General features: G+C 72.7%; 50 protein-coding genes, 3 tRNA genes and 2 pseudogenes (1 of these 55 only partly in view). 33 read left to right on the top strand and 22 right to left on the bottom strand.

Annotated features, from left to right (window positions below; genetic code table 11):
- The 3 genes in view from ACFWU6_RS20770 to ACFWU6_RS20760 are tightly spaced (at most 13 nt apart) and all read left to right on the top strand, a layout consistent with a single transcriptional unit that may run on beyond the window.
- Positions 1-707 carry the 3' portion of an ABC transporter permease gene (locus tag ACFWU6_RS20770; protein WP_383798906.1) on the top strand. Its footprint begins 181 nt before the window's first position, so 707 of the gene's 888 nt are visible here — the last part of the coding sequence; the start codon falls outside the window, past its left edge; the stop codon is at positions 705-707.
- Positions 704-1,615: an ABC transporter ATP-binding protein gene (locus ACFWU6_RS20765; protein WP_383798909.1), complete on the top strand. Its 912-nt coding sequence runs from the start codon at positions 704-706 to the stop codon at positions 1,613-1,615. Before ACFWU6_RS20770 ends, ACFWU6_RS20765 begins: the two co-directional genes overlap by 4 nt.
- Before the next feature lie 13 nt (positions 1,616-1,628).
- A complete protein-coding gene (locus tag ACFWU6_RS20760; RefSeq protein ID WP_383798912.1) occupies positions 1,629-2,348 on the top strand; it encodes an ABC transporter permease subunit in 720 nt (239 codons plus the stop codon).
- Positions 2,349-2,649: 301 nt separating this feature from the next.
- Here the strand turns inward: ACFWU6_RS20760 and ACFWU6_RS20755 are convergent, their stop codons facing one another.
- From ACFWU6_RS20755 to ACFWU6_RS20715, 9 genes are all read right to left on the bottom strand, one after another.
- Complete coding sequence (locus tag ACFWU6_RS20755) at positions 2,650-3,462, bottom strand: HAD family hydrolase (RefSeq protein WP_383798915.1); 813 nt, start codon at positions 3,460-3,462, stop codon at positions 2,650-2,652.
- On the bottom strand, positions 3,459-4,736 hold the full coding sequence (gene serS / locus ACFWU6_RS20750) for a serine--tRNA ligase (RefSeq protein ID WP_383798918.1): 1,278 nt from the start codon (positions 4,734-4,736) through the stop codon (positions 3,459-3,461). The genes ACFWU6_RS20755 and serS overlap by 4 nt, the downstream gene beginning before the upstream one ends.
- 526 nt (positions 4,737-5,262) lie before the next feature.
- Entirely contained in the window at positions 5,263-6,198 is a 936-nt protein-coding gene (pheA, locus tag ACFWU6_RS20745) for a prephenate dehydratase (protein WP_383798920.1), read from the bottom strand.
- A gap of 43 nt (positions 6,199-6,241) precedes the next feature.
- The gene (gene efeB / locus ACFWU6_RS20740; RefSeq protein ID WP_383982364.1) at positions 6,242-7,519 is read right to left on the bottom strand and encodes an iron uptake transporter deferrochelatase/peroxidase subunit; all 1,278 of its coding nucleotides are present in this window, start codon (positions 7,517-7,519) and stop codon (positions 6,242-6,244) included.
- 5 nt (positions 7,520-7,524) lie between these two features.
- Entirely contained in the window at positions 7,525-9,570 is a 2,046-nt protein-coding gene (locus ACFWU6_RS20735) for a copper resistance protein CopC (RefSeq protein ID WP_383982362.1), read from the bottom strand.
- A gap of 22 nt (positions 9,571-9,592) precedes the next feature.
- Positions 9,593-10,060 (bottom strand): copper chaperone PCu(A)C, encoded by a 468-nt coding sequence (locus tag ACFWU6_RS20730; RefSeq protein WP_383982360.1) that lies wholly within the window; start codon positions 10,058-10,060, stop codon positions 9,593-9,595.
- Positions 10,057-10,710: an SCO family protein gene (locus tag ACFWU6_RS20725; RefSeq protein ID WP_383798932.1), complete on the bottom strand. Its 654-nt coding sequence runs from the start codon at positions 10,708-10,710 to the stop codon at positions 10,057-10,059. Before ACFWU6_RS20725 ends, ACFWU6_RS20730 begins: the two co-directional genes overlap by 4 nt.
- 67 nt (positions 10,711-10,777) lie before the next feature.
- On the bottom strand, positions 10,778-11,500 hold the full coding sequence (locus ACFWU6_RS20720; RefSeq protein WP_383982358.1) for a YcnI family protein: 723 nt from the start codon (positions 11,498-11,500) through the stop codon (positions 10,778-10,780).
- Between the two features lie 110 nt (positions 11,501-11,610).
- Positions 11,611-12,423, bottom strand: coding sequence for a hypothetical protein (locus ACFWU6_RS20715; protein WP_383798937.1), 813 nt, complete (start codon positions 12,421-12,423; stop codon positions 11,611-11,613).
- Between the two features lie 317 nt (positions 12,424-12,740).
- Between ACFWU6_RS20715 and ACFWU6_RS20710 the strand changes: the two genes are divergently transcribed.
- Positions 12,741-13,181 (top strand): ATP-binding protein, encoded by a 441-nt coding sequence (locus tag ACFWU6_RS20710; protein WP_383798940.1) that lies wholly within the window; start codon positions 12,741-12,743, stop codon positions 13,179-13,181.
- A 151-nt stretch (positions 13,182-13,332) separates the two neighbouring features.
- On the opposite strand, the gene ACFWU6_RS20705 is transcribed toward ACFWU6_RS20710, so the two are convergent.
- Together ACFWU6_RS20705 and ACFWU6_RS20700 are read right to left on the bottom strand one after the other, a co-directional pair.
- Positions 13,333-14,799 carry an aminopeptidase P family protein gene (locus tag ACFWU6_RS20705; RefSeq protein WP_383798943.1) on the bottom strand — a complete coding sequence of 489 codons (1,467 nt, stop codon included), beginning with the start codon at positions 14,797-14,799 and terminating at the stop codon, positions 13,333-13,335.
- A 93-nt stretch (positions 14,800-14,892) separates the two neighbouring features.
- The gene (locus ACFWU6_RS20700; protein ID WP_383798946.1) at positions 14,893-16,422 is read right to left on the bottom strand and encodes a PP2C family protein-serine/threonine phosphatase; all 1,530 of its coding nucleotides are present in this window, start codon (positions 16,420-16,422) and stop codon (positions 14,893-14,895) included.
- A gap of 529 nt (positions 16,423-16,951) precedes the next feature.
- On the opposite strand from ACFWU6_RS20700, the gene ACFWU6_RS20695 reads away from it, so the two are divergent.
- Both ACFWU6_RS20695 and ACFWU6_RS20690 read left to right on the top strand, forming a co-directional pair.
- Complete coding sequence (locus ACFWU6_RS20695) at positions 16,952-17,713, top strand: bifunctional DNA primase/polymerase (RefSeq protein WP_383982357.1); 762 nt, start codon at positions 16,952-16,954, stop codon at positions 17,711-17,713.
- Between the two features lie 109 nt (positions 17,714-17,822).
- Positions 17,823-18,395 (top strand): hypothetical protein, encoded by a 573-nt coding sequence (locus ACFWU6_RS20690; RefSeq protein WP_383798952.1) that lies wholly within the window; start codon positions 17,823-17,825, stop codon positions 18,393-18,395.
- 180 nt (positions 18,396-18,575) lie between these two features.
- Here ACFWU6_RS20690 and ACFWU6_RS20685 read toward each other — a convergent pair whose 3' ends face one another.
- The 3 genes and pseudogenes from ACFWU6_RS20685 to ACFWU6_RS20675 form a co-directional block, all read right to left on the bottom strand.
- Complete coding sequence (locus tag ACFWU6_RS20685) at positions 18,576-19,550, bottom strand: DUF5926 family protein (protein WP_383982355.1); 975 nt, start codon at positions 19,548-19,550, stop codon at positions 18,576-18,578.
- A gap of 190 nt (positions 19,551-19,740) precedes the next feature.
- Positions 19,741-20,342 (bottom strand): annotated as a pseudogene (locus ACFWU6_RS20680) (ATP-binding protein).
- Positions 20,343-20,426: 84 nt separating this feature from the next.
- Entirely contained in the window at positions 20,427-21,215 is a 789-nt protein-coding gene (locus ACFWU6_RS20675; protein WP_383982380.1) for a glycerophosphodiester phosphodiesterase, read from the bottom strand.
- A gap of 238 nt (positions 21,216-21,453) precedes the next feature.
- Between ACFWU6_RS20675 and ACFWU6_RS20670 the strand changes: the two genes are divergently transcribed.
- The 15 genes and pseudogenes from ACFWU6_RS20670 (at position 21,454) to ACFWU6_RS20600 (ending at position 36,375) form a co-directional block, all read left to right on the top strand.
- The gene (locus tag ACFWU6_RS20670; RefSeq protein WP_383982353.1) at positions 21,454-22,998 is read left to right on the top strand and encodes a S1C family serine protease; all 1,545 of its coding nucleotides are present in this window, start codon (positions 21,454-21,456) and stop codon (positions 22,996-22,998) included.
- A 224-nt stretch (positions 22,999-23,222) separates the two neighbouring features.
- Positions 23,223-24,128 carry a LysR family transcriptional regulator gene (locus ACFWU6_RS20665; RefSeq protein WP_383798961.1) on the top strand — a complete coding sequence of 302 codons (906 nt, stop codon included), beginning with the start codon at positions 23,223-23,225 and terminating at the stop codon, positions 24,126-24,128.
- 79 nt (positions 24,129-24,207) lie between these two features.
- Positions 24,208-24,756: a cysteine dioxygenase gene (locus tag ACFWU6_RS20660; protein WP_383798964.1), complete on the top strand. Its 549-nt coding sequence runs from the start codon at positions 24,208-24,210 to the stop codon at positions 24,754-24,756.
- Entirely contained in the window at positions 24,756-25,802 is a 1,047-nt protein-coding gene (locus tag ACFWU6_RS20655; protein ID WP_383798967.1) for a YeiH family protein, read from the top strand. Before ACFWU6_RS20660 ends, ACFWU6_RS20655 begins: the two co-directional genes overlap by 1 nt.
- A 185-nt stretch (positions 25,803-25,987) precedes the next feature.
- Entirely contained in the window at positions 25,988-26,953 is a 966-nt protein-coding gene (locus ACFWU6_RS20650) for a peptidase (protein WP_383798970.1), read from the top strand.
- A 51-nt stretch (positions 26,954-27,004) separates the two neighbouring features.
- A tRNA-Ser gene (locus ACFWU6_RS20645) sits at positions 27,005-27,094 on the top strand.
- Positions 27,095-27,503: 409 nt separating this feature from the next.
- Complete coding sequence (locus ACFWU6_RS20640) at positions 27,504-27,920, top strand: DUF6344 domain-containing protein (protein WP_383982351.1); 417 nt, start codon at positions 27,504-27,506, stop codon at positions 27,918-27,920.
- A 533-nt stretch (positions 27,921-28,453) separates the two neighbouring features.
- Positions 28,454-28,806: pseudogene (locus ACFWU6_RS20635) on the top strand (hypothetical protein).
- Positions 28,807-29,006: 200 nt separating this feature from the next.
- A complete protein-coding gene (locus tag ACFWU6_RS20630; protein WP_383982378.1) occupies positions 29,007-30,167 on the top strand; it encodes an acyl-CoA dehydrogenase family protein in 1,161 nt (386 codons plus the stop codon).
- Between the two features lie 173 nt (positions 30,168-30,340).
- Positions 30,341-31,216 (top strand): bifunctional MaoC family dehydratase N-terminal/OB-fold nucleic acid binding domain-containing protein, encoded by an 876-nt coding sequence (locus ACFWU6_RS20625; protein WP_383982349.1) that lies wholly within the window; start codon positions 30,341-30,343, stop codon positions 31,214-31,216.
- Positions 31,216-32,241, top strand: coding sequence for an acyl-CoA dehydrogenase family protein (locus ACFWU6_RS20620; protein ID WP_383798982.1), 1,026 nt, complete (start codon positions 31,216-31,218; stop codon positions 32,239-32,241). The genes ACFWU6_RS20625 and ACFWU6_RS20620 overlap by 1 nt, the downstream gene beginning before the upstream one ends.
- Positions 32,242-32,259: 18 nt before the next feature.
- On the top strand, positions 32,260-32,655 hold the full coding sequence (locus tag ACFWU6_RS20615; RefSeq protein WP_383799182.1) for a MaoC family dehydratase: 396 nt from the start codon (positions 32,260-32,262) through the stop codon (positions 32,653-32,655).
- Positions 32,652-33,818, top strand: a complete 1,167-nt coding sequence (locus tag ACFWU6_RS20610; protein ID WP_383798984.1) for a lipid-transfer protein — start codon at positions 32,652-32,654, stop codon at positions 33,816-33,818. The genes ACFWU6_RS20615 and ACFWU6_RS20610 overlap by 4 nt, the downstream gene beginning before the upstream one ends.
- A 134-nt stretch (positions 33,819-33,952) precedes the next feature.
- Positions 33,953-34,486, top strand: a complete 534-nt coding sequence (locus ACFWU6_RS20605; protein ID WP_383798987.1) for a SigE family RNA polymerase sigma factor — start codon at positions 33,953-33,955, stop codon at positions 34,484-34,486.
- Between the two features lie 239 nt (positions 34,487-34,725).
- On the top strand, positions 34,726-36,375 hold the full coding sequence (locus tag ACFWU6_RS20600; protein WP_383798990.1) for a long-chain fatty acid--CoA ligase: 1,650 nt from the start codon (positions 34,726-34,728) through the stop codon (positions 36,373-36,375).
- Positions 36,376-36,382: 7 nt separating this feature from the next.
- On the opposite strand, the gene ACFWU6_RS20595 is transcribed toward ACFWU6_RS20600, so the two are convergent.
- From ACFWU6_RS20595 to ACFWU6_RS20585, 3 genes are all read right to left on the bottom strand, one after another.
- Positions 36,383-36,958, bottom strand: a complete 576-nt coding sequence (locus tag ACFWU6_RS20595; RefSeq protein ID WP_383798993.1) for an antibiotic biosynthesis monooxygenase — start codon at positions 36,956-36,958, stop codon at positions 36,383-36,385.
- 13 nt (positions 36,959-36,971) lie between these two features.
- Positions 36,972-40,394 carry a PAS domain-containing protein gene (locus tag ACFWU6_RS20590; protein ID WP_383982347.1) on the bottom strand — a complete coding sequence of 1,141 codons (3,423 nt, stop codon included), beginning with the start codon at positions 40,392-40,394 and terminating at the stop codon, positions 36,972-36,974.
- Positions 40,395-40,513: 119 nt separating this feature from the next.
- Positions 40,514-40,960, bottom strand: a complete 447-nt coding sequence (locus tag ACFWU6_RS20585; protein WP_383798998.1) for an SSI family serine proteinase inhibitor — start codon at positions 40,958-40,960, stop codon at positions 40,514-40,516.
- Between the two features lie 185 nt (positions 40,961-41,145).
- Between ACFWU6_RS20585 and ACFWU6_RS20580 the strand changes: the two genes are divergently transcribed.
- The 11 genes from ACFWU6_RS20580 (at position 41,146) to ACFWU6_RS20530 (ending at position 50,962) form a co-directional block, all read left to right on the top strand.
- Positions 41,146-41,236, top strand: a tRNA-Ser gene (locus tag ACFWU6_RS20580).
- 226 nt (positions 41,237-41,462) lie between these two features.
- Positions 41,463-41,535: transfer RNA gene (locus ACFWU6_RS20575), tRNA-Arg, on the top strand.
- Between the two features lie 201 nt (positions 41,536-41,736).
- Positions 41,737-42,102, top strand: coding sequence for a PH domain-containing protein (locus tag ACFWU6_RS20570; protein WP_383799001.1), 366 nt, complete (start codon positions 41,737-41,739; stop codon positions 42,100-42,102).
- Between the two features lie 128 nt (positions 42,103-42,230).
- Positions 42,231-42,665 carry an Lrp/AsnC family transcriptional regulator gene (locus tag ACFWU6_RS20565; RefSeq protein WP_383982345.1) on the top strand — a complete coding sequence of 145 codons (435 nt, stop codon included), beginning with the start codon at positions 42,231-42,233 and terminating at the stop codon, positions 42,663-42,665.
- On the top strand, positions 42,662-43,543 hold the full coding sequence (locus ACFWU6_RS20560) for a DUF2797 domain-containing protein (protein WP_383982343.1): 882 nt from the start codon (positions 42,662-42,664) through the stop codon (positions 43,541-43,543). Before ACFWU6_RS20565 ends, ACFWU6_RS20560 begins: the two co-directional genes overlap by 4 nt.
- 138 nt (positions 43,544-43,681) lie before the next feature.
- Complete coding sequence (locus ACFWU6_RS20555) at positions 43,682-44,020, top strand: antibiotic biosynthesis monooxygenase family protein (protein ID WP_383982341.1); 339 nt, start codon at positions 43,682-43,684, stop codon at positions 44,018-44,020.
- Entirely contained in the window at positions 44,004-44,885 is an 882-nt protein-coding gene (locus tag ACFWU6_RS20550; protein ID WP_383799013.1) for an amidohydrolase family protein, read from the top strand. The genes ACFWU6_RS20555 and ACFWU6_RS20550 overlap by 17 nt, the downstream gene beginning before the upstream one ends.
- Before the next feature lie 72 nt (positions 44,886-44,957).
- The gene (locus ACFWU6_RS20545; RefSeq protein WP_383799015.1) at positions 44,958-45,725 is read left to right on the top strand and encodes a response regulator transcription factor; all 768 of its coding nucleotides are present in this window, start codon (positions 44,958-44,960) and stop codon (positions 45,723-45,725) included.
- 164 nt (positions 45,726-45,889) lie between these two features.
- Entirely contained in the window at positions 45,890-47,452 is a 1,563-nt protein-coding gene (locus ACFWU6_RS20540; protein ID WP_383982339.1) for a sensor histidine kinase, read from the top strand.
- Positions 47,453-47,477: 25 nt separating this feature from the next.
- Positions 47,478-48,752, top strand: a complete 1,275-nt coding sequence (locus tag ACFWU6_RS20535; RefSeq protein WP_383982337.1) for a glycosyltransferase — start codon at positions 47,478-47,480, stop codon at positions 48,750-48,752.
- Positions 48,749-50,962: an ArnT family glycosyltransferase gene (locus ACFWU6_RS20530; protein WP_383982335.1), complete on the top strand. Its 2,214-nt coding sequence runs from the start codon at positions 48,749-48,751 to the stop codon at positions 50,960-50,962. Before ACFWU6_RS20535 ends, ACFWU6_RS20530 begins: the two co-directional genes overlap by 4 nt.
- A gap of 134 nt (positions 50,963-51,096) precedes the next feature.
- Here ACFWU6_RS20530 and ACFWU6_RS20525 read toward each other — a convergent pair whose 3' ends face one another.
- On the bottom strand, positions 51,097-52,740 hold the full coding sequence (locus ACFWU6_RS20525; protein WP_383982333.1) for an MDR family MFS transporter: 1,644 nt from the start codon (positions 52,738-52,740) through the stop codon (positions 51,097-51,099).
- A 14-nt stretch (positions 52,741-52,754) separates the two neighbouring features.
- Positions 52,755-53,207 (bottom strand): MarR family winged helix-turn-helix transcriptional regulator, encoded by a 453-nt coding sequence (locus ACFWU6_RS20520; RefSeq protein ID WP_383799184.1) that lies wholly within the window; start codon positions 53,205-53,207, stop codon positions 52,755-52,757.
- A gap of 103 nt (positions 53,208-53,310) precedes the next feature.
- Between ACFWU6_RS20520 and ACFWU6_RS20515 the strand changes: the two genes are divergently transcribed.
- On the top strand, positions 53,311-53,547 hold the full coding sequence (locus ACFWU6_RS20515) for a hypothetical protein (RefSeq protein WP_383982331.1): 237 nt from the start codon (positions 53,311-53,313) through the stop codon (positions 53,545-53,547).
- Positions 53,548-53,635: 88 nt separating this feature from the next.
- Here ACFWU6_RS20515 and ACFWU6_RS20510 read toward each other — a convergent pair whose 3' ends face one another.
- The 3 genes from ACFWU6_RS20510 to ACFWU6_RS20500 all read right to left on the bottom strand — a co-directional run.
- Positions 53,636-54,469 (bottom strand): hypothetical protein, encoded by an 834-nt coding sequence (locus ACFWU6_RS20510; RefSeq protein ID WP_383982329.1) that lies wholly within the window; start codon positions 54,467-54,469, stop codon positions 53,636-53,638.
- Positions 54,470-54,527: 58 nt separating this feature from the next.
- Positions 54,528-55,367, bottom strand: a complete 840-nt coding sequence (locus ACFWU6_RS20505; protein WP_383799035.1) for an RNA polymerase sigma factor SigF — start codon at positions 55,365-55,367, stop codon at positions 54,528-54,530.
- 230 nt (positions 55,368-55,597) lie between these two features.
- A partial coding sequence (locus tag ACFWU6_RS20500; RefSeq protein WP_383982327.1) for an RNA polymerase sigma factor SigF occupies positions 55,598-56,238 on the bottom strand: 641 nt, incomplete at its 5' end.

The raw sequence follows: 56,238 nt of genomic DNA, 5'->3' as shown, positions 1-56,238 counted from the left end.
TTCCCGCGCTGATCATCGTCGCGGTGGCCATCGCCGTCCCCGGCACCACCGACCTTCCGATCAAGTACACGACGTACGCCCTGACCACCCAGGTGGTCATCGGCCTCTACCTCGCCTCCCAGGCACCCCAGTCGGTCTCCCGGGACCTGCGCTTCAAGACCGTGCCGCTCTACTTCTCCCGGCCCATCGAGCGGGTCGACTACGTCGTGGCCAAGTACGCCGCCATGGCCTCGGCCCTGTTCATCCTGACCGCCACACCGCTGCTGATCATGTGGATCGGCTCGCTGCTGGCGAAGTTCGACTTCGCCGACCAGACCAAGGGATTCGGACAGGGACTGGTGTCGGTACTCCTGCTGTCGCTGCTCTTCTCCGGCCTCGGCCTGGTCATGGCCGCGCTCACCCCGCGCCGCGGGTTCGGTGTCGCCGCCATCATCGCCGTGCTCCTGATCCCCTACGGCGCGGTGACCGCCGTCCAGGGCATCGCCTACAACACGGGCAACGCGGGGGCCATCGACTGGATGGGCCTGTTCTCCCCGATCACCCTGATCGACGGCGTCCAGACGGCGTTCCTCGGCGCGACCTCCGCCTTCCCCGGCGGCGAGGGCCCCGCGGCCGGCACCGGCTTCGTCTACCTGCTCGTCGCCCTCGGCCTCATCGCCGGCTCCTACGCCGCCCTGATGGCCCGCTACCGGAAGGCCGGGCTGTGACCATCATCGACATCGACCACACCTCCCGCTGGTTCGGGAACGTCGTCGCCGTCAACGACGTGACCATGCGCATCGGCCCCGGCGTCACCGGGCTGCTGGGCCCCAACGGCGCGGGCAAGTCCACGCTCATCAACATGATGGGCGGCTTCCTGGCCCCCTCCACCGGCACCGTGACCCTCGACGGCACGCCGATCTGGCGCAACGAGCAGGTCTACAAGCAGATCGGCGTCGTGCCCGAGCGCGAGGCCATGTACGACTTCCTCACCGGCCGCGAGTTCGTCGTCGCCAACGCGGAGCTGCACGGACTCGACGACGCGGCCGCCCAGCGGGCCCTGGCCACCGTCGAGATGGAGTACGCCCAGGACCGCAAGATCTCCACGTACTCCAAGGGCATGCGCCAGCGCGTGAAGATGGCCTCGGCCCTGGTCCACGACCCCTCCGTACTGCTCCTCGACGAGCCGTTCAACGGGATGGACCCCCGACAGCGCATGCAGCTCATGGAGCTGCTCCGGCGGATGGGCGACGCCGGCCGCACCGTGCTCTTCTCCTCCCACATCCTGGAGGAGGTCGAGCAGCTGGCCTCGCACATCGAGGTGGTCGTCGCCGGCCGGCACGCCGCCTCGGGGGACTTCCGCAAGATCCGCCGCCTCATGACGGACCGCCCCCACCGCTACCTCGTCCGCTCCTCCGACGACCGGGTCCTCGCCGCGGCCCTGATCGCCGACCCGTCGACGGCCGGCATCGAGGTCGACCTGAAGGAGGGCGCCCTGCGCATCCAGGCCGTCGACTTCGGGCGCTTCACCGAGCTGCTGCCGCGGGTCGCCCGCGCGCACGGCATCCGGCTCCTGACGGTCTCGCCCTCCGACGAGTCCCTCGAGTCGGTCTTCTCCTACCTCGTCGCGGCCTGAAGGAGCTGGCACCATGTACAACCCCACCGTTGCCCGGCTCACCTACCGGGCCCTGCTCGGCCGCCGCCGGGCGCTGATCCTCTTCCTGCTGCCGGCCCTGCTGATCCTCATCGCCGTCGCCGTCCGCATGCTCACCGGCGTGGACGACAAGGTCGCCGCGGACCTGCTCGGCGGCTTCGCCCTCGCGACGATGGTGCCGCTGATCGGCGTCATCGCCGGCACGGGTGCCATCGGCCCGGAGATCGACGACGGATCCATCGTCTACCTGCTCTCCAAGCCCGTGAAGCGCCCGACGATCATCATGACCAAGCTGATCGTCGCCATCGCCGTCACCATGGCCTTCTCCGCGATCCCCACCCTGATCGCCGGCTTCATCCTCAACGGCAACGGCCAGCAGATCGCCGTGGCCTACACGGTCGCCGCCCTGGTCGCCTCGATCGCCTACAGCGCGCTCTTCCTGCTGCTGGGCACCGTCAGCCGGCACGCGGTCGTCTTCGGCCTCGTCTACGCCCTGATCTGGGAGTCGCTCTTCGGCAGCCTGGTCTCCGGCGCCAAGACCCTCAGCGTCCAGCAGTGGGCCCTGTCCCTCGCCGAGCGGGTCGCCGGCGAGGGATACGTCGACGCGACCGTCGGACTGACCACGTCGGTCGTCCTGCTCGCCGCGGTCACCGTCGGCGCGACCGTCTACGCGGGCCAGAAGCTGCGCCGCCTCAGCCTGGCCGGGGAGGAGTAGGACCGGCCTCGCGGCACACCGCTCCACCCCGTGCCCCGGCCGGCCCACCGGCCGGGCGGGGCACGGGTGCGCGCGGCATCATCGGCGCATGACGGAGCTCGCCCGCCACGTTGTTTCACGTGAAACGACGCCCGTGTTTCACGTGAAACGCCGCTAGTCGGCCCATGCCGGAAAAATCGCTGGTACGGGGATGCGCTCGGGGGCAGAGTGAGTCGTGCGGGGAGCAACAAAAGGTCCGGGGCAGCCACTTCGAGCGCGCCTTCGGCGCGGGCTGCCCCGGACCTCTCGTACGCCGCGCGGCTCAGGCGGCGCCCAGCAGGCGCTCCAGCACCACGGCGATGCCGTCCTCCTCGTTGGAGGTCGTCACCTCGTCGGCCACCGTCTTGAGCTCCGCGTGGGCATTGGCCATGGCGACCCCGTGCGCGGCCCAGCCGAACATCGGGATGTCGTTGGGCATGTCGCCGAAGGCGATGGTCTCCGCCGCCTTCACGCCCAGCCGGCGCGCCGCCAGCGACAGGCCGGTGGCCTTGCTCAGCCCGAGCGGCAGGATCTCCACGACGCCCGGGCCCGCCATGACGATGTCGACCAGGCTGCCCACGATCTGGCGGGCCGCCTTGACCAGCGCGTCGTCGTCCAGCCCCGGGTGCTGGATGTAGAGCTTGTTCAGGGGCGCGGTCCAGACCTCGGTGGTGTCCTCCAGGTAGATGGCCGGAAGGCCTTCCTGCACCTGGTAGCCGGGACCGAACAGCACTTCGCCGTCCACTCCGTCCCGGCTGGCGGCCAGCGCGAGCGGACCGATCTCGGCCTCCATCTTCGACAGCGCGAGGCCGGCCAGCTGCCGGTCCAGCGTCACCGAGGTCAGCAGCCGGTGCGCACCCGCGTCGTAGACCTGGGCCCCCTGCCCGCACACGGCGATCCCCTGGTATCCGAGGTCGTCGAGTACGTGCCGGGTCCAGGGCACCGCCCGGCCGGTGACGATGATGTGCGCGGCGCCCGCCGCGGTGGCCGCGACGAGTGCCTCACGGGTGCGTTCCGAGACGGTGTCGTCGCCGCGCAGCAGCGTGCCGTCGAGGTCGGTCGCGACGAGCTTGTACGGGAACGGGGCCGGGCTCACTTGGTGATCGGCTCCAGGAATTCGCGGCCGCCGAGGTAGGGGCGGAGCACCTGGGGCACCCGGACCGAACCGTCGGCCTGCTGGTGGTTCTCCAGGATCGCCACGATGGTGCGCGGTACGGCGCACAGGGTGCCGTTCAGGGTCGACAGCGGCTGGGTCTTCTTGCCGTCGCGGTAGCGGATGGACAGGCGGCGGGCCTGGAATCCGTTGCAGTTCGAGGCAGAGGTCAGCTCGCGGTACTTGCCCTGGGTCGGGATCCACGCCTCGCAGTCGAACTTGCGCGAGGCGGAGGCACCCAGGTCACCGGTGGCGACGTCGATCACCTGGAAGGGCAGCTCCAGGCTGGTCAGCCACTGCTTCTCCCATTCCAGGAGCCGCTGGTGCTCGGCCTCGGCCTCCTCCGGCGCGACGTACGAGAACATCTCGACCTTGTCGAACTGGTGGACGCGGAAGATGCCGCGGGTGTCCTTGCCGTACGTTCCGGCCTCGCGGCGGAAGCACGGGGAGAAACCGGCGTACCGCAGCGGCAGCTTGTCCGCCTCGATGATCTCGTCCATGTGGTAGGCCGCGAGGGGGACCTCGGAGGTGCCGACCAGGTAGTAGTCGTCCTTCTCCAGGTGGTACACGTTCTCCGCGGCCTGGCCGAGGAAACCGGTGCCCTCCATGGCCCGAGGACGGACCAGGGCCGGGGTCAGCATGGGGATGAAGCCGGCCTCGGTGGCCTGAGCGATGGCGGCGTTGACCAGCGCCAGCTCCAGCAGGGCGCCCACACCGGTCAGGTAGTAGAAGCGGGACCCGGACACCTTGGCGCCGCGCTCGACGTCGATGGCGCCCAGCGACTCGCCGAGCTCCAGGTGGTCCTTGGCCTCGAAACCCTCGGCCGCGAAGTCGCGGATGGTCCCGTGGGTCTCGAGGACGGTGAAGTCCTCCTCGCCGCCGACCGGGACGTCCTCGTGGACGATGTTCCCGAGCTGGAGGAGGAGCTGTTTGGCAGCCTCGTCGGCCTCGTTCTGCTCGGCCTCGGCGGCCTTGACGTCCTGCTTGAGCTGTTCGGCCTTCTTCAGCAGCTCCGCCCGCTCCTCCGGGGAGGCCTTCGGGATCAGCTTGCCGAGCGACTTCTGCTCGTTGCGCAGTTCGTCGAAGCGCATGCCGGAGGACCTGCGGCGCTCATCGGCGGAGAGCAGTGCGTCGACGAGCCCGACGTCCTCTCCACGGGCGCGCTGCGAGGCGCGGACACGGTCAGGGTCTTCACGGAGCAGCCGGAGGTCAATCACCCCACCAGGCTACCGGGCTGGGCTTCCAGGGGTCACACCGATATCACGCTGCGTGTCGCTTTGCCCCAATTGCCGCTAATGGATAAGTCTGCCGACGCAGCCGGAAGGGGGTCTTCCGCAGGGTCGGTAAAAGCGGCCCCATTCCCCGAAATGGGGGACACCGTCAAGGGTGCGCCCGGCCCTGAACAGGCTCGGAGGCCCTTCCTTGTCCACAGGGATTGCCGCTGGCGCCAGTTTATCCACAGGCTGTGTGCCACATCTGTGGACACAGGAATGAATCACCCGCGATCGGCGCCCCCCGGAGGTGAATCAGGGTTCAAACCACCCTCACACACTCATTCGGGTGGGAATGACTCGTCCCAAAGAGTTGATCCGTGATATCGGGGTGACGCCGTTCACCTTCCGCTCCCCAGCGTGAAACCTGAGCCGCCCGACCGATTTGTCGACCTTGTCGTGCCGTTCTGTCGACTTGTCCCCAGGTCCCCATCCCGCCCTGTGGATAACTCTGTGGACAGTGGACGACGCCCTACGCGCGCCCGTCCAGGCAGCGCGCCAGCCAGTCGGACGCGGCGGTGAAGTCACTCTCGGAGGTTCCCGGCCGCGGAGCACGCACATCACCCACAGCGACGCCCGCCCTCGGGTAGGAGCCGAGGAAGCGCACCTGCGGGCAGGTGCGCTTGAGGCCCATGAGCGCCTCGCTGACCCGACGGTCGGAAATGTGCCCCTCCGCGTCGACGGCGAAGCAGTAGTTGCCGATGCCCTGGCCGGTCGGCCGGGACTGGATCAGCATCAGGTTCACCCCGCGCACGGCGAACTCCTGGAGGAGTTCGAGCAGGGCGCCGGGGTGGTCGTCGCCGAGCCACAGCACGACGGAGGTCTTGTCGGCGCCGGTCGGGGCGGAGGGCCGGGCGGGGCGCCCCACGAGCACGAAGCGGGTCTCGGCGTTCTCCGCGTCGTGGATCTCGGTGACCAGAGGCACGAGCCCGTAGGTGCCGGCGGCGAACTCGCCCGCGAAGGCGGCGTCGAAGCGGCCCTCCTGGACGAGCCGGGCACCGTCGGCGTTGGAGGCGGCCGACTCCCAGACGGCGTCGGGAAGGTTCGCCCGCAGCCAGTTGCGCACCTGGGGCTGGGCCACGGGGTGCCCGGTGACGGTCTTGACGTCCGACAGCTTGGTCCCCGGCCGCACGAGCAGCGCGAAGGCGATGGGAAGGAGCACCTCGCGGTAGATCATCAGCGGGTCGCCCGAGGCGAGCTCGTCCAGCGTGGCGGTGACCCCGCCCTCCACCGAGTTCTCGATCGGGACGAGCGCAGCCGCGGCCTCGCCGTTGCGCACCGCGTCCAGAGCGGCCGGCACCGACACCATCGGGACCAGCTCTCTGGTCGCGGCTTCCGGCAACGTGCGGAGGGCGGCTTCGGTGAAGGTGCCCTCGGGACCGAGGTAGGTGAAGCGGGTGGCCGTCATGTGATCAGCGTAATGCCGGGGCGCTGTCCTCCGGGGCGGTTGTTCACCCTTCGAGCAGCGGCTGTCCCACGTACTCCCCGGTGCGCGGAGCGGGCGGGACGGCGTACAGGCCGCTGGACTCGTGCCGGATGAACTCCGACAGTGCGTCACCCCGGTCGAGCTTGCGCTGGACGGGGACGAACCCGCGCAGCGGATCGGCCTGCCAGCAGATGAAGAGCAGGCCGGCGTCCGGGGCTCCGTCAGTGCCGATGCCGTCGTGGAAGGAGAAGGGGCGCCGCAGCATGGCGGCTCCGCCGTTCTGTTCCGGGGCCGAGATCCGTGCGTGGGCGTTGGCCGCGATGACGGGCCTGCCGTCGGCCCCGATCTTGTCGAGCGCCATCTCGGTGGTCTCACCGCCGCCGGTCAGCGGGGCGCCCGTGGCCTTGGTCCGGCCGATCACCTGCTCCTGCTGGGCTGGTGACTGCTTGTCCCAGTCGTCGAGGAGCATGCGGATGCGCCGGACGACGGCGTACGAGCCCCCGGCCATCCAGGAGTGCTCGGCCGGGCCGGGGCCTCCCGGGGCGACGAAGATCCGCTTGTCGAAGTCGGGCTCGGTCGGCTTGGGGTTGCCCGTCCCGTCGATCTGGCCCATGAGGTTGCGGGCGGTCATCGGGGTGCCGGTGGCGCCCGGGGAACGGTTGAAGCCGTTCATCTGCCAGCGGACGCGCGCCGCCTGGCCGGCGTCCTTCTGGAGGGCGCGCAAGGCGTGGAAGGCGACGAGGCCGTCGTTCGCACCGATCTGGATCCACAGGTCGCCGTTGCTGCGCCGCTCGTCGAGCCGGTCGGAGGAGAAGTCCGGCAGTGGGTCGAGGGAGGCGGGGCGGCGGACGGTGAGGCCGGTGCGCTCGAAGAAGGAGTGGCCGAAGCCGATGGTGACGGTCAGCGAGGACGGGCCGGCGTCAAGGGCGATGCCGGTGTCGGAAGCGGCCGAGGGTTCCCCGGCCATGAGCCGTCGGGCGGTGTCGGACCAGCGGCGCAGCAGCGCCGCGGCCTCCGTGCGGCCCGCGCCGGCGGCGAGGTCGAAGGCGACGAGGTGGCCCTTGGCCTGGAGCGGCGTGGTGATTCCGGCCTGGTGGTCGCCGTGGAAGGCGATCTGCGTGGAACCGAGGGAGGACAGGCTTCCGGAGGCGCCCGCCGGGGCCTGGGCCCCGGAGTCGGCCAGTGCCGCGTGCGTGAGGGCGCCGCCTGCGGCGCCGAGCGCCAGCCCCGCGGCGCCTGCGGCGCCGACGGTGCCCAGCAGGCGGCGCCGGGAGATCTCGATGTCGGGGTGGGTCTCGGTCACGAGGGTCAGCCGATCTTCACGGTCTTCTGGACGGTCGTCTGGTCGATGTCGGAGGTGCGGACGGTCACGTCGATCCGCCAATCGCCGGCCAGCGGCAGCTGCACTCCGGACGCCGTCCAGTGTCCGGGGGCGGCGCGGTCGGGGAGGAGCGGCAGCGGGCCGACGTCCTTGGCCGGGAGGGTGAAGGCGACCTTGACCTCCGGAAGGTCGAGCGGCTTGCCGTCGGCGGAGTCGGCCCAGAGGTGGAGGGTGTTCGCACCCACCCGGCCCGGGTCGAGTTCGAGGCGGACGCTCCCCTTGCCGCCCTGGCCGCCGGTGTCGAAGGGCAGAGTGATCTTGACGGCGCGGTCGGGTACGGCGGTCGCGGTGGAGCCGCCGCCGGTCCCGCGTTCCACGGCGCGGCCCGGCTCGGTGCTGGTGAGCACCGTGGTGACGGCGAGCAGGACCACCGCGACCCCCGCCTCGGCGAGTACGGAGCGGCGTAGGCCGGCGCGGTCCGGGTCGGCGTCACGCGCCTGCTTCTCGCGCGCGTTCGCACGGGCGGCTTCCTGCCGGGCCAGCTGGGCGGCCCGCTTGGGATCGGTGACGGCCGCGCCGCCCGGGGCGGAGGCGGAGAGGGCTGCGGCAGAGGGGGCGGAGCGAGTGGCGGCGGTCGTTGTTTCACGTGAAACACCGCCTGTTGTTTCACGTGAAACACCACCCGCTGTTTCACGTGAAACAACAGGAGCCGCGCCGGCCTTAGCCGTCTGCCGCTCCGAGCCGGCGGGCGCCTCGGCGAGTCGAGCCGTCCACTTGCGGGACAGGTAGGCGATGCCGACGAGCACGGCCACCAGGCCGACCTTGAGCATCAGCAGCCGCCCGTAGTCGGTACCGGTGAGGGCCGACCAGCTGCCGAGCTGGCGCCAGGACTGGTAGGCGCCGGTGACGGCGAGTACCACCACGCTGGTGAAGGCCACCTTGGAGAAGCGCCGTACCGCTCGGCTCTCGATCCCGGGGGCCGTGTGGAGGGCGACGAGCAGGGCGGTGAGGCCGCCGAGCCAGGTGGCCACGGCGAGCAGGTGGAGGATGTCGGCGGGCATGGCGATACCGGGCTGGATACCGGTCGAGGCGTGTTCGGACAGCGCCCAGGTCGCAGCGATGCCGCCGGAGACCACGGCGCCGCCCATGGCCAGGCCGAAGGTGAGGTCGCTGTCGTCCTCGGGCTCCGGGCTGGCTTCGGAGCCCTGTCGGCGGCGGGCGTAGACGCCGAAGAGGACCGCGACGAACAGGGCCGCGGCGCCCAGCAGCAGCAGCCGGGAAAGGAGCGAGGCGCCGGTCTTGGTCTCCAGGACCGACCTGAGCGCGGTGAGGTCGAACGCTTCGGCGAACCGCCCGGACCCGGTGTAGGGCGCACGGAGCACCAGCATGACCAGGGTGGCCGCGGTGAGGGTGACCCAGGCCCCCACGACGAGCCTCTGGAGCGGTCGCTCGGCTGCGCCCCGGCGCCAGCAGAGCAGGATGAAGGCGGCGCCGCCGACGAGGACCGTGAAGCCGGCGTACGCGGCGTACCGGGCGATCCCGTACGCGATGCCGACGGGGCCGCCGCCCGCGGCCCGGGTGGGCAGGGCGACGCTGGTGGCAGAGGGGGCGCCGATGGAGAAGGTGAAGGCGCCGGCGATCGGGTGGCTGTCGGCGGAGACGGCCTGCCAGGCGACGGTGTAGGTGCCGTCCGGCAGGCCGACCTTCAGGACGGTGCCGTACCGGATGGTGTTGCCGCTGCACATGTCGCGCAGTTCACCGTTGTCCACCCGCTTGCCCTGCGGGTCCAGGACGCGGATGGAGTCGTCGCCCATGGCGACCTGCTCCGAGAAGGAGAGGGTGACCTGGGCGGGTGCCGTGGCGACCACCGCCCCGTCCTTGGGGTCGCTCGCGGTGAGTGCGGCGTGCGCCGCGGCCGGGGAGGCCGCGGTGAACAGGGTTGCCAGCAGGGCTGCGAGGACCAGCGCGAACCGCGGCAGCAGTGCCGTGGTGAAGACGCGGGCCGCGGAAGGGGCGGGGGCGGTGGCCGTCATGGCGTGTCGGTTCCTCGGTCCGTCAGTGGGCGTTGGAGTTCTGCGCGGTGTACGTCCGTTCCTTCACGTCGAGCTCGACCTTCACCGGGCCGGCCTTCTCGAAGCGCAGCTCTACGCTGACCTTCCCGCCGACCTTCGGGGTGCTCTTCAGGCCCATGAACATGATGTGGTTGCCGCCGCGCTCCAGGCGGAGCTCGCCGTTGGCGGGTACGTCCAGTGAGGGGACCTGCTGCATCTTCTGGTCCTTGGTCTCGTGGATCTGGAGATCGTCGGAGAGCGGGGACGTGACACCGGTGAGCTTGTCGGCGGTCTTGGAGTCGTTCTTGATGACCATGAACGCGCCGGCCATCTCGTCGTTCACGGGTTCCGGAATGAACCCGCCGCTGACCTCCATGGCGGGCTTGTCCGCGTCGGAGGAGCAGCCGGATATGGCGAGGGCGGCCGTCAGGGAGAGGGCGGCGGCGAGGGTGCGGGTGGTGCGGGTGTTCACGGGTTCTCTCCCTTGGCGATCTTCGGCAGGTCCTTGGCGTAGTCATCGACGGTGGTGCCCTCGCCGTAGAGGACGTAGCCCTCGTCGGTCTTGGGCGAGAACGCGATGACCTGGGCCCCGTGCATGGAGACGACGGTGCCGTCGGCCCCCTTGGTGGGGGCCTCGATGCCGATGCCGAGCGAGCGGGCCGCGGCCTGGATGGTGGCGAAGTCCCCGGTCAGTCCGGTGAAGGCCGGGTCCTGGGCGCGCAGCCACGAGCCGAGGGACTCGGGAGTGTCCCTCTCGGGGTCGGTGGTGACGAAGACGACCTGGAGGTTGTCCTGGTCGGCTTTGGGGAGCGCCTTCTTGGCGACGGCGATGTTGCTCATCGTCAGCGGGCACACGTCCGGGCACTTGGTGTAGCCGAAGTAGATGAGCGTCGGCTTGCCCTTGGTCTGCTCGCGCAGGTTCCACGGCTTGCCGGTGGTGTCCGTGAGGACGAGCTCCGGCTTGTTGAAGGGGCGGTCCAGGACCGTCGCGGCTTTGGTCTTGTCCTGGCCGCCGGCGATCTGGGTGACCGAACCGGCCTTGGCGGATTCACCGCCGCAGGCGGTGAGGGTGAGTGCGGCCGCCGCTGCGAGAGCGGCGATCGTCACACGTGCGGTGCGCATGAGGTGATGTCCCTGGGATCGGGGAGGGTGCGGATGTAGGGAACGGCGGGCCTGCGTGTGCGGCGGGTCAGGAGGAGCGGCGGCGCGAGGCGACGCCGAAGGCGACGCCACCGAGTCCGACGACGATGCCGGCGATGCCGAGGGCCCGCGCGGTGGTGTCGGAGCTGTGCGAGGCCGCGGCCTCGTCGTGGCCGTCCTTCGCGTCCTTGTCACCGTTCTTGGCCTCGTCGGCCTTCGCGGCCCCGTCGTGGTGGCCGTCGGCCTCGGCGGCGGTCAGCTTCAGCACGGGAGCCGGGTTCTGGGGCTCCGCGGCGCCTTCCTTGGGCTCCTCGATCCACCGGACGACCTCGCCGTTGTCGTAGGTCTGGATGGCCTTGATGACCATCTGGTCCGCGTTCTCGGGCAGCTTGCCCACGGAGAGGGGGAACTGCTGGAACTTGCCGGATTCGATCTTGCCGCCGGACCAGGTGACCTTGGTGACGGCCTTGGTGATCTGCTTGCCGTGCACGGTCAACGGCTGGGCGAGGTCGCTCGTCTCGACCTTCACGGTCCAGCCGGGGATGTCCTGCGGCATGACGGACGTGAGCGGCTGGTCGATCGGGAAGTTGACCTCCAGCTGCGTGGTCGACGCGTTGTCGCGTTCGTTCGGGACCTTGAAGTTGATCGTCGCGTACCCGCCCTTGGCGGCCTCGCCGGGCTGGACGCTGACGTGGGCGAAGGCGGGGCCGGACAGGACGAGGACGCTGCCGGCGGCGAGGGCGGCGGCGAGGGGGATGCGAGAGGTCTTCACGGCAGGAACACTCCGGGGAAGCAGGGGTGACGGCGGCTCCGTGCACGGACGCGCACGGAGTTCGCGGCACCGGTGCTCCCACCGGGTGTCCCGGGGAGGAAGGTGCCGCGTCAGGCTGCGAGGACGAGGGCCCCGGGAGGGCCTCGCCTGATCACCGTGTGCTGGAGCGCCTCGCGGCCCGTGGCCGCGATGGGCGCCGAACCGGTCCGCGGGGCCCGCCGGTTGCGGCCGGGCGTGCCCGCGCGTCCGGCGCCGAGCGCCCGTACCAGGGCCAGCGCGGTGCGCAGCGGCCGTACCGGGGCGTCGGCGGAGAGCCGGGACAGTTCGACGAGCCGGAACAGGGCGGCGTCGCCGCGGCCGAGCAGCCAGCCGGCGCCGAGCGCGGCCAGCAGGTGGCCGGTCAGCATGGCCGGGCTGAAGAGGCCGGTGTCGGGCGCCGCACCGGCCGCCTGAGCCACGTGGGCGTGCGCGTCGTGCCCGTGCGCGGCGGCCTGACCGGCCAAGGCGGCCGGGTCGAGACCCGCGGTTTCCAGGATCTGCCGGGCGTCGGCCGGGCTGAGCGGTACGGAATTGCCCCCGCACACCAGCCGGGCCGCCAGCGCGGCGAGGGAGGTGTCCGCGGCGCCCGCCGGAGCCTGATCGGCCGCGGCGCCGTGCTGGCCGAGGCCGAACACCGCGTGCAGGGCGAGCTGCCCGGTCGTGAGCCCGGCGGCCAGGACGGGCAGCGTGCGGCGGCGCCCCGCGAGCGGGGCCGCGACCGAGAAGACCGCGAGGAAGCCGATGCAGAGCGACCACCAGGGCACGGTCGCGCAGGAGGCCAGGGCGTGCCCGGTCGCGGACAGCACGACACAGACCGCGGTGAACACCGCGGCCCGGATCAGCCGGAGGCCTGGTCCGGCGTGCGTCGCGTGGGGGGCAGTCATGGCCGGGTCATCATCGCACTGCGCTCGGCTCCGCCATACGGCAGGTCCGGAAGGTCCCTTGAGTCCCGCTGGACGAACGCCGCACGGCGGCGCGTCGCGGGCACGCACACGCCGCGGGCCGCAGCACGCGCGGGCGACCGGCGCTGCCCCACGGCCCGCTCCCGCCCTGCCGGCCCCGGAGGCACTGTCTCCTCCCCGCCCCGCCGGCGCCGGGTACACCGTGGCCCCGGACCGCCGCATCGGCTGAACGAGGTCATTGCGCGCTCTGACGGCCGCAGGGCGCTTACCGCCCCGCGCGGGCGGCAATAGGTAACCGCATGAGCATCTGGTGGTCTCTCCACTTGAGGCGCGAAGCCGCGAGCGTGCCGCTCGCCCGGCGACTGCTGCTGGGGACGATGGAGACCGCGGGGGTGGACCCTGACATCTCCTTCGATCTCTCGGTGGCGCTCACCGAGGCCTGTGCGAACGCGGTCGAGCACGGCGGAGGCGGCGTCACCGGGGAGGCCGGGGCGTACGACGTCACGGCCTACCTCGACGGGGACCGCTGCCGCATCGAGGTGACCGATTCGGGGCCGGGCTTCCCCGCCGCGACGGTGGCCCGCCGCAGACCCTCCCTGGCCGAGCACGGCCGGGGCCTCCACCTGATCGCGGAACTCGCCGACCACGTCCGCTTCCGCAACCGCCCGGGCCGGGGCGCGGTGGTGAGCTTCGACAAGATGCTGAAGTGGCGCGACGGCGCCCTGCTGAACGTCTCGTAGCCGCCGGGGGCCCCCGGCCGGGACGGGCGGGCCCGGCAAGGGCGGACACCCCGGTGGCCGGGACCCTGACCGGGTCCCGGCCACCGGGACTTCACCGCCGGGCCGCCGCCACCGCGCGGAACACGGCTGCCCGCGGCCCTTCCACGGCTCTTCAGCCCTTGAGGCGGGCCATCCACGCCTCGACCTCGACCGAGGTGCGGGGCAGCCCGGCCGACAGGTTCCGGTTGCCGTCCTCGGTGACGAGGATGTCGTCCTCGATCCGGACGCCGATCCCGCGGTACTCCTCGGGCACGCTCAGGTCGTCGGCCTGGAAGTACAGACCGGGCTCGACGGTCAGGCAGACACCCGGCTCCAGCGTCCCGTCGACGTACGCCTCGGTGCGCGCGGCGGCGCAGTCGTGGACGTCCATGCCGAGCATGTGGCCGGTGCCGTGCAGGGTCCAGCGGCGCTGCAGGCCCAGCTCCAGTACGCGCTCGACCGGGCCCTCCAGGAGCCCCCACTCGACGAGCTTCTCGGCCAGCACGTGCTGGGAGGCGTCGTGGAAGTCGCGGAACTTCGCGCCCGGCTTGACGGCGGCGATGCCGGCTTCCTGCGACTCGTAGACCGCGTCGTAGATCTTGCGCTGGATGTCGGTGTACGTGCCGCTGATCGGCAGCGTGCGGGTGACGTCGGCGGTGTAGAGGGAGTGCGTCTCCACACCGGCGTCGAGCAGCAGGAGGTCTCCGGAGCGGACGTCGCCGTCGTTGCGGACCCAGTGCAGGGTGCAGGCGTGCGGCCCGGCGGCGCAGATCGAGCCGTAGCCGACGTCGTTGCCCTCGACGCGGGCGCGCAGGAAGAAGGTGCCCTCGATGTAGCGCTCGGAGGTGGCCTCGGCCTTGTCGAGGACCTTCACGACGTCCTCGAAGCCGCGCACGGTGGAGTCGACGGCCTTCTGCAGCTCGCCGATCTCGAAGTCGTCCTTCACGGCGCGGGCCTCGGAGAGGTAGACGCGCAGCTCCTCGTCGCGCTCCTTGGTCACCTTGTCGGTGAGGGCGGACTCGATCACGCTGTCGTGGCCGCGGACCTGGCGGACCGGGCCCTCGGCCCCGGTGAGGGCCTCCGCCAGCTCGCGGACGTCCTTGGCGGGAATCCCCAGCAGCTGCTCGGCCTCGGCGAGGGAGTGGCGGCGGCCGACCCACAGCTCGCCCTGACCGGACAGCCAGAACTCGCCGTTCTCCCGGTTGGAGCGGGGCAGCAGGTAGACGGTGGCGGTGTGGCCGGTGTCCCCGGTGGGCTCCAGCACCAGGACGCCGTTCTCGGTCTGGTCGCCGGTGAGGTAGGCGTACTCGGTCGAGGCCCGGAAGGGGTACTCGGTGTCGTTCGAGCGGGTCTTCAGCCGGCCCGCGGGGACGACGAGGCGCTCGCCGGGGAAGCGCGCGGACAGCGCGGCGCGTCGGGCGGCCGTGTGCGGGGCCTGGGGGATCGGCTCCAGGCCGCGCAGCTCGGTGTCGGCCCAGCCGGTGCGCATGCTCTCGGCCAGTTCGTCGCTGACGCCCGGGTACAGACCGTTCTTGCGCTGCTTGTGCGTCTTCTTGGGCTGCTCTTCTTCCGGGGTCTCCGGGGTGAGCTCGTCAGCCACGTCTTCTCCTCAGCTACGACAGGCAGGGACCTGGGTGTGGACCCCGTCCATCGTATGTGTGAGCGGAAGGTACCCGGAGGGTGATGTGCAATATCACTCAAATCGGGCGGCGAGCAGCACGATGTCCTCGGGGGCGTCAGCCGGATCCCCCTCGGGCAGCACGGTCCGCAGGATGTGGTCGCAGAGGGCCGCGGGATCGTCCCGGAGGGCGCGGGGCACGGCCGCGGCCGCCGAGTGGAGCCGGGCGTAGGCCCGGTCCATCGAGTCGCCGGTGCGGCGCAGCAGGCCGTCGGTGTAGAGCAGCACCGTTTCTCCGGGCGCGGGCTCGATCTCCACGCTCGGCGCCTCCCAGCACGACAGCATGCCGAGCGGCGCGGAGAGCGAGGTCTCCACGTACTCGGTGCGGCGCTCGCCGATGAGCAGGGGCGGGGCGTGCCCGGCCCCCGCCAAGATGATCTTGCGCTGGGCGGGTTCGCAGTACGCGAAGAGCGCGGTGGCCGAGCGGGCGGGCTCGGTGAGGCGCAGCAGCAGCTCCAGGTCGGACAGGACCGCGACGGGGTCCTCGCCCTCCATGACGGCGTACGCGCGCAGGGAGGCGCGCAGCCGTCCCATCGCGGCGACGGCGCTCGGACCGGATCCGGTGACGGAGCCCACCGCCAGTCCCAGGGCGCCCTCGGGCAGCGGGAGGGCGTCGTACCAGTCGCCGCCGCCGCGCGGCCCGGTGTGGTGGCGGGCGGCGAGCTGGACCCCGGGGATGCGCGGAAGCCGGCTGGGCAGCAACTCCTCGGCGACGGTGGCCAGGTACGCGCGCGAGCGCTCCACCTCCAGCATCCGTGCCAGGTGCTCGGCCGCGTGCCGTACGTAGAGGCCGGCGAGGTCGCGCTGGCGGTCGCTCGGCTCGGCCTGCTCGTCGTAGAGCCAGACGGCCGCGCCGAGCCGACCGGTCGCCTCGGCGGCCAGCGGCAGGGCGTAGCTGGCGGCGTACCCCAGGCGGGCGGCGACCTCCCGGTGGCGGGGGTCGACGGGGGCGGCGAAACCGCCCGTGCCGGCGGGAGCGTCCGGTTCGGGGAGCACCTCGGAGCCGCCCTCGGCGTCGGGGAGCCCGTCGAGGATGCGGCCGTACGAGGTCGCGCTGCGCGGCACGGTCTCGATGTGGCCGAGGTCGGCGTGGCCGAGGCCGAGGCCGATCGTGGAGGTCGGGCCGAGTCCGTCGGAGGGCTCCAGCACGATCAGGCCGCGGCGGGCGCCGACCAGCACGGCTCCCGCGCGCAGGAATTCGCGCAGGGAGGATTCGAGGTCATCGGCGCGGGCCAGGCGCTCGGTGAGCTCGTGGAGGGTGGTGAGGTCCGAGACCATGCCCGCGAGGCGGTCCTGGATCAGGCTGCCCGGGGCGGGCGGAGGCACCGCGGCGGGTGCGCTCCGTACGGGTGCGGGCGCCGCAGTGTCCGGTGACGCGGTATCTGCTGGATCGATTCCAGCCACTTTCGGCAGATGCGGGGCGCTCATGGCGTCCGCCTTTCCACCTGGTGCGATTCGCCATATAGCATCGCAAACCCCCAGATCGTGCTGCGCCGCCATCAATGAATCCACATCTACACGCACACGTGGATGCATGTCCAGCATTGCCCAGCTGGGAATTCTGGTGTTCGTGGGACGGCAACTCACGGTCGAGCCAAGGCTAGAACTTGGCCGGAAAAAGCTGGAACCCGGCAGTTTTTGCGATCGACTGGGCGGGCTCCACCAGGGGCCCGGGTACGTAATCGCCAGCGCCCGGGGCCAGTTGACACTGCACGGCAGGCATTCCGCGGTCCCCCGGCGGCGCCACGACACCTCCGCGGTACGGCCGGACGGCGCCCCGGCAGGCGCCGGGAACCGTTCGGCGCGGGTCGCCGTCCTTAGCGGCGGCAGCCGGTCCCCGTGGGGCCCGGTGCGGGTGCCGGCGCGGATCGCGTTCCGCCCCGCCGGACGTTCGACCGACCGACGGCTCGACGGCTCGACGGCTCCACGGCTCGACGGGCCCGCGAGAAAACGCACGGACCCGGGTGAACCTGCTTCTGGCGGACGAGAACGCGAAACGTGTACGTGTGGTGAGACACCGGTTACATGGTGTGATGTGGCCCCTTCGGCGTTCAACGGAAAGGAACGAGCGCTCATGCGCGAGATCCTCGGAAGGCGTCTCCAGCGGCTCCGCGATCGGTTTCCATCCCTGCGCCCCGCCCCGCGGGCGGGCCGCTCGCCGGCCCTCCTCGACGCGGCGCTGACCTGTGCCGCGACGTGGCAGTGGCCCGTACTGCCCGGCGTCGGCCGGTCGGGTACGGACGGCGCGCGGTGCGCCTGCCCCGACCCCGACTGCGTCGTCCCCGGCGCGCACCCCTTCGACCCGGGGCTGCTCGCGGCCACCACCGACCCCCGGATGGTGACCTGGTGGTGGACCAACCGGCCCGCCGCACCCGTCCTGATGGCCACGGGCGGCGCCGCCCCGTGTGCCGTGAGCCTGCCGGCGGCCGCCGCCGCGCAGGCCCTCGTACGGCTGGACGCGCAGGACCTGCGGCTCGGGCCGATCGTGGCCACGCCCACCCGCTGGTCCCTGCTGGTCGCGCCGTACTCCCTGGAGCGGCTCGGCGAACTGCTCTACGCCAAGGACCACGTGCCCTCCTCGCTGCGCTTCCACGGCGAGGGCGGCTACCTGCTCCTGCCGCCGTCCGCCGCCTCCAGCGGCGGACAGGTGCGCTGGGAGCGCGAGCCGCGGCCGCAGCCGTCCCGGCGGCCGCGCCACCGGCTCCGGTCGGCGGGCGGCGCCGATCCGTCGGACGCCGCGGGCGCCCCCTGGCTGCCCGACGTCGAAGCGGTCGTGGACGCGCTCGTGGAGGCGTCCACCGGCGCCGCGGGTGGCGGCAGCCGGCTCGCCTACTGACCTTGCGGGCATCGGCGGATCACTCGTACGGGTGCCGGCGGGACCGGTTTACAAGGGAATTGGGCGCGGGGATCTCCGCGCCCCATTCCCGGATCGCTATGTTCGGCGAATGAATCTCCGCCTGATCGGTATCGGCGCCGGTGTGCTGATCATCCTGTCGCTCCCGCTCGCCGGCGCGATCGCCGGGCCGGATTTCGCCGGTCGGGATGAGGGGAAAGGCGGCGGCCTGTTCTCCACGCTCGGGCTTTCGGACGCTCCGCGAACCGCTCCCGCGCCATCGGCCGCCCCGGGGGCCGCGGCCGGCCGCGAGCGCCCCGGGCCGGTCGAGCAGCCCCGCGCGGACGCGCGCTGCGGACCCGAGGTGTCCTCGCCGCAGGGCGTGGAGGCGCAGACCTGCGTCCTGGTCGGCGAGGGCCTTGCGTGGGGCCGCAGTTACTACCGCAACACCAGCGGTCGCGCGTTGGACGCGGTGCTGACCGTGATGGGACCGGCGGGGCGCACGGTGCAGATCCGGTGCGCGGTGGCGGCGGGCGACGAGCCGGGGCTGTGCGAGACGCCGCGGGAGCCCTCCGCCGGTGCGGCGGACAGTTACTCGGCCGTAGCGGAGTTTGCAATTCCGGATGATGAAGGGAAGCTGCTGTTGCGGTCCGGGAGCAACTCACCGGCACCGTCCGACGGTTGACCACCGCGGAAAACCAAGCGCCCGGTCGCTGGCGACGGGGGATGCACCAGCGACCGGGCTACAAGGACGGTAACAAGAGATCGCCTGTTCGCAAATTCGATCTCTGATATTCGGACACCGATTTGCAGACGATTAGCGGGAGTTGTGACTCCGGTCACGGCTCCCGGACGGGCCCGCAGGTCAGCTGAGGGTCACCTGGCGGTTGGTGAGCCCGCCGCGCGCCCGGCGCTCCTCCGTGGTCAGCGGTGCGTCGGTGGCCAGAGCCGTCGCGAGCCGCTCCGCGAGCTCGGCCGCGGGCTTCTCGACGTCGTCCGCCGTGACGCCGGTCGGCAGGTCCCAGACCGGGACCATCAGCCCGTGCGCCCGGAAGGAACCGACCAGTCGGGTGCCCTCTCCGAGCGAGGAGGTGCCGGCCGCGTGCAGCCGGGCGAGTGCGTCGAGCAGCTTCTCCTCGGCGTGCGGCATGACCCAGCGCAGGTGGTTCTTGTCCGGGGTCTCGCACCAGTAGGCCGCGTCCACACCGGCCAGCTTGACGGTGGGAATGGCCGCCGCGTTGGCGCGTTCGAGGGAGGCGGCGATCTCCGGGGAGGCGTTCTGGGCGCTCTCGGATTCCGGAATCCAGAATTCGAATCCGGAGTGAACAACCGGCTCGAAACCGCCGTCGGAGTCCAGGAGATCCTGAAGTCGCGGACCCTCGGCCGGAACTCGGCGGGCCGGAACAGGGGTGCCCGGCTCAGCGGCGAGCGCACGCTCCAGCGTGTCCGCCATGTCGCGGGCGAGGTCCCCGGAGGAGGACTCGTTCTGCAGGCCGAGCAGGACGGAGCCGTCCTCGCGGCGCAGCGCCGGCCAGGCCATGGGCAGTACGGTCACCAGCGTGACGGAGGGGACGCCCTCGGGCAGGCCGCCCTTGAGGGACAGCGGCACGGTGGCCGCGGGGACGAGCTCACGCAGTGCGACCCAGTCGCACTCGCCGCGCAGGCCCTCGAAGGGGCGCTGGACGTGCTCGGTGACGGCGTGCGCGGCGGCCGCGCCGTGACACGCCTTGTAACGGCGCCCGGAGCCGCAGGGGCAGGGCTCGCGAGCGCCCACCACCGGGATCTCACCGTTGTTGAGCTGCGGCTTTGCAGTCTTGGCTGCGGGGCGCTTCTTGGCCATCGTGGGTGTCTCCCGGTTGCGGCGGTACGGCGTCGTCTCTGGGCGCGAGCCTAGCCGTTCGTACCGCCGGAACCGGTGGGGTGCGGCCGGGCGCACGGTCGGCGCGCGCCCGCGGACGCTCGCGCCCGCCGCTGTCCGGTGCCGTCCCTCCCCCGGGGCCGGTCGCCCGGGCCGCGGGGAACGCGGGTGGTCAGGGCTCCATGTCGTCGAAGGCCGTCGCGAAGTCGATCGCCGGGGGCGCAACGCGCGTAGCGAAATCCTCATGCCGGGGCCCGCAGGCAACGGTCACCCAGACGGTGACCTCACCGGCCGCTCCGTCCCGCACACCCCAGTCCTGGCCCAGGGCGCTGATGATGTTCAGCCCCCGGCCGCCGCGCGCGGTGACCGAGGGGGTGGCCGGGACCGGGCGCGTGGGCCCGCCGCCGTCCGTGACCTCGACCGTCAGCCGTCCCGTGGTGTCGATGCGCCATGCGGCGCGTATCTGCCCGTCCCCGTCCTCCGGCGCTCCCAGCGGCCTGCCGTGCCGGCAGGCGTTGCTGAGCAGTTCGGAAAGGATCAGAACGGCATCGTCCACGACCGATTCGGCCACGCCGCCCATGCGCAGTTGCTCACGCATGCGGTGCCTCGCCGCGCCCACGCCCGCAGGACCATGGCGTACGTCCATGCACGACGACGTGGGCACTTCCTGTGCCACCACCAACGCCACCCCCGGAACCTCCTTAGCCCCACGCATGGTCTGAATGCCCCATTGGCCTGGACCGGAAACCGCCGTGGCGGAGGCCTCTGACGCATTCATGACGACACATGCGGAGCGAATGCGCCGGGGCACACCCTGTAACGGCGGGGGTGGAGGAGGCGGGTGCGTAAAACGGGACGTCAGCGGCCCAATTGTGACAGAACCTGGCGCGGCCTGTTCGTGATGATCGCTTCCACGCCCAGATCAGCGCAGAGCTGAACGTCTTCCGGATCGTTGACGGTCCATACGTGGACGGAGTGTCCCGCGGCCTGAAGTCTGCGGACGTAGCCAGGGTGGGCGCGGACGATCCGCATGCCGGGTCCGGCGATCCGCACCCCGGCCGGCAGCCGGCCGTCCCGCATGCGGGGCGAGATGAACTGCATCAGGTACACGGTCGGGATGGTGGGGGCGCCCGCCCGCACCCGGTGGAGGGAGCGGGCGGAGAAGCTCATGACCCGGACCGGGTGCGGCCCCTCGGCGGGCGGGGCGTCCAGGCCGAAGCGCTTGAGGAGGAAGAGCAGACGCTCCTCCACCTGTCCGGCCCAGCGGGTCGGGTGCTTCGTCTCGATCGCCAGCTGTACCGGCCGTCCGGCGTCGGAGACCAGCGCCAGCAGGCGCTCCAGGGTGAGGACGGAGGTCCGCTCCGGGTCGGAGTCCCAGTCCGGGGACTCCTCGCGGTCCTTCCAGGAGCCGAAGTCGAGGGCGGCGAGATCGGCCAGCTCCAGGGCGGAGACGGCGCCGCGACCGTTCGAGGTGCGGTTCACCCGGCGGTCGTGGACCAGGACCAGGTGGCCGTCGGCCGTGAGCCGTACGTCGCATTCGAGGGCGTCGGCGCCGTCCTCGATGGCCTTGCGGTAGGCGGCCAGGGTGTGCTCGGGGGCATCCTCCGAGGCGCCGCGGTGGGCGACGACCTGGATGGTGCGCGGCATTGCGTGGGTCACCGGGTCATGGTGCCACCGTGTGGGCTCCGAACGGCGGGGCAGGCTCCTGCAGTGAGCCCGAAATGCCGGACATAAAGAATGAGGGGAGACTCACAGGTCCGGCTTACAGTGCTCTGACGGGTCATGGGAAAGGCTTTGCCCAGGAACTTGTACGGCACGTCGAACGTTCAGCCGGACCGATGACGCCAGAGATTGCCGAAGCCGTGTGTGACGAGGAGAGAGCGCTGTGAGCACCGAGAACGAGGGCACCGCGGCCCCCACGCCCCCCGCGGCCCCGTCCGCACCACCTGCTCCGGCCTCCGAGACGCAGGCGGCGGCCCACGCGGCGCAGCCGGCCCACGCGCCGCAGCCGACCCACGCGCCGGCTCCGCCCGCCGCCGACCCGGTGACCCAGCAGCTTCCGCCGACACCGCCCCCGCATCCGCAGGCCCCGGCTCAGGGCTGGGCCCAGCCTCCGGGCTACCCGCAGGCCCCGGCCGCGGGTTACGCCCAGGCCCCGGCGGACGGCACCGCGCCGGCCGCGCACGCGGCGGAGGGCTGGCCGCCTCCGCCGCCCACGGTTCCGGCGTACGGCGTGGCCGGCGGCCACGGGGGTCACGGCGGCGGCGCCTGGGGCGTCCCGCCGACCGGCGACGGCACCCCGCCGTCCAAGCCGAAGGGCCGGGGCGGTCTCGTCGCAGGCGTCCTCGTCGCGGCGCTCCTCGCCGGCGGCATCGGCGGCGGCGTCGGCTACTGGGCGGCCGAGCGCAGCGACAACGGCAGCGGCTCGACCACGATCAGCGCGGGCAACACCCCCAGGGACCTCAAGCGCGACGCGGGCTCCATCGCCGGGCTGGCCTCCGGCGCGCTGCCCAGCGTGGTCACCATCGAGGCCTCGACCGGCGACGGCGAGGGCGGTACCGGCACCGGCTTCGTCTACGACCAGCAGGGCCACATCCTCACCAACAACCACGTCGTGGCCTCCGCCGCGAACGGCGGCAAGCTCTCCGCGACCTTCTCCGACGGCAAGAAGTACGAAGCCGAGGTAGTGGGCCGGGCCCAGGGCTACGACGTCGCCGTGCTCAAGCTGAAGAACCCGCCCCCCGGCCTCAAGCCGCTTCCGCTCGGCGATTCCGAGAAGGTCGCGGTCGGCGATGCGACCATCGCGATCGGCGCCCCCTTCGGCCTGTCCAACACGGTCACCACGGGCATCGTCAGCGCCAAGAACCGCCCGGTCGCCTCCGGCGACGGTTCCGGTGGCAAGAACTCGTACATGAGCGCCCTCCAGACGGACGCCTCGATCAACCCGGGCAACTCGGGCGGCCCGCTGCTCGACGGCCGCGGAGCGGTCATCGGCATCAACTCCGCGATCCAGTCCGCCGGGAACGGCGGGTTCGGCGGCGGTCAGGCCGGTTCGATCGGCCTCGGCTTCGCCATCCCGATCAACCAGGCGAAGAACGTCGCCCAGTCGCTGATCAAGACGGGCAAGCCGGTCTACCCCGTCATCTCGGTCTCTGTGGACCTCCAGGCCAAGGCCGCCGGAGCCAAGATCTCCGAGCAGGGTGCGGCCGCCGACGAGCTGGTCGACCCGAACGGACCGGCCGGCAAGGCCGGCCTCAAGCCGGGCGACCTCATCACCGAGTTCGGCGGCAAGCCGGTCGACAGCGGTCCGACCCTGATCAGCATGATCTGGACGTACCAGCCCGGTGACACGGTGAAGCTGACCTACCTGCGCGGCGGCAAGCCGAACACGGTCGACATCACCCTCGGCTCCCGGGTCGGCGACAAGTAGCCGAATTCAGGCAACGGGCAACAGCAGGCAGCGGACAGCAGCGCGGGCAGCAGCAGGCAGCGCCCAGCAGGCTCGCGGGCCGCGGCCGGCGCGCAACGGGCGCCGAACGGCACCGGCTCCGCCGCGGGAAGCGGCAGACGGCCGCTGGAGGGTGGCTCGATGAGGAGGGGCCGCAGGCGGGATTCCGCCTGCGGCCCCTCCCAACGTCCGCTTATGCTTCGCTCGTGTTCGATTCCCGGCACATCCGCACGTTCCACGCGGTCGTCACCTCCGGGTCCTATTCGGCGGCGGCCCGCGTCCTCGGGTACACGCAGCCCGCCATCACCCAGCAGATGAAGGCGCTCGAACGCGCCGTCGGCACCCCCCTGTTCACCCGGGTCGGCCGCCGCATGCAGCTCACCGAGGCCGGGGAGTCGATGTCCCGGCACGCCGAGACCATCCTCGGCAGCCTCTCCGCCGCCGAGGCCCAGCTGAGGGCTTACGCCCGCCTGCGCACCGGGCGGGTCCGGCTCTGCGGGTTCCCCAGTGCCAACGTCACGCTCGTCCCCGAGGCCCTGAGCGACTTGGCCAAGGACCATCCCGGCATCCAGGTGGAGCTCCTTGAGGGTGAGCCCCCGGAGTCCCTGCGCAGACTGGAGCGCGGGGAGTGCGACATCACCCTGGCCTTCACCTATCCGGGACTGCACGAGGAGATCCCGGACGAGGTCGCCGAGGTCCGCCTGCTGGAGGACCAGCTGACGGTGCTGCTGCCGACCGGGCACCCGCTGGCCCGGCGGCGCGCGGTCCAGCTGGCCGACCTCGCCGAGGAGCGGTGGATCGCCGGCTGTCCGCGCTGCCGGGCCAACCTGCTGCACGAGTGCGCGGAGCTCGGCTTCGTGCCCGACATCCGCTTCGCCACCGACGACAACCTGGTGGTGCAGAGCCTGGTCGCGCAGGGGCTGGGCGTGGCGATGACGCCCGCGCTGGTGTTGCCCTCCCTCTCGCTGAGCCGGGTCTGCGGACGGGCGCTGCAGCCCGCCGCGCGCCGCCACATCGCCGCCTACGTGTACCGGGACCACCTGCGCGTCCCGGCCACGGCGGTGGTGCTCGACGCGTTGAAGAGGGTGGCCGCGAACCGGGTCGGCTGCTGAGCGATCCATAAGCGGCGCCTGGGATTTCGGGTCACAACTGTCGTTGGACGTGATGGAACGTCCGCAGGACGCTGCGGACATGACCACCACCACGCCGGCCCGTACCACCACGAGGATGGCCGCCCTCGTACGTGAGATCCGTACGGTCGTGGACCGGGGCCTCGCTCCCGACCTGACCGCGTACCTGGTCGGCGAACGGCTTGCGCCGCACCTGGGGGCCTGCGACCTCCTGACCCCGGCGCAGTGCGAGGGCGATCCCGACCGGTACCGGCAGCACGTGCTGCACGCCGAGTCCGACGGCAGCTTCTCGGTGGTGGCCCTGGTGTGGCTGCCGGGCCAGGAGACCTGCATCCACGACCACGTGTCGTGGTGCGTGGCGGGCGTGCACCTGGGCGAGGAGAGCGAGCGGCGCTACCGGTTGGCACCCGGCGCCGGCACCGCACGGCTGGTCGCCACGGAGGACGTGGTCAACGGGCAGGGCGAGGTCTGCGGATTCGCACCCCCCGGAGACATCCACAAGGTGCGCAACTCCTGTGGCAGCACGGCGATATCCCTCCACGTGTACGGCGCCGACATATCCCGGCTGGGCACCAGCATCCGCCGCGTCTACTCCCTCCCCGTCGACTGATGGCCCTCCTCAGCCGGCACCAGAGCGTGCCGGCCCACCGTGTTTCACGTGAAACATCCGCGCCCTGGCCCGGGTTGGCCGCGGCCGTCGGCGGAGCGCTGGCGGCCTGGCTCATCCACCGGGCGGTCCCCGCGGTGCCGATGCTGACCGCCTCGGTGGTCCTGGGCATCGCCGCCGCGCACCTGCCCGGCGTACGGGTCTTCGTACGGGGGACCGCGCGCCCGGGGCTCTCCCTGGCCGGACGGCGGCTGATGCGGATCGGCATCGTCCTGCTCGGCCTCGGTCTGGGGCTGGACCAGGTGCTCCGGCTGGGCTGGGCGACGGTGGCCATGGTCGCCGGGGTGGTCGCGGCCACCTTCTTCGGCACGCTCTGGCTGGGTCGAAGGCTCGGACTCCCCGGGGATCAGCCGCTGTTGATTGCCACCGGGTACTCGATCTGCGGGGCGTCGGCGATCGGCGCGGTGAGCGAGGTCTCGGGCAGCGACGAGGAGGACGTGGCCGCGTCCGTGGCCCTGGTGACCCTGTGCGGGACGCTGGCCATCGCAGTCCTGCCGCTCCTGCAGGCCCCCCTGGGCCTGTCCGACGCGGCCTTCGGGAGCTGGGTCGGGGCGAGTGTCCACGACGTCGGCCAGGTGGTGGCGACCGCCCAGACCGCCGGCCCGGGGGCTCTGGGCGAGGCCGTACTGGTGAAGCTCATGCGCGTGGCCCTGCTGGCCCCGCTGGTGGCGGCCGTGGCCTTCTCGGTACGGGCCCGGCGGCGCGGGGTCCGTACGGCCTCGGGGCGCCGGCCGGCCCCGGTGCCGCTGTTCGTGGCCGGGTTCCTGGCGGCGGCGGCACTGCGTGCCCTCGGGGTACTGCCCGACGCGGCCCTGGGCTGGGCGCACACCGTCCAGGAGGCGTTGCTGGCCGCCGCACTGTTCGGCCTGGGGAGCGCGGTGCACCTGCCGACGCTGGCCCGCACCGGTGGGCGGGCCGCGGCGCTGGGTCTCGCGGCCTGGGCCGTGGTGGCCGGGGTCGCGTACGCCGGTGTCCTGCTCACCCACTGACGCCTCGACGGAAGGGAGTTGGCCAATTCCTGGCCGGAACCGACCGAACGTTCCGACCGCCTCCTGACATCCGTGCGTCGCCGTGCCACTCTGCCCCGGCACGCCGCACCGCGCAGCGCCGATCCGCACCGACCGTTCTTCACCCCCACCTTGCCCCGGTTCGGGCACGGCAGAAGGAGTCATGCGTGAATCGTCATCGCACCGCCCTCTCCGTCCTCTTGTCGGCAGGCGCCCTGCTCGCGGGCGCACTGACGGCCGCGGCCCCGGTGGCCGCCGCAGACACCCCCGCGTCCTTCCGGCAGCAGCACACCCAGGGCTTCTGGACCGCGGACCGGATGCGGGCGGCCACCCCGCTCGACCTCACGGCGGCCCCCGGTCCGGGCCGTGTCTCGGCCCGTACCCCGGTCTCCGCCGAGGGCCGTCCCACCTCCATCGCGCCGACCGCCCCGTCGCCCGTATCACCCACGGCCTTCCCGCAGCCGGGCGGCGCCTGGACCGGCGGTGGGGCGGTGGTCAAGACCTCGGGCCGGGTCTTCTTCAGCATGGGGGGCCGGACGGCGTCCTGCTCCGGCGACTCGATCACCAGTGCCAACGGCAGCACGGTCATCACGGCCGGCCACTGCGTGAAGTACCAGGGCGCCTGGCACACGAACTGGGTCTTCGTCCCCGCCTACGACAACGGCAACGCGCCCTACGGCCAGTGGTCGGCCACCAAGACCTTCGCCACCGACCAGTGGGCGGCGAGCGAGGACATGAACATGGACGTCGGCCTGGCGGTCGTCGCACCGCTGAACGGCCGGACGCTCAGCCAGGCCGTGGGGGCCCAGGGAATCCTCTTCAACGGCGGCTACAACAAGAGGATGTACTCCTTCGGCTTCCCCGCCGCCGCCCCGTACGACGGCTCGAAGCTCGTCTACTGCAGCGGCAACAGCAGCAAGGACTTCCTGCTGACCAGGGACCACGGCCTGTCCTGCAACATGACCGGCGGTTCCAGCGGCGGCCCCTGGTTCCAGGACTTCAACGAGGCCACGGGCCTGGGCACCCAGGTCTCGGTGAACAGCTTCGGCTACACCTTCCTGCCGAACCGCATGTTCGGCCCGTACTTCGGCAACGAGGCCAAGGCGGCCTACGACAAGGCCCAGAGCGCCTGACCCAGGAGCCCGCCCCCGAGCCCGCCGCAGCCCGGTACTCTGTACCGGCCAGGTGGGTTGCCCGAGCGGCCTAAGGGAACGGTCTTGAAAACCGTCGTGGCAGCGATGTCACCGTGGGTTCAAATCCCACACCCACCGCCACAGGCCGGCGCCGGCGTCGGCCGCAAGGGGTGTCTCTCACCGAGAGGCGCCCCTTCGCCGTTTCCCGGCCGGCGGTCGCGGGGGAACCCGCCGATCCGGCCGTGGGCGTACCGTCCCTGTGCCCGGGAGGGAGGTGTGCTCGTGCGGGTCAAGGTTCGGGGAGCGTTTTCCCGGTTGCCGTCCGGCTTTGAGTCTGCGGGGTCGGCGACCCGCCGGAAGCGCCGCGTGTCGGGGGCGCGAAGGACCCTGATTCCCCGTGGTTGCTTGCTCCCGGGAGAGCGTTTTGGGCCTTTTGAGTGGTGTTTGTCGGAAGATCGGCGCGCGGGGTGGGGGTCGTGCGGTTGCAGCCACATCATGACGAATGTATTCAGATCCGCCCGTCCGAACATCGCGAAATGAGGCACCCGTCATGGCTCACCGCACCAGCGTCACCTCGATCTGGACTGCCGTCCTGACCGCCCTTGTGGCTCTCCTCGCCTCCCTCGGCTTCGGTGGGAAGGCCGCCCCGGCTGCTGCCGGGATCTCCGCCCCCGCCGTTCCGGCACCCGCGGCCGTCACCGCACGCCGGAAGGCCGTCACGGCCCGACGGACCTGGCGGGCGATGATGCGGGACGGTTCGCTCCCGCCCACCATCAAGCAGCGGATCCGCGCCGAGGCGCACGGCAAGACCCCGTCCGTCCGACGCTCGACCACCGCGGCGGCCATGGGCGCCGGGTCCGGTTCGTCCGCCGGAGCCCTGAGCGTGCCGGGACCCCGCGCCGGAGCCCCCGCCGCTAGCGCCGCCACTGCCGCCACCGCCCGGGAAGCGCTCGCGCTCGCCGCGTAGTTCCCCCCAGCGGCTCGCTCTAGCCGCGGAGTCCGGTGCCGCAGGCGCACGCGCCGCCGCCGCCGAACGGGAGCGAAGGCAGGAACACCACACCCCGTACGAGCACCACCGCGAGTGCGGTGCACGGCGACACGCGCGAGCGTGAATGCGGCGAGCAGGTACAGGTACAGGTGTAGATACAGGTACGGATGTGCGCGTAGACGCAGATGCGACGACCATGATGCGCGGGCCGGAGCGGCATGCGGCGAGGACGTACGCGAGCAGGAACAGCAGCAGGCGCTGGAGCCCGGCCCTCCGTGGTCGCGGATCGCGCCGAGCGGTGCCCCGGAGCGGGGCACGGATGGAACGCCCCGGCGGACGCCCGGGGCGTGCAGGGGGCACGAAGCTTGGGATCGCAGGGCCGCAGACCGGAAGTCGACGGGGCTTCCGGACGGTGCGGCCCCTTTCGGCATGCCCGGGACACGGTGATCTGAAGGAACGCTCCATCCCTTGTGGGGCAAGGGTTTCACCGGGCGTCGAGACGCTGACCTGGGGTGTCCGGGCGGGCAGGGGAGCGTCCCACACGGAACGGCCGGGGCGGCAGGCCAACTGCCGCCCGCGCCATCGCCGCTGCCGTCGCTCTCCCGCTCGCCGTCGCCCTCTTCGGCGGCGTGGCCACGGCCGACAGCGGCGCCCTCGGGAACGACGGATCGAATGCGAGCGGCGCCGACGTCATCGGCAGCGGCGTGGGCGGCGACAACCACGGCAACTCCTCCACCTCGCAGCAGGTGCCACCGGTGCCGGCGCCTCCAATCAGAACAGCACCGCGCAGGTCAACGGCTCGGCCTTCACCGCGATCCAGCAGTCCAACTCGAACGTCGCGGTCGACTTCCACCCCTGGTGGTGAGCTCGGCCTGAGCCGCTCCCACTCCTGAGGGCGCCTGTGCGACCGGACCGGCCGGGGTCCGGTAGCGCAGGCGCCCTCGCGCGTGACCCTGCCGAGCCGGCCCCGCCCGTGCGCCGCCGGCCCCCTCCCGACCTTGACACCGGAGGGCAATCTGACGGACAGTCAGATTCTTGCCGATGTCATGCCGGGAGGCCAGCGCCGTGCACCTCGCCCCGACCGAAGGACAGTTGCGGCTGCGCGCCGAACTGCGGGAGTACTTCAGGGAGCTGCTGCCGGACGGGGTGCCCGAAAACCCTTCCCTCCAGCGCGCGTTGCTGCGCCGCATCGGCGCCGACGGACTGCTCGGACTGGGTTGGCCCGTCGAGTACGGGGGCCAAGGCCGGGGTGCTGACGAGCAGTTCGTCTTCTTCGACGAGGCCTACCGGGCCGGCGCCCCCGTCTCCATGGTCACGCTCAACACCGTCGGCCCGACGCTGATGAAGTACGGGACCCGGGAGCAGAAGGAGTACTTCCTCCCCCGCATCCTCGCCGGGGAGCTCGTCTTCGCCATCGGCTACTCGGAGCCCGAGGCCGGCACCGACCTCGCGTCCCTCCGCACCCGCGCGGTCCGCGACGGCGGGCCCGACGGTGACTGGGTGATCGACGGGCAGAAGATCTTCACCTCCAACGCCCAGAACGCGGACTGGATCTGGCTCGCCTGCCGCACCGACCCGCAGGCGCCCAAGCACAAGGGCATCTCGATCGTCCTGGTGCCCACGGCGGCGCCCGGCTTCTCCTGGACCCCCATCCAGACGGTGGGCGGTCTGACCACCACCGCCACGTACTACGACTCCATCCGCGTGCCGGCCGGCAACCTGGTCGGTCCCGAGCACGGCGGCTGGGGCCTGATCACCAACCAGCTGAACCACGAACGCGTCGCCCTCGCGGCCATCGGCATGCAGGCCGAGGACTTCTACGCGGCGACCCTCACCCATGCCCGCACCGCCGACCCGGTCACCGGGGAGCGTCCGGCCGACCTCCCGTGGGTGCGGTCCCGGCTCGCCGAGGCACACGCGCGGCTGGCAGCCGTACGCCTCCTCAACTGGCGCCTCGTCCAGGACGTCGGCGGCGGCAGCCTCGCCCCGGGGGACGCCAGCGGCGTGAAGTTCCTCGGGACCGAGTCCACCGTCGAGGTGTACCGGATGTGCCAGGAAGTGGTGGGCGAGGAGGCCTTCGTACGGGGGCCCGAGGCCTTCGCGGGCGGCGGGCTGGAACGGATGAACCGGGCCGCGCAGATCAACACCTTCGGCGGCGGGGTGAGCGAGGTCCAGCGGGAGATCGTCGCCATGATGCGGCTCGGCATGAAGGGCAGGAAGCGATGACGGCTGGGACGGCTGGGACGGCTGGTGCGCCCGGTGCGGCAGCATCGACGGGTACGGCAGGAGCCGCCGCTGCCACGGTTGCGGCGGATGCTGCGACCGGGACCGGGACCGGGACCGGGACCGGGACCGAGGCCGAGGCCGAGGCCGAGGCCGCAGCCCGGTTTCACGCGCGGTTGGCGGGCTTCGAAGGCCGGCCCGCCGCCACCGCGGGCCGCGGCAAGGATCCCGTCAACGAACCGATGATCCGGCACTGGTGCGAGGCGATGGGCGACGCGAACCCGGCCTACGCGGGACCGGACGCCATCGCCCCGCCCACCATGCTCCAGGCCTGGACGATGGGCGGGCTCTCCGGCCACGGCGACAGGTCCTCCGCCTACGACGAGCTCTTCTCGCTCCTGGACGGAGCCGGTTTCACCTCCGTGGTGGCCACCGACTGCGAGCAGGAGTACCTCCGCCCGCTCCGGCCGGGAGACACCGTCGCCTTCGACGCCGTGATCGAGTCCGTATCGGCCCGCAAGACGACCAGGCTGGGCACCGGCCACTTCGTCACCACCCGCATGGACGTCCGCGCGAACGGCGAGCCCGCCGGCACGCACCGCTTCCGCATCCTGAAGTACGCACCCGCCGCGAAGAAGCCCGCCGGGCCCCCGGCACGCCGACCCCGTCCCGTGGTCAACCGCGACAACCAGGGCTTCTGGGACGGGGTCCGGGACCACCGGCTCCTGATCCAGCGCTGCACCGCCTGCGCGGCCCTCCGGTTCCCCTGGCTCCCCGGCTGCAACGCCTGCGCCTCGCCCGACTGGGACACGGTGGAAGCCTCCGGCGCCGGCACCGTCTTCAGCTACGTCGTCATGCACCACCCGCCCTTCCCGGCCTTCGACCCGCCCTACGCGGTCGCCCTCGTCGAGCTGGCCGAAGGCGTCCGCATGGTCAGCAACATCACCGGCGTCCCGTACGACGAGGTCCGCATCGGCCTGCCGGTCCGGCTGGAGTTCCTGCGCGTCGACGACGACCTGGAACTCCCCGTCTTCCGCGGGGGCGAGGGCTGATGGACTTCCGCCCCAGCGATGAGCAGGCCGCCGCCGTCGGCCTCGCCGCCCGGATCTTCGGCGACCTCGCCACCCACGAACGGCTCGCCGCCGCCGGCAGCGGCAGCGACGACGAGCTGTGGAAGGCGCTCACCGCGGCCGGGCTGACGGCCGCCGTCGAGGACATCGGCCTCCTCGGGCTGGTCCTGCTGCTGGAGGAGCAGGGCCGCACCACCGCCCAGGTCCCCTTCGCCGCCACCTGCGCGTACGGGGTGCTCCCCGTCGCCGCGCACGGCAGCGCCGAGCAGCGCGCCCGGCTGCTGCCCGCCCTGGGCACGGGCGAGGCGGTCGCCACCGGGGCCTTCCCGGCCCGCGGCCGGATCACCGCCGAGGGCGGCCGGCTCACCGGGACCGCCCCGGTCGTGCCCTGGCTGCGCGGGGCCACACACGTACTGGTCCCGGACGCCGCGCGGGCCCTGTGGCTCGTACGGACCGACGCGCCGGGGGTTGCGGCCTCCCCGGTGGAGACCACGGCTCCCTGGGCCGCCGGCCGACTGGAGCTGTCCGGGGCGCAGGCCGAGGCCCTCGGTTCGGCCGGCGCCCACGACAGCGTGCTCGCGGCCGCCCGCACGGCCTTCGCCGGGCTCCAGGCGGGCGTCTGCGCGGGCTCGCTGGCGCGGGCGGTCGAGTACACCGGCACGCGCGAGCAGTTCGGCCGCCCGCTCTCCACCAACCAGGGGGTCATGCTGCGCGCGGCCGACGCCCACATGGACACCGAGGCGATCAGGGTCACCGCCTACGAGGCGGCCTGGCGCATCGACCAGGGCCTCCCGGCGCGCGAGCACGCACTGACGGCCGCCTGGTGGGCCTCGGAGGCGGGCAAGCGGGTGGTGCACGCGGGGCAGCACCTGCACGGCGGCGCGGGCGCCGATGTGGAGCACCCCGTCCACCGGCACTTCCTGTGGGGGCGCCAGCTGGACGCGTACCTGGGCAGCGGCGCCGAGTTGCTGTCCGAACTGGGCGCCGTACTGGCGCAGGAGGGCTGAGACATGGGACACGGCGCGATACGGGTCGGTACGGAGCTTCCGCCGCTGGAGATCCCGGTCACCCGGACCCTGATCGTCGCGGGCGCGATCGCCTCCCGCGACTACCAGGACGTGCACCACGACGCGGAGCTCGCCCGCGAGAAGGGCTCCCCGGACATCTTCATGAACATCCTGACGACGAACGGCCTGGTCGGCCGCTACATCACCGACCACCTGGGCCCGCGGGCCGTGCTGCGCAAGGTGGCCATCCGCCTCGGCGCCCCCAACCACCCGGGCGACACGATGATCCTGACCGGCACCGTCACCGCCCTCGACGGGGACACCGCCGAGATCCGGGTCCTCGGCGCCAACGGCCTCGGCCACCACGTCACCGGAACCGTCACGGTCATGCTGGCGCAGGGGGGAGCGGCATGAGCGTCCGCGCCCGCGACGCGCTCGGCGGCCGCGCCGCCATCGTCGGCATCGGCGCGACCGAGTTCTCCAAGGACTCCGGCCGCAGCGAACTCACCCTCGCCGTCGAGGCGGTGCGGGCGGCCCTCGCCGACGCCGGTCTGACCCCCGGCGACGTCGACGGCATGGTGACCTTCACGATGGACACCAGCCCCGAGATCACCGTCGCCCAGGCGGCCGGCATCGGCGACCTCTCCTTCTTCTCCCGCATCCACTACGGCGGCGGCGCGGCCTGCGCCACCGTCCAGCAGGCAGCCCTCGCCGTCGCCACCGGCGTCGCGGAGGTCGTGGTCTGCTACCGCGCCTTCAACGAGCGCTCCGGGCGCCGCTTCGGCTCCGGCGTACAGCAGCGGGAACCGTCGGCCGAGGGTGCGGCGCTCGGCTGGTCCCTGCCCTGGGGACTCCTCACCCCCGCCTCCTGGGTGGCCATGACCGCCCGGCGCTACCTGCACACCCACCACCTCACCCCGGAGGCCTTCGGGCACGTCGCGGTCACCGGCCGGCGGTACGCGGCGAACAATCCGGCCGCGTACTTCCACGGCAGGCCCCTCACCCTCGCCGACCACGCCGCCTCGCGCTGGATCGTGGAGCCGCTGCGGCTGCTGGACTGCTGCCAGGAGACCGACGGGGGCCAGGCCCTCGTCGTCACCACCGCCGAGCGGGCCCGCGACCTGCGGCAGAAACCCGCCGTGATCACCGCCGCCGCGCAGGGTGCGGGCCGCCGCCAGGAGGCCATGACGTCCTTCTACCGCGACGACCTCACCGGCCTCCCGGAGATGGACGTGGTCGCGCGCCAGCTGTGGCGCACCAGCGGCCTGCGACCCGGCGACATCGACGTCGCCATCCTCTACGACCACTTCACCCCCTTCGTGCTGATGCAGCTGGAGGAGTTCGGCTTCTGCAAGCCGGGTGAGGCCGCCGATTTCGTCGCTGCGGACGCGCTGCCGATCAACACCCACGGCGGCCAGCTGGGTGAGGCGTACCTGCACGGCATGAACGGCATCGCCGAGGGCGTCCGCCAGCTGCGGGGAACCTCCGTCAACCAGGCCACCGGGGCGGAACACGTCCTGGTCACGGCCGGTACCGGGGTGCCGACCTCCGGACTGGTCCTCGGCACCGACGGCTGAGCACCGGGGAGCCGGGGCCCCTCCTCCTCCACCTACAGGAGGTGGGGGGCACGCCGGTCCTACAACCTGAGGGGGATTCCCCTTAGGCACCTGCGGCCGATTCCGGGACGCGCCCGCGCTCCTAGCGTGGACACATGACCACGCCAGTGTGCACGCTCGCCTCGAACCCGACGCCGTATCCGTCGTTCTCGGCGTACGTCCGTACCCGCGGCACGGTCCTGATGCGCACCGCCCGCTCCCTCACCGCCAACCCGTGCGACGCCGAGGACCTGCTCCAGACCGCCCTCGCGAAGACGTACGTGGCCTGGGACCGGATCGAGGACCACCGCGCGCTGGACGGCTACGTCCGGCGGGCCCTGGTGAACACCCGCACCTCCCAGTGGCGCAAGCGCAAGGTCGACGAGTTCGCCTGCGACGAGCTCCCCGAGACCGAGGAGGCGCCGGCCGCCGACCCCGCGGAGGCGCAGGCGCTGCGCGACGCGATGTGGCGCGCGGTGACCCGGCTGCCGGAACGGCAGCGGGCCATGGTCGTCCTGCGCTACTACGAGGACCTCAGCGAGGTGCAGACCGCCGAGCTGCTCGGTGTCTCGGTCGGCACCGTCAAGAGCGCCGTCTCGCGCGCGCTGGCCAAGCTCCGTGACGACCCGGAGCTCACCCTGGTGCGCTGACACCGGGGCCCGGGCGGACGCGTCCCGCCGGCCGGTGTTTCACGTGAAACACCAGCCCCGCCGGCCCGCCCCACGTTTCACGTGAAACAGCGCGGGCTGCCCCGTGGGCGCGTCCGCTGTTTCACGTGAAACATCAGGGGGGTTTCTACTCTCGGGTAGTGACAGACCGACCGGTACGTGCGCAGAATCGGCAGCATCCGTAGCCGCCGCAGCGCCGCAGCGCTCACTGGGAGGACGCTTTGCTGAGCACCATGCAGGACGTACCGCTCCTCGTCACCCGCATACTCCAGCACGGGATGACGATCCACGGGAAGTCCCAGGTCACGACCTGGACCGGAGAGGCGGAGCCGCACCGCCGCAGCTTCGCCGAGATCGGTACGCGCGCCACCCGCCTCGCCAATGCCCTGCGCGACGAGCTCGGAGTCCGCCAGGACGACCGCGTCGCCACCCTCATGTGGAACAACTCCGAGCACGTCGAGGCGTACTTCGCGATCCCGTCCATGGGCGCGGTCCTGCACACGCTGAACCTGCGGCTCCCTCCCGAGCAGCTCGTCTTCATCGTCAACCACGCCGCCGACCGGGTGGTTCTGGTCAACGGCACGCTGCTGCCCCTGCTGGCGCCGCTGCTGCCGCACCTGCCCACCGTCGAGCACGTCGTGGTCGCCGGCGTCGGCGACCGCTCCGCGCTGGAAGGCCTGGGCGTGCGCGTCCACGAGTACGAGGACCTCCTCGCGGGCCGACCCGACACCTACGACTGGCCCGAGCTGGACGAGCGCCAGGCGGCCGCCATGTGCTACACCTCCGGCACCACCGGGGACCCCAAGGGCGTCATCTACTCGCACCGCTCGATCTACCTGCACTCCATGCAGGTCAACATGGCCGAGTCGATGGGTCTGAACGACAAGGACACCACCCTCGTCGTCGTCCCGCAGTTCCACGTGAACGCCTGGGGGCTGCCGCACGCCACCTTCATGACCGGCATCAACATGCTGATGCCGGACCGCTTCCTGCAGCCCGCCCCGCTCGCCGAGATGATCGAGCGGGAGAAGCCCACGCACGCCGCCGCCGTCCCGACCATCTGGCAGGGGCTGCTGGCCGAGGTCACCGCCAACCCGCGGGACCTGACCTCCATGAAGCAGGTCACCATCGGCGGTGCGGCCTGTCCGCCCTCCCTGATGGAGGCCTACGACAAGCTCGGCGTCCGCCTCTGCCACGCCTGGGGCATGACGGAGACCTCCCCGCTGGGCACGATGGCGCACCCGCCCGCGGGCCTGAGCGCCGAGGAGGAGTGGCCCTACCGGATCACCCAGGGCCGCTTCCCGGCGGGAGTCGAGGCCCGGCTGGTCGGCCCCGGCGGCGACCGCCTGCCCTGGGACGGCGAGTCGGCCGGCGAGCTGGAGGTCCGCGGCGCCTGGATCGCGGGTGCCTACTACGGGGGCGCCTCCGGGGAACCTGTCCGTCCCGAGGACAAGTTCAGCGCCGACGGCTGGCTCAAGACCGGCGACGTCGGCGTGATCAGCCCGGACGGCTACCTCACCCTCACCGACCGGGCCAAGGACGTCATCAAGTCGGGCGGCGAGTGGATCTCCAGCGTGGAGCTGGAGAACGCGCTGATGGCGCACCCCGAGGTCGCCGAGGCGGCCGTCGTGGCCGTCCCGGACGACAAGTGGGGCGAGCGTCCGCTCGCCACCGTCGTCCTCAAGGAGGGCGCGACCGTGGACTACGCGGGCCTGCGCGCGTTCCTCGGCCAGTCGATCGCCAAGTGGCAGCTCCCGGAGCGCTGGACGATCGTCGAGGCCGTGCCGAAGACCAGTGTCGGCAAGTTCGACAAGAAAGTGATCCGCAAGCAGTACGCCGAGGGCGCACTGGAGGTCACGAAACTGGACTGAGCGGTCCTCAGCCCCTGGTGAGCCACGGCCGCAGCAGCCTGCTGACGGCGGGCATGGCCACGTAGGTCATCAGGGTGCTGAAGACGACGGCGAAGGCGGCCGTTCGCAGCACGAAGTGCAGATCCACCAGGTACGGCCCGAGCGCCGCGTTGCCCGCCAGCGAGATCGGGAAGATCGCGAGTCCCGAACTGATCGCCATCTTCCACCGCGGCGGCGCGGGCCGGGCCGTACCCGGCTTGGCGAACCACGTCTCCATGCCGTGCAGTTCCCGCCGGGCTATCTCCGTGTGGTGGTGGCCCAGGCAGTTCGAGAACCACTCCGCCCGCTCGGCGGAGTCCTGCCAGCGCCGGAACGCCTCCTGATTGCGGAAGCGGTGGACCAGGAACCACGGCCCGCCCTCCGCGGCCGGGCGGAAGAGCCCGTAGCCCAGGTGGTCGGGGAAGCGGGCGGCCGTTTCCAGGATGCCGTGCGCCCACGCCTCGAAGGTCTCCTCGTGGCCCGGATCCACCTGCCGCGCGATCAGAAGGTTCACCTCCCCGCTGTCGGCCGGGACGCTCTGCTCGCTCGTGTTCGTGATGGCCATCCGGCCAGGATGGCTAGTTGGTGCCGATCTTGGCCAGCAGGTCCACGATGCGGCCCTGCACATCGGCGGTCGTGGCCCGCTCCGCCAGGAAGAGCACGCTCTCCCCCGAGGCCAGCCGCGGCAGTTCGGCCGCTTCGATGCCAGCCGTCGTGTAGACGACCAGCGGGGTGCGGTTCAGCTGGCCGTTCGCCCGCAGCCAGTCCACGATCCCGGCCCGTCGGCGGCGCACCTGCATCAGGTCCATCACCACCAGGTTGGGCCGCATCCGGGTCGCCAGCTCCACGGCGTCGGTGTCGGCGCCCGCACGGGCGACCTGCAGACCGCGCCGCTCCAGGGCGGCCGTCAGCGCCGTCGCGATCTCGTCGTGCTCCTCGATGAGCAGCACCCGCGAGGGGTGCTGCTCGCTGTCGCGCGGCGCGAGTGCCTTCAGCAGCACCGCCGGGTCCGCGCCGTAGGCCGCCTCGCGCGTGGCGTGCCCGAGCCCGGCCGTGACCAGGACGGGGACCTCGGCGGCCACAGCGGCCTGACGCAGCGACTGCAGGGCGGTCCGGGTGATCGGCCCGGTCAGCGGGTCCACGAACAGCGCGGCGGGGAACGCGGCGATCTGCGCGTCCACCTCCTCGCGGGAGTGCACGATCACCGGCCGGTAGCCGCGGTCGCTGAGGGCCTGCTGCGTCTGCACGTCGGGCGCCGGCCACACCAGGAGACGGCGCGGATTGTCGAGGGGCTCCGGCGGAAGCTCGTCGTCCACGGGGCGCGGTACGGGCCGGTTGACCACCTCGACGGCGCCGCCCGGCCCGTCCAGCGGCTCGGGGCCCTCGTCGGAGCCGGCTTCGGGAGCCCCTATGGCGTACGCGCGGCCCTGGGGCGCCGGCTCGGCGAGGCGCCGCCGGCGGCCCGAACCCGTACCCGTGGCGTCCACGGAGATGCCCTGGCCCAGGGTGCCGAGGGCGCGCACGCTGATCGGCTGGGCGGCCAAGCCCTCGGCCGGGGTGTCCTGCGACTGCCGGGCCCCGGGGACCGCGGCCGGTCCGGAGACCCCGTCGTCCTCGGGAGCCGTCCGGGCGGCCGGAACGGGCCAGGCCGGCGCGGCCGGCAGCCCCCTCCGTCGTCCGGTCGGCTGTACGGCTTCCTCCGCGCCCCCGGCGGGCAGCGCGTCGGCGGCCTCGGGCTCGGCGGCGGGAGCGCCCAGCACCCGGCGGCCGCGCCGCCCGGCGGGACCGTCGGCGTCGGCCTCGGCGGGAGCGGCGGCCGGACCGGCCATGGCGGGGCTCTGCGGTACGGAGGGGGCCGGGGTGGGCCCGGCGGGCAGGGCGAACCCTCCCTCGGGGGCGATGGGCCGGGGGGCGGGAGCCTGCCCGGGAGCGGCCGCCGGCCCGAGGCCGGTCGCCGGCACGGGGCCACCCGGCCGGGCCGGGCCCGGCGCGCCCAGCGTGCGGCGGCGTCCCGCGGGGTGCTCGGTCACCGGGACGGGCGGTACCGGAGGCACGGGCGGTACCGGAGGCATGGGCCCTGCCGGAGGCACGGGCGGCACCACGGGCCCGGTCGGCATCACGGGCCCGGTCGGCATCACGGGCACGGGCGGCAGCGCGGGCATCGCGGTGCCCTCCGGACGCACGGGCAGTCCGGAGCCGGCCTGACCGCCCTCGCCGCTGCCGCCGCTGCCGTCGCCGTCGCGGCCGCGGCGGCGCCCGGTACCGAGTCCCGCCGGGTTCACCGGCGACTGCGCCAGCTCCGGGCCGCCGCCGGCCCCGCCGTCGGTCTCGCCCCGGCGGCGGCCGGAGGACAGCGCCAGCGCGCCGCCGCCCTCCGCCCTGGGGGCGCCAGAGCCGTCGGGGGCTCCGGCCGGCTCGTCGAGGAAGGCGTCCACTCCGCGCCGGGCCCGCCGTCCGCCGGGTCCGGCCGCTCCGGGGGCCGCGACGGGCCCCTTCGGCGCGGGCTCGTCGGCCGCGGGCTCCGCAGGCTCGGGCAGGGTCACCGTCCCGGCTCCCGCGCCCAGCGGAAGCTCCAGCACGTAGGCCCCGCCGGGTGCGCCCGGCACCTCCACCGTCTGGAGCACACCGCCGTGCGCGGCCACGATGCCCCGCACGATCGGCTCGTGCACCGGGCTGCCGCCCTCGTACGGCCCGCGCACCTCGATCCGTACGACGTCGCCGCGCTGCGCGGCGGCCACCACGATCGTCGAGTCGCCGTACCCGCTGCCCTGGGCGGTCTTGCCGGTGGCGTCCACCCCGGCCACGTCCGCGACCAGATGGGCGAGGGCGGTCGCGATGCGGTCCGCGTCCACCTCGGCTTCGATGGTCGGCGCGTGGACGGCGAACTGCGCGCGCCCCGGTCCGATCAACTCGACCGCGCCGTCGACGCCGGCCGCGACGATGTCGTTGATCAGCACCTTCTTCTTCCCGAGCCGGTCGCTTCCGGAGTCCAGGCGCTGGAAGCCGAGCACGTTGTCCACGAGGGTGGTCATCCGGGAGTACCCGGCCGCCAGGTGGTGCAGCAGCTGGTTGGCCTCCGGCCACAGCTGTCCCGCGTCGTCGGCGGCCAGCGTCGCCAGCTCCCCGCGGAGCTCGTCCAGCGGTCCGCGCAGGGACTCCCCGAGGACGGCCAGCAGCTGGGCGTGACGGGCCGCGAGGGCGTCGTAGGGGCGGCGGTCGGTGAAGGTCATCACGGCGCCGACGAGCTGCTCCCCGTCCCGTACGGGCGACGTGGTGAGGTCGACGGCGACCGGCTGCCCGGCCTTGTTCCACAGCACCTGCCCGCGGACGCGGTGCTTGCGCCCGCTGCGCAGGGTGTCGGCGAGGGGGGACTCCTCGAAGGGGAAGGGCGAGCCGTCGGCGCGCGAGTGCTGGACCAGGCCGTGCAGTTCGCGGTTGCCGAGGTCGGTGGCGCGGTAGCCGAGGATCTGCGCGGCGGCCGGATTGACCAGCACCACGCGGCCGTCGGTGTCCGTGCCGACGACGCCCTCGGCGGCGGCCCGCAGGATCATCTCGGTCTGCCGCTGGGAGCGGGCCAGCTCGGCCTCGGTGTCCACGGTCTGGGAGAGGTCGCGTACGACCAGCATCAGGAGCTCGTCGCCGGTGTAGGCGGGTTGCGGCTCGCGGTAGGCGTCGCGGCCGTCGAGATGGGCGCTGGTGACCTCGACGGGGAACTCGCTGCCGTCGGTGCGGCGCGCGGTCATCCGCGTGGGCTTGGTCCGCCCGCCGTCCTCCTCGCCGGGCCGGCGCATGGAGCCGGGGATCAGCTTGGAGTCGAACTCGGGCAGGAGGTCGAGCAGGCCGCGGCCGACGAGCCCGGTCCCCGGGCTCTCCATGACCTCGAGCGCGATCGAATTGGCGTTGACGACCGTGCCGTTGGCGTTGACGAGCAACAGCGCGTCCGGAAGAGCGTCGAGTATTGCTGCGAGGCGAGCAGCGCCTCGGGATGGCCTGCTGCTCACGACGAGCTTCCTCCCTGACCACAACTACCGGCAAGTCACGGGAGGAGTCTAAGGGCACCGCCCCGCGGCGGGGTGGCCGATGTGCGGTGGATACCGCACATTCCGCGCATCCTCCCAGGTCAGGAACGCCCACTCGGAAGCAGAGGTTCCAACTCGTCCCAGCGGTTGATTTCGCATCCGTTGGTCCGCCGGAAGGTCGCGTCCACCGTGCGGCCCTCCCAGGTGCCGGTGATCCGGGCGGTGGCCGGGCCGCCGTACTGGAGGGAGCAGACCTGCCGGTCGGACACGGGGGCGAAGGGGTCCCTCCGTTCCGCGGCGAGCCGGTCCAGCCGGGCGCAGGCCTGCTCGGCCTGGGGGTGGTCGCCTCCGGCGGGGTCGCATTCGAGCCGGTACTCGCGGTCCAACTGCCGGTTGCCGGTGTCGGCCATGGCGATGGTGAGGCGGTCGGGGGCCGGGGCCGGTGCCGTCAGCAGCCGCCCCAGGGGGAGCGGGGGCAGCGGGGGCAGCGGCCCGGCCGCCGCGGCGGCCAGGGCGGAGGTGACGGCGAAGGCGGCGAGACGCAGCATGGGGCACTCCAGGTCGTCCGTACGACGTACGGATGACCAACGACGGAGACGCTCCGACGTTGCGTGTCGCCGGGTACTAAGCCTTTGCCCTCCGGGTGCGCGCCCTTGTACCGTGGGAGCGGATTGGTGAGTGGCCCGTCGGCTGTGTCATCATCTGCACGCACCTTCGTACGCGGGGGTGTGCTGGAGGCGTCGCCTAGTCCGGTCTATGGCGCCGCACTGCTAATGCGGTTTGGGGCTTACCCCCCATCGAGGGTTCAAATCCCTCCGCCTCCGCACCTCACGAAGCCCCGGTCCGTATGGACCGGGGCTTCGGTGTTTTCCGACGCGACCGCTGCGCTGCCCGACGTGTGTGCGAGCCGTCCGGACCCGAGCGGATGATCTTCTTCGGAGGTGTTTTCCCAGGTCAGGCATGGTTTGGCTAATGGATTTCGCGTCCCGGCGAGGTCCATGTATTGTTGTTCTCGCAAGGCCAACGGGGCGCAAAACCCCAGCAAGCCAAGCACTCGTAGCTTAACGGATAGAGCATCTGACTACGGATCAGAAGGTTGCAGGTTCGAATCCTGCCGAGTGCACAGCCGAAAAGGCCCCCCGGTTCGCCGGGGGGTCTTTTGCGTTGTCCGTCCTCGGCTTCCGGGTGGGGTGGTCCTCCTCCTTGGTGGGGAGGCGTACCCCGGGGGATGTGGGGGGCGGGATGGCCCTGGCGGGGGATGTCGTCCCCCAGGGGCCCCGGTACGGTTTCGAAGATCGTTCGAAATCGGCACAAGGGGGAACCCGTGGGACTGTTCGGGAATGCGCACACCGTCGACCCCGTGGCCGCGCAGCGGGACTATGCGCGGCTGCTGGGTCAGGGCGAGCAGGTGCACGCCGCCTACCTGCTGATCCGGGACACCATCCTGTTCACCGACCGGCGGCTGGTGCTGATCGACAAGCAGGGGCTCACGGGCAAGAAGGTGGAGTACCACTCCGTCCCCTACCGCAGCATCACCCACTTCTCGGTGGAGACGGCCGGCCACTTCGATCTCGACGCCGAGCTGAAGATCTGGATATCCGGCAGCCCGACGCCGATCGAGAAGACGTTCACCAAGGGGGTCGACATCTACGAGGTGCAGGCGGTCCTGACGCAGTTCGTCGCACGGTAGCGGCAGGAGTCCCCTGCTCCGGTCCGCAGTCCCTCCTACCCGTTCGAATGGCGTTCGGGCCGATGGCGGGATGGCAGGACCGGATACTGTCCCTGCGAGGGTCGACGGGCCCATGGGAGGGAGACGGCGTGGACGACATCGACCGGGCACTCGTCCTGCGCCTGCAGCAGGACGCGGGCCAGTCGTACGCCGCCCTCGGCGCCGCCGTGGGGCTCTCGGCCGGGGCGACCCACGAGCGGGTGCGCAAACTGCGCGAGCGCGGGGTGATCCGGCGGACCACCGTCGACGTCGACCCTGCCGCGGTCGGCAGCGGGGTGCTGGCCTACGTGATGGTCGACTCCCACGCCTGGATGGGGGAGCGCGGGGAGGACTTCGCGGCGATCCCCGAGATCCAGGAGGCGCACATCATCGCCGGCAGCTCCTCGGTGATGGTCAAGGTGCGGACCGCCTCGACCGGGCAGCTGCAGGACGTGCTCCGCCGTCTCTACGCGATCGACGGAGTCAGCGGGACGCACGCCACCGTCGTCCTGGACACCTTCTTCGAGCGCCCCCTGCCGCTGTGACCTGGTGGTGCACCGGCCTCCGGTGGAGCGGGGGCCGTCCGGTCGTCGGGTGGTACGGGGAGGGGCGCGGGGAGCGGGCCGGCGCGCTCGTCTACGGTCAGCGGCTGGCCTTCGTCGCGCGCGGGGAGCGGCGCTGCCCGGGCGTGCGCAGGGCCGGCAAGCGGACACCCTGTCCCGTGCGCGCCGCCGTGTCCGGGCGGACCGCGAGCGCCCAGTGCCCCGAATGCGCGCGCCTGGACCGGTCGTTCTCGGTGGCCGCGGACACCAACGCGGCCGATCCGCGCACCTACCGGGTCTACCTGGCGTGGTTCGGGCCCGGTCTCGTCAAGGTCGGCATCACCGCCGAGGAGCGCGGCTCCGCCCGGTTGCTGGAGCAGGGGGCGGTGGCCTGGGCCTGGCTGGGACGCGGGCCGCTGATGGCCGCCCGGCGCACCGAGGAGCTGCTGCGGGCCGCCCTCGGGGTGCCCGACCGGATCGCGTACGCCCGCAAGCGTGCCGTACGGACCGCCCTGCCGCCCGCCGCGGACCGCCTCGGCGAGGTCGCCGAGCTGCACGCCCGGGCGGCCGCCCTCCCGGGGTGGCCGCAGTCGCTGGAGCGGATGGCGTGCGAAGTCGTCGACCATGCCGGGCCGTTCGGGCTGGCCGGGCTTCCTCCCGCCGTGCGGGTCCTCACCGGGATGGTGCCGGGTGCGGTCGTCGCCGGGGTGCTGGCCGGGGCGGCAGGACCCGACCTGCACCTCGCGGACGGGCTCGTGGTGGACTCCCGGCTGCTGGCGGGCTGGGAGCTGGCCGTCCCGGAGCCGGCGGCGGTGACGGCCGCGCCCTCGGTGGAGATCCCGTCCGGCGGCGCTCCCGTGGAGCAGGACGGCTTGTTCTGAGGCGCCGCCTCCGTCTGAGGTGCCGCCTCCGTCTGCGGCGCCGCCTCCGTCTGCGGCCATGGTCAAGACTTGGATCCCTTTGGCCGCGCGGGGCGGATTCCGGTGGACAGGCCGGTGGCCACCGCCGAGGGTGGGGGCATGACCGTTCAACCCCTCCCGGCCTTCGAACCGCCCTATCTGATGGCCGTGTTCACCCACGTCCGCACCTCCGACGAGAGCGGCTACCCCGAGACCCTCACCCGAATGAACGAGCTCGTCGCCGCGAATCCGGGCCTCCTGGGACACGAGTCCGCGCGCACCCCCGGCGGCCTCGGCATCACCGTCGCCTACTTCCGCGACCACGACGCCCTCACCGCGTGGCGGCGGGACCTGGAGCACCGGGCGGCCATGGAGCAGGGGCGCGCCCGCTGGTACGAGAGCTACACCCTGCACGTCGCGACCGTCGAGCGGAGCCACGGCTTTGCCCACGACGGCTGAGGCGGTCCGCGCCTTCCGGGCCCGCCTCGGCCTGCCCGGACTGGTCGACGTCCACACGCACTTCATGCCCGAGCGGGTCCTGGCGAAGGTGTGGGACTACTTCGACGCGGTCGGTCCCCTGACGGGCGTCGAGTGGCCCATCACCTACCGCCACGAAGAGGAGCAGCGGGTCGCGCTGCTGCGGGAGTTCGGGGTACGCGCCTTCACCGCCATGCTCTACCCGCACAAGCCGGCGATGGCCGCCTGGCTCAACGCCTGGTCGGCCGGTTTCGCCGCACGGACCCCCGACTGCCTGCACACCGCGACCTTCTTCCCGGAGGAGGGCGTGGCCGCGTACGTCGCCCAGGCGCTCGGGGCGGGGGCGCGCGTCTTCAAGGCGCACCTCCAGGTCGGCGGCTACGACCCGAACGACGTGCGGCTCGACCCCGTCTGGGGGCTGCTCGCCGAGGCCGGGACGCCGATCGTGATCCACTGCGGCTCCGGGCCCGCTGCGGGCAAGCACACCGGCCCTGAGCCGATCGCCCGGCTGCTGGCCCGCCATCCGCGCCTGCCGCTGGTCGTCGCCCACATGGGCATGCCCGAGTACGCCGACTTCCTCGACCTCGCCGACCGGTACCCGGAGGTCCGCCTCGACACCACCATGGCCTTCACCGACTTCGCCGAACGGCTCAGCGCCTTCCCACCCGCCGCCCTGGGGCGGCTCGCGGACCTCGGCGACCGCATCCTGCTCGGCACCGACTTCCCGAACATCCCCTACCCGTACGAGCACCAGCTCCTCGCGCTCGAACGCCTCGGCCTGGGGGACGCCTGGCTCCGTGCGGTCTGCCACGACAACGGGGCCCGCCTGTTCGGCCTCCCCGGCTGAGTCCGGCCGTTTCTCAGGGAATTCACAGGCAGGCGCAAGAACGCTCTCAGAGGCGCCGTCCAGCGTGGTCGCATGACTGCGACGACCACCTCCCCCGCGTCCACGTCCACCAGCAGCCACACGGCCCTCGTGCGCTCCGACGGCGGGCCCTGCCGGGTGCTCGTCGTCGACGACGAGGCCTCGCTGTCCGAGCTGCTGTCCATGGCCCTGCGCTACGAGGGCTGCGAGGTCCGCAGCGCCGGGGACGGGGCCTCGGCGGTCCGGGCCGCGCGGGAGTTCCGGCCGGACGTGGTGGTCCTCGACATCATGCTGCCCGACATGGACGGGCTAACCGTCCTCGGACGGCTGCGCCGGGAGATCCCCCAGGTACCGGTGTTGTTCCTGACCGCCAAGGACTCGGTCGAGGACCGGATCGCGGGCCTCACCGCGGGCGGGGACGACTACGTCACCAAGCCGTTCAGCCTGGAGGAGGTCGTGGCCCGGCTGCGCGGCCTGGTCCGGCGGTCGGGGGCGGCGCAGGCCGCGCGCGGCGGCTCCGAGCTGGTCGTCGGCGACCTCCGGCTCGACGAGGACAGCCACGAGGTGGTCCGCGCCGGCCTGGAGATCCATCTGACGGCCACCGAGTTCGAGCTGCTGCGCTACCTGATGCGCAATCCGCGGCGGGTGCTGAGCAAGGCGCAGATCCTGGACCGGGTGTGGTCGTACGACTTCGGGGGCCAGGCCAACGTGGTCGAGCTGTACATCTCCTACCTGCGGCGCAAGCTGGAGAGCGGCCCCGGGCTGCCCTCGATGATCCACACCCGGCGGGGCGCCGGCTACCTGATCAAGCCGGCCGAGTAGTGGCCCTGCGCCCGCCCCGGCCCGCCGGACCGCCCCGACCGGGCCGCTCGCCGGGCCCCGGTCGTCCGCCGCGCCGCAGCCCGCACCGCCCGCACCGCCCGCACCGTCCGCCCCGGTCCCGGCGGCGGCCCTGGTCGCTGCGGACCCGGCTCGTGGTCTCGGCGGTGCTGCTGATCGCTGTGGTGGGCGCCTCCATCGGCACCGTCACCACCCTCGCCCTGCGCTCCTACCTGGTCGAGCAGCTCGACAAGCAACTGCGGATCTCCGTGGACATGGCCGCCCGGCCGCCCGGCGCGGGCAGGCCGGTCCGGGAGTCCGTCCTCGGCCCCGGCACCCCGCTGGGCGCCGTCGGAGTCCGCTTCCGCTCCGACGGCACGGTGGCCGGTTCCGAGCGCAGTGTCCGCGCGGAGGACCCCGAACTGGGCAACCGCCGGTCCCTCACCGCCGCCCAGACCGCCGTCCTCACCGGAGCCGCACGCCCGGCCGAACCGGGCCGCGCCACCGCTGTGGACCTGGACCTGCCGGGGGTCGGCGCGTACCGGGTGCTGGCCGCCCCGGACGGGAGCCTCGTCCTGGGCTTCCCCCTGCACACGCTCGACTCCACCGTGCGGACCCTGGTGTGGGTCGAGGTGTGCGTCACCGCGGCCGGGCTGATCGCCGCCTCCCTCGCCGGACAGGCGCTGGTCGCAGTGGCCCTGCGCCCGCTGCGCCGGGTCGCCGCCACCGCCACCCGGGTCTCCGAGCTGCCGCTGCACAGCGGTGAACCGGCGCTCCACGAACGGGTCCCCGACGCCGAGGCCGATCCCCGCACCGAGGTGGGCCAGGTCGGCGCCGCGCTCAACCGGATGCTGGGCCACGTCTCCTCCGCCCTGATCGCGCGCCAGCAGAGCGAGACCCGGGTCCGGCAGTTCGTCGCCGATGCCAGTCACGAGCTGCGCACTCCGCTGGCCTCCATCCGCGGGTACGCGGAACTGACCCGGCGGGGCCGGGAGGAGCCGGGCCCCGACACCCGGCACGCCCTGGGCCGCATCGAGTCCGAGGCCACACGGATGACCGGGCTGGTGGAGGACCTGCTCCTGCTCGCCCGGCTCGACGCCGGCCGGCCGATCTCCACCGGAGCCGCCGACACCGACCTGGCTCCGCTCGTCGTCGACGCCGTCAGCGACGCCCGGGCCGCCGGCCCGGAGCACCACTGGCGCCTGCGCCTGCCGGACGAGCCCGCCACGGTCCGCGCCGACCCGGCCCGCCTCCAGCAGGTCCTGGTCAACCTGCTCGCCAACGCCCGCACCCACACCCCGCCCGGCACCACCGTCACCGCCGGTGTTTCACGTGAAACATCCGCCGTCCGGCTTCGCATCGAGGACGACGGGCCCGGTATCCCGCCCGAGTTGCTCCCCCGCGTCTTCGAGCGCTTCGCCCGCGGCGACGCCTCCCGCTCCCGGGCCGCGGGCTCCACCGGCCTCGGCCTCGCCATCGTCCAGGCCGTGGTCGCGGCGCACGGGGGGCGGGTCGGCGTGGCGAGCGAGCCGGGCCGGACCTGCTTCGAGGTCCTGCTGCCGCTCGCGCCGGACACCCCTGCCGGACGGGACGGGGATGTCGTAGGGGACGCATCTGCCGGACCGGGCGTGGATGCCGGCCCCGGCGGGCCGGACACACCGCGCGGGCCGGCCGGAGCGGACACCCCGACGGACTCACAGACGGGCCACAGGCTCACCACACGACGGTGACAGGGCGCCCCGCGAGAGTCGGTTCATGCCAACCGACGCCTCTCCCGGGGCCCTTCCGGCACGGGCGCACCTCGCGCCCGTGCCCGGCGAGCCCGTCCTCGACGTGGTGATACCGGTCTTCAACGAGGAGAAAGACCTCGGCCCGTGCGTGCGCAGGCTGCACGAGCACCTCACCCGTACGTTCCCGTACCCGTTCCGGATCACGGTCGCCGACAACGCCAGCACCGACCGGACCCCGGAGATCGCGGCCGGCCTCACCGCCGCCCTGGACGGCGTACGGAGCACCAGGCTGGAGGCGAAGGGCCGGGGCAGGGCGCTGCGCACCGTCTGGTCGGGCTCCGACGCGCCCGTCCTCGCGTACATGGACGTGGACCTCTCCACCGACCTCAACGCCCTGCTGCCGCTGGTGGCCCCGCTGATCTCCGGGCACTCCGACCTCGCCATCGGCACCCGCCTCGCCCACTCCTCCCGGGTGGTGCGGGGGGCGAAGCGGGAGTTCGTCTCGCGCGCCTACAACCTCCTGCTGCGCTCCTCGCTCGCCGCCGGATTCAGTGATGCCCAGTGCGGGTTCAAGGCCATCCGCCGCGAGGTCGCCGAGCGGCTCCTGCCGCTGGTCGAGGACTCGGGCTGGTTCTTCGACACCGAGCTGCTGGTGCTCGCCGAGCGGGCCGGGCTGCGCATCCACGAAGTGCCGGTGGACTGGGTCGACGACCCCGATTCCACCGTCCACATCGTGCGGACCGCCACCGAGGACCTCAAGGGCGTCTGGCGGGTGGGCCGCGCGCTGGCCGTCGGCGCCCTGCCGCTGGACCGGCTGGCCCGCCCCTTCGGCGACGACCCGCGCGACCGCGGCGCCCTGTCCGGGGTGGACGGCGGGCTGACCCGACAGCTCCTCGGCTTCTGCGCCGTCGGAGCGCTGTCCACCCTGCTCTACCTGCTGCTGTACTCGGCCTTCCGCACCGGGACCGGCCCGCAGGTCGCCAACGGCGCGGCCCTGCTGCTCTCCGCCGTCGCCAACACCGCCGCCAACCGGCGGCTCACCTTCGGCGTCCGCGGCCGCGAGCGGGCCCTGCGCCACCAAGCCCAGGGCCTGGTGGTGTTCGCCATCGGACTGGCCCTGACCAGCGGCTCGCTCGCGGCCCTCGGTGCGGCAGCGGCCCGGCCCGCGCACACCACCGAGCTGGCCGTCCTCATCACCGCCAACCTCGCCGCCACCGTGCTGCGGTTCCTGCTCTTCCGCGCCTGGGTCTTCCCCGACCGGCGCGGCCCCGACACCCCTACGCCCAAGGACAGCCGATGACCACGGCCGCATTTCCGCCCCTTTCGCCCGGCGTGCCCGACGTGCCCGGCGCGCCCGGCGCGCCCGACGCGCCCGACGCGCCCGTCCCGGCGGCCGCGGTGCGCGCCGCCGCCGACCGCCCGCGCTGGGAGCGCCCGGCCCTCGCCGGGCTCCTGATCGCCACGGCCGTCCTGCTCCTGTGGGACCTGGGCGCCTCCGGCTACGCCAACTCCTTCTACTCGGCAGCCGTCCAGGCGGGCGCCGAGAGCTGGAAGGCCTTCTTCTTCGGGTCCTCGGACGCGGGGAACTCCATCACCGTCGACAAGCCCCCCGCCGCCCTGTGGCCGATGATGCTGTCGGTCCGGCTGTTCGGGCTCGGGGCCTGGCAGGTCCTCGTACCCCAGGCGCTGATGGGTGTGGCGACCACCGCAGTCCTGTACGCGGCCGTACGGCGCCAGTTCGGGCCGGGGGCCGCGCTGCTGAGCGGGGCCGCCTTCGCGCTCACCCCGGTGGCGGCGCTGATGTTCCGCTTCAACAACCCCGACGCGCTGCTGACGCTGCTGCTGACGGCCACCGTGTACTGCGTGCTGCGCGCCCTCGAGGGGGCGCACACCCGCTGGCTGCTGTGGGCCGGCGTCGCGGTCGGCTTCGCCTTCCTCACCAAGACCCTGCAGGCCTTCGTCATCCTGCCGCCGCTCGCCGTCGTGTACGCGGTCTGCGCACCCACCCGGCTGCGCAGGCGCCTGGGCCAGCTGATGCTCGCGACGGGAGCCATGGTGGTCGCGGGTGGCTGGTGGGTGGCGGTCGTGGAGCTGTGGCCGGCGGGATCGCGCCCGTACATCGGCGGCTCGCAGACCAACTCGTTCCTGGAACTGACGCTCGGCTACAACGGACTGGGCCGCATCAACGGCAACGAGACCGGCAGCGTCGGCGGCCGGCCCGGCGGGGGCGGGGGAGGCGGCTGGGGCGAGACCGGCATCGACCGGCTGTTCTCGGCCAACATCGGCGGACAGATCTCCTGGCTGCTGCCGGCGGCCCTGGTCCTGCTCGTCGCGGGCCTGGTGGTGACCCGGCGGGCCCCGCGGGCCACCGGAAACCTGGAGAGCACGGCCCGGGCGGCCTTCCTGGCCTGGGGCGGCTCGTTGCTGGTCACCGCGCTCGTCTTCAGCTACATGCAGGGCATCTTCCACGAGTACTACACGGTGGCCCTGGCGCCGTTCGCGGCCGCGCTGATCGGCATGGGCGCCTCCGTGCTGTGGGAGGAACGGGGCGCCCCGGCCGCCGCGCTCACCCTGTCCGGGGTGCTGGCCTTGACCGCGTTGTGGTCGTACGTGCTGCTCGGCCGGGCCACGGGCTATCTGCCGTGGCTGCGCTGGGCGGTGCTGGTGGCCGGGCTGCTCGCGGCGGTCGCGCTGCCGTTGGCCATGCGGTTCGGGCGGCGGATGCTGCCGGCGGTGGCCGCGCTGGGGCTGGCGGCGTCCCTGGCCGGGCCGTTCGCGTACTGCATGACCACCGTGGGAACGGCGCACACGGGCTCCATCGTGACCGCCGGCCCGGCGGTGGCGGGAGGCCGGGGCGGACCGGGCGGCGCGATGCGGTTCGCCCCCGGCGCGGAGCGGGGCCCGGGGGGTCCCGGCGCGACCGGCGGCGCGGGTGCGCCGACGCCCGGGGGCGCCCCGCAGGGCGGTACGGGCCGCCCGGTGCCGGGCGGCCAAGGCGGCCAAGGCGGCCAAGGCGGCCAGGCCGGCCCCGGCGGTGGCCTCGGGCGGGCGGGCGGCGGCCTGGGCGGTCCCGGCGGCCTGCTGGGCGGCACCCGGGTCGGGGCCGAGGCCGCCGCGGCCCTGCGCGCCGACGCCGGGAAGTACACCTGGGTGGCGGCCGCCATCGGCTCGCAGAACGCGGCGGGCTACCAGCTGGCCTCGGGCTCGCCCGTGATGGCGATCGGCGGGTTCAACGGCAGCGACCCCTCGCCGACCCTGGAGCGGTTCCGGGAGTACGTGAAGGCCGGGAAGATCCACTGGTTCATCGCCCCGGCAGGCGCGGACGGCGCCGCGGCCGGCGGCAGGCAGGGGGGTGGCGGCGAGAGCCGCGTCCGCGGCGGCGCCGGCGGGGGGCCATCGGGCGCCACCGGGACCGCCATCGAGACCTGGGTCAAGGCCACCTTCGAGCCGACGACCATCGGCGGAGCCACCTTCTACGACCTGACGGCGCCGGTGTCCGCCGCGTCCTGACGGGCCGGCCGTCCGACCCCGCTCCGGCGGACCGGGCGCGCCGGTTCGCGGCGGGCCGCTCGCCGCAGCCGAAGCGGAGGCCGCCGCACCGATCCGGGTCGGGCGGCGGTCTCGGCCGATCCGGGCGTCCGCGGTCAGACCGCGGCGGAGGCCTCGGCCGGAGTGGTGGCTCCAGGCGCTCCGGCGGCGGCCGGAGCATGGGCTGCGGGCTTCGACTGCAGGGCGACCTCCTTGATGAACAGCACCAGCACCAGTCCGAGGAGCGCGAACGGGGCCGCGTACAGGAAGACGTCGCCGACGCCGTGCCCGTACGCGGACTCGACGACCTCGCGGAAGGGCGCGGGCAGCTTGTCGAGGTCGGGGATGCCGCCCCCGGCGGTGCCGCCGTGCCCCATGGCCGCGGCCTTCGGGCCGAGGGCGGCGAGGCCGTCCTGGACGTAGTGGGTGACCCGGTTGGCCATGACCGCTCCCAGCGCGGAGACGCCCATGGCGCCGCCGAGCGAGCGGAAGAAGGTGACGACGGAACTGGCCGCGCCGAGGTCCTCGGGGGCGACCTGGTTCTGGGTCGCGAGGACGAGGTTCTGCATCATCATGCCGAGGCCGAGGCCGGTCAGCGCCATGTAGATCGCGATGTGCCAGTACGGGGTGTCGTACCGCAGGGTGCCCAGCAGGCCGAGTCCGGCCGTCAGGAGCACGCCGCCGCCGATGAGCCAGGCCTTCCAGCGGCCGGTCTTGGTGATCACCTGACCGGAAGCGGTGGAGGAGACGAAGAGCCCGGCGATCATCGGAATCGTGAGGACTCCGGACATCGTGGGGGACTCACCGCGGGCCAACTGGAAGAACTGGCTGAAAAACACCGTCCCGGAGAACATCGCGACGCCCACGAACAGCGAGGCCGCGGAGGCGAGGGTGATGGTCTTGTTGCGGAACAGCCGCAGCGGGATGATCGGGTCGCTCGCGCGGGACTCGACGAGGACGAAGAGCAGGCCCAGCGCGACGGCGCCGCCGGTCATCGCCCAGGTCTGCCAGGAGACCCACGCGTAGGAGTCGCCGGCCTGGGTGACCCAGATGAGCAGCAGCGAGACGGCCCCGCTGATCAGGAGGGCGCCCGGCCAGTCGACCCTGACGTCGCGGCGCACCACCGGCAGCTTCAGGGTCTTCTGGAGCACGATCAGGGCGATGACCGCGAAGGGCACGCCGACGTAGAAGCACCAGCGCCAGCCGAGCCAGGAGGTGTCGGTGATGACGCCGCCGAGGAGGGGGCCGCCGACGGTGGCGACGGCGAAGACCGCGCCGAGGTAGCCGCTGTACCGGCCGCGCTCGCGCGGGGAGATCATCGCGGCCATGACGATCTGGGCGAGGGCGGACAGGCCGCCGACGCCGATGCCCTGGACCACGCGGCAGGCGATCAGCGTGCCGGTGTTCTGGGACAGGCCCGCGACCACGGAGCCGAGGACGTAGATCACGAGGGATATCTGGACCAGCAGCTTCTTGCTGAACAGGTCGGACAGCTTGCCCCACAGCGGGGTCGACGCCGTCATGGAGAGCAGGGCGGCGGTCACCACCCAGGTGTACGAGGACTGGGTGCCGCCGAGGTCGCCGATGATCTGGGGCAGGGCGTTGGAGACGATCGTGGAGGACAGGATCGCCACGAACATGCCGAGCATCAGCCCGGACAGCGCCCTCATGATCTGCGCGTGGGTCATGGACGTGTCGTCGGGCGTCGTTCCCGACCGGCCGTCGCCTCCGCGCACACCGGTGGGTGTGGTCGTAGCCATGTGTTTCCTTCGGTCTAGAAGCTCGATCGGAGTCGGGCCAGCAGGGTGTTGAGTGCGTCGACGTCCTCGGCGGACCAGTCGGCCAGCGCTTTCTCCAGCGCCTCCCGGTAGCGGGCGCCGAGCTCGCTCAGGAGCGCCCGGCCGGCCGGTGTCAGGCGCAGGATGCGGCAGCGGGCGTCGCCCGGGTCGGTCTCGCGGTCGATCCAGCCCCGGTCGGCGACGTGTGCCACGTGCCGGCTGGTCACGGAGACGTCGATGGCCATGAACGCCGCCAGCCGGCTCAGCCGCATCTCGCCGTGCCGGTCGAGGACGGTGAGGACGGCGGCGGCGCCCGCCGGGCAGTCCGGGGGCAGTATCCGGGCGAGGTCGCGCTTGACCGCGCCGATCCCGGAGAGCTGGCGGGCCAGTTCCTCGTACCGGGTGGCGGTGTTCCGAGCGGTCGGAGCGGTCACCGGACGTCCCCCCATCTTGTTGCTTAGAGCAACCATAGAAGCGGATGGTTGCTACAGGCAAATGAATTCGGGGGGTGGGGCGGTAAAGGAATCGGAAAACCGGCTAGGGTCCTGCTCCATGGCTGCGAACCACAACTCACAGGGCCCCGAGGGCAACTACGACCCGGCGGGCAGCACTCAGATGTTCCGGGCCTTCGTCGAGGAGGCCGCGCCGGTCAGGCAGTCGGGCCCCGGAGCCCGGCAGCAGCGCCGGGCGGATCAGCAGCGGTCCGGCTCGAAGAAGCTCGCGCGCCTGGGCCTGGCCCTCGGCCTGCTGCTCGTCCTCGGCGCCGCCCTCTGGTTCGTCCTGCGCTGACCGGGCCGGTACGGGTCTCCCCCGGGCGGTACGGGTCTCCCCCGGGCCCGGGGGAGCCGGAGGCCGGCGGGCCCGCGGGTCCGGGCGGTCAACTCCAGCTGGCCGTGACGTTCCTGGTCTCCACGTGCATCCCCAGCGGGACCCGCCAGGCTTGAACGCACACGGTGTAGGTATGCGTCTTCACGGCTCCGCCCGCCAGCGGGCCGGGCAGCGGCTGGGTGGTGGTGATCGTGGCCCAGTCGACGCCGAGGGCGCCGATGATGTGCGTCGCGAACGAGACCGTGCCCGAACGGGCTGCGGTGGTACCGGTGTTGGTGAAGGTCACGGTGACCCGCTCGCACCAGCGGTCTGCCGCGGACGTCCTGGCCGGCGTGGAGAGCGTCAGCCGTGCCGGTGTGGCCGGCGGCGGCGGGGCGGGCGGTGTGGTGCCCGGCTTGGTGCCGGGGCCCGTGCCCGGCGGGGTCGCGGGGGCGCCCGGCGTGCCGGGACCGCCCGGGGCGCCGCTCGGTGGCGTGGCCGGCGTCGCGGAACCGGGCCGTCCGCCGGGCGCGCCGGAGGAGCCGGACGGGGTGGTGGCGCGGCCGGGCCCCGGGGCGCTTCCGGGGTCCGCTGCGGCGCCGCCGGGGGCGGTGGACACCGCTCCGCCCCGGGCGGAGCCGCCCGTCGGCCGGGCCTGCGCCGCATCGGGCGGCGTACGGGACGACACGGCGGAGCCGGCCGCCGTCGCGGGGCCGCCGAGCTGCTGGAACTCGACCGGGCCCTGCGGCGCCACCTTCTCCCCCGCGCCCCGTTCGGGGCCCGGGGCCGCGGGCCCCACGGCGACGTAGCCGTCCGGTGCCGGGCCGCCGCAGCCGGTGAGGCCGACGGCGGACGTGCAGCAGCACAGGGTGAGCAGAGCGACCGCGCGGGATCCCTTTCGCATCGCGCCAGTTTTGCTGACGCCCCGTCAATTGGGAACCCGGCGGGAGCGGTTTCGGCGGCTACTCGCCGATGAGGCCGACGCGCAGTTGCGCGAGGGTGCGGGTCAGCAGCCGGGAGACGTGCATCTGGGAGATGCCGACCTCCTCGCCGATCTGCGACTGCGTCATGTTCGCGAAGAACCGCAGCATGATGATCTGACGTTCCCGGGGCGGGAGCTTGGCGAGCAGGGGCTTGAGCGACTCGCGGTACTCGACGCCCTCGAGCGCGCTGTCCTCGTAGCCGAGGCGGTCCGCGAGCGAGCCCTCGCCGCCCTCGTCCTCGGGGGAGGGCGAGTCGAGCGAGGAGGCGGTGTAGGCGTTGCCGACGGCGAGGCCGTCGACGACGTCCTCCTCCGAGACCCCGAGCACGGCGGCGAGCTCCGGCACGGTCGGCGAGCGGTCCAGCTTCTGGGCCAGCTCGTCGCTGGCCTTCGTCAGCGCGAGGCGCAGCTCCTGGAGCCTGCGCGGGACGCGGACGGACCAGGAGGTGTCCCGAAAGAATCGTTTGATCTCGCCCACGACGGTCGGCATCGCGAAGGTCGGGAACTCCACACCGCGTTCGCAGTCGAACCGGTCGATGGCCTTGATCAGGCCGATCGTGCCGACCTGGACGATGTCCTCCATCGGCTCGTTGCGGCTGCGGAACCGGGCCGCGGCGTACCGCACGAGCGGCAGGTTCAGCTCGATCAGGGTGTCGCGCACGTACACCCGGTCCGGGCTGTCCGCGTCCAGGCCGGCGAGGCGCAGGAAGAGGGCGCGGGACAGGGTGCGGGTGTCGATGGCTTCCGAGCGGTCGGACACGGCCGGTGCCGGGCTCTTGACGAGCGTGAGCACCTTGGAGCTGCCCTGGTCTACGGACATGCCACCCCCTTGAGGTCGCGGACGGTCGCGTACGGCGCGCCCGTCGGAGGAACGCAGCCTCCACCTGAATACCGGAGGCGGGGCTGCGGCAAACGCGGTTCAAGCAGAATGTCACATGTCGGCAACACGCTGTAGCGCCAAGTCGACATATATCTCCAGCGACAGAGGGGGTCGGGAGGGGGTTGGCCCGTTCTGTCGGGAAACGCGTGAATGATCTCCACTCGTTCCGGTTACGCCTCGATCCTGTTTGCGGATCTCAGTCGGGCGAAACTCCGGGCGAGCAGCCGGGACACGTGCATCTGGGAGACGCCGAGCTCGGCGCTGATCTGCGACTGCGTCAGGTTGTTGTAGTACCGCAGGAGCAGGATGCGCTGTTCGCGCTCGGGCAGCTGGACGAGGAGGTGGCGGACGAGGTCGCGGTGCTCCACGCCGGCCAGCTCGGGGTCCTCGTAGCCGAGGCGGTCCAGCAGTCCCGGCATGCCGTCGCCCTCCTGGGCGGCCTCCAGCGAGGTGGCGTGGTAGCTGCGGCCCGCCTCGATGCAGGAGAGCACCTCGTCCTCGGTGATGCGCAGCCGCTCGGCGATCTCGGAGGTGGTCGGCGTGCGGCCGTGGAGGGTGGTGAGGTCCTCGGTGGCGGCGTTCACCTGCACCCACAGCTCGTGGAGGCGGCGCGGCACGTGGACCGTGCGGACGTTGTCGCGGAAATACCGCTTGATCTCGCCCACGACGGTGGGCATCGCGAAGGTCGGGAACTGCACGCCGCGCTCCGGGTCGAACCGGTCGATGGCGTTGATCAGGCCGATGGTGCCGACCTGGACCACGTCCTCCATCGGCTCGTTGCGGCTGCGGAAGCGGGCGGCCGCGTACCGGA

Source organism: Streptomyces sp. NPDC058674 (assembly GCF_042716505.1).
Taxonomy (GTDB): Bacteria; Actinomycetota; Actinomycetes; order Streptomycetales; family Streptomycetaceae; genus Streptomyces.
Note: the sequence above shows the minus strand (reverse complement) of the source record. Positions and strands in the feature narration are given on the sequence as shown.

What these genes read in the sequence shown, in the direction of transcription:
- ACFWU6_RS20760 (WP_383798912.1), top strand. Translation starts at nt 1,629, where the DNA reads ATGTACAACCCCACCGTTGCCCGGCTCACCTACCGGGCCCTGCTCGGC.
- pheA (WP_383798920.1), bottom strand. Translation starts at nt 6,198, where the DNA reads ATGACGGCCACCCGCTTCACCTACCTCGGTCCCGAGGGCACCTTCACC.
- ACFWU6_RS20735 (WP_383982362.1), bottom strand. Translation starts at nt 9,570, where the DNA reads ATGACGGCCACCGCCCCCGCCCCTTCCGCGGCCCGCGTCTTCACCACG.
- ACFWU6_RS20725 (WP_383798932.1), bottom strand. Translation starts at nt 10,710, where the DNA reads ATGCGCACCGCACGTGTGACGATCGCCGCTCTCGCAGCGGCGGCCGCA.
- ACFWU6_RS20715 (WP_383798937.1), bottom strand. Translation starts at nt 12,423, where the DNA reads ATGACTGCCCCCCACGCGACGCACGCCGGACCAGGCCTCCGGCTGATC.
- ACFWU6_RS20710 (WP_383798940.1), top strand. Translation starts at nt 12,741, where the DNA reads ATGAGCATCTGGTGGTCTCTCCACTTGAGGCGCGAAGCCGCGAGCGTG.
- ACFWU6_RS20700 (WP_383798946.1), bottom strand. Translation starts at nt 16,422, where the DNA reads ATGCTGGACATGCATCCACGTGTGCGTGTAGATGTGGATTCATTGATG.
- ACFWU6_RS20695 (WP_383982357.1), top strand. Translation starts at nt 16,952, where the DNA reads ATGCGCGAGATCCTCGGAAGGCGTCTCCAGCGGCTCCGCGATCGGTTT.
- ACFWU6_RS20690 (WP_383798952.1), top strand. Translation starts at nt 17,823, where the DNA reads ATGAATCTCCGCCTGATCGGTATCGGCGCCGGTGTGCTGATCATCCTG.
- ACFWU6_RS20685 (WP_383982355.1), bottom strand. Translation starts at nt 19,550, where the DNA reads ATGGCCAAGAAGCGCCCCGCAGCCAAGACTGCAAAGCCGCAGCTCAAC.
- ACFWU6_RS20675 (WP_383982380.1), bottom strand. Translation starts at nt 21,215, where the DNA reads ATGCCGCGCACCATCCAGGTCGTCGCCCACCGCGGCGCCTCGGAGGAT.
- ACFWU6_RS20660 (WP_383798964.1), top strand. Translation starts at nt 24,208, where the DNA reads ATGACCACCACCACGCCGGCCCGTACCACCACGAGGATGGCCGCCCTC.
- ACFWU6_RS20655 (WP_383798967.1), top strand. Translation starts at nt 24,756, where the DNA reads ATGGCCCTCCTCAGCCGGCACCAGAGCGTGCCGGCCCACCGTGTTTCA.
- ACFWU6_RS20640 (WP_383982351.1), top strand. Translation starts at nt 27,504, where the DNA reads ATGGCTCACCGCACCAGCGTCACCTCGATCTGGACTGCCGTCCTGACC.
- ACFWU6_RS20620 (WP_383798982.1), top strand. Translation starts at nt 31,216, where the DNA reads ATGGACTTCCGCCCCAGCGATGAGCAGGCCGCCGCCGTCGGCCTCGCC.
- ACFWU6_RS20610 (WP_383798984.1), top strand. Translation starts at nt 32,652, where the DNA reads ATGAGCGTCCGCGCCCGCGACGCGCTCGGCGGCCGCGCCGCCATCGTC.
- ACFWU6_RS20605 (WP_383798987.1), top strand. Translation starts at nt 33,953, where the DNA reads ATGACCACGCCAGTGTGCACGCTCGCCTCGAACCCGACGCCGTATCCG.
- ACFWU6_RS20595 (WP_383798993.1), bottom strand. Translation starts at nt 36,958, where the DNA reads ATGGCCATCACGAACACGAGCGAGCAGAGCGTCCCGGCCGACAGCGGG.
- ACFWU6_RS20585 (WP_383798998.1), bottom strand. Translation starts at nt 40,960, where the DNA reads ATGCTGCGTCTCGCCGCCTTCGCCGTCACCTCCGCCCTGGCCGCCGCG.
- ACFWU6_RS20555 (WP_383982341.1), top strand. Translation starts at nt 43,682, where the DNA reads ATGACCGTTCAACCCCTCCCGGCCTTCGAACCGCCCTATCTGATGGCC.
- ACFWU6_RS20545 (WP_383799015.1), top strand. Translation starts at nt 44,958, where the DNA reads ATGACTGCGACGACCACCTCCCCCGCGTCCACGTCCACCAGCAGCCAC.
- ACFWU6_RS20535 (WP_383982337.1), top strand. Translation starts at nt 47,478, where the DNA reads ATGCCAACCGACGCCTCTCCCGGGGCCCTTCCGGCACGGGCGCACCTC.
- ACFWU6_RS20530 (WP_383982335.1), top strand. Translation starts at nt 48,749, where the DNA reads ATGACCACGGCCGCATTTCCGCCCCTTTCGCCCGGCGTGCCCGACGTG.
- ACFWU6_RS20525 (WP_383982333.1), bottom strand. Translation starts at nt 52,740, where the DNA reads ATGGCTACGACCACACCCACCGGTGTGCGCGGAGGCGACGGCCGGTCG.
- ACFWU6_RS20520 (WP_383799184.1), bottom strand. Translation starts at nt 53,207, where the DNA reads ATGGGGGGACGTCCGGTGACCGCTCCGACCGCTCGGAACACCGCCACC.
- ACFWU6_RS20515 (WP_383982331.1), top strand. Translation starts at nt 53,311, where the DNA reads ATGGCTGCGAACCACAACTCACAGGGCCCCGAGGGCAACTACGACCCG.
- ACFWU6_RS20510 (WP_383982329.1), bottom strand. Translation starts at nt 54,469, where the DNA reads ATGCGAAAGGGATCCCGCGCGGTCGCTCTGCTCACCCTGTGCTGCTGC.
- ACFWU6_RS20505 (WP_383799035.1), bottom strand. Translation starts at nt 55,367, where the DNA reads ATGTCCGTAGACCAGGGCAGCTCCAAGGTGCTCACGCTCGTCAAGAGC.